Genomic DNA, 45,987 nt, shown 5'->3' on the forward strand with positions numbered 1-45,987 from the left:
TGCTGCCGGCACTGTGATTGGCACCGGGCTTGTGGGCGCAGATGGCAGCTTCAGCCTGACGCTCTCCCCGGCTCAAGCGAACGGCGAAGCGCTGGATATTCGTCTGGTGGACGCCGCTGGTAACAGCTCGACCCCGCTGCAATTCGACGCGCCGGACATTACTCCGCCTGATGCCGTCAGCAATATCGTGGTCGGCGCTGGTGGCCTGGCCCTCAGCGGGCGCGGCGAAGCCGGGGCCACCGTGGAAGTCCGCGATGCCAACGGCAATGTGATTGGTACCGGCACTGTCTTGGCCAACGGCACCTTCCTGATTGACCTTGACCCGGCTGCCCAACCCGGCGAACACCTGAGCTTGGTGCAGACCGACGCAAGCGGCAACGCTTCCGTTGCCCTCGAATACGACGTACCTCAGACCACCGCCCCTGCAAGTCCGAGCGACTTGGCCATCGATGCCGATGGCACCACCCTGACCGGTACCGCGCCAGCGGGCAGCCGCGTAGAGGTCCATGATGCCAATGGCACCCTGATCGGCAGCGCCACTGCCGGTGCCGATGGCACCTTCACCCTTGAACTCACGCCACCACAAGCCAACGGCGAACTGCTCGATGTCGTCGCCATCGATGACACCGGCCTGTCTTCTCTGCCCGCACAGATCACCGCGCCGGACATCACTGCACCAGCCGCACCGAGTGAACTGGCGGTCAGCGCCAACGGCACCGTTGTCACCGGCCGCGCCGAACCGGGAAGCACCGTGCGTATTCTCGCCGCCGATGGCACTGAACTGGGCAGCGCACTGGTCGGACCAACTGGCGTGTTTAGCATCACCCTCGACCCGCCTCAGGTTGATGGTGAAGTACTGCAGGCCACCGCGACCGATGTCGCTGGCAATACGTCGCTTGCCAGCTCCGTCACCGCGCCGGATATCGACGGCGTGGACACCACGCCCCCCAACGCACCGACCAACCTGGTGATCGGCCTTGCTGGCCATCAGCTGACTGGCCGCGGCGAAGCGGGCACTACGGTTCAGGTGCGTGATGCCGCCGGCAATGTGTTGGCGACTGGCACCGTTGGCGCGGATGGTAATTTTGTAATCGCCCTTGATCCTGCCGTAATCGATGGCAGCACCCTGCAAGTGACCTTGACCGATGCGGCGGGCAACGTTTCGCAGCCAGGCTCGGTCACCTCCCAAGACCTGCTGCCACCTGCGCAGCCAACTGACCTGGCCTTGGCTGATGGCGTGACCCTCACGGGTCGCGGCGAGCCTGGCGCCACCGTGCAAGTACGCGACGCTGCGGGCACTGTGATTGGCACCGGGCTTGTGGGCGCAGATGGCAGCTTCAGCCTGACGCTCTCCCCGGCTCAAGCGAATGGCGAAGCACTGGACATCCGTCTGGTGGACGCCGCTGGTAACAGCTCGACCCCACTGCAATTCGATGCGCCGGATATCACTCCGCCAGCGGCCGTAAGCAATATCGTGGTCGGCACCGACGGCCTGGCTCTCAGCGGTCGCGGCGAAGCCGGGGCCACCGTTGAAGTGCGCGATGCCAACGGCAATGTAATTGGCACAGGCACTGTATTGGCCAACGGCACGTTCTTGATCGATCTTGACCCAGCTGCCCAACCCGGCGAACACCTGAGCTTGGTGCAGACCGACGCAAGCGGCAACACTTCCGTTGCCCTTGAATACGACGTACCTCAGACCACCGCTCCCGCCAGCCCGAGCGATCTGGCCATCGACGCCGATGGCACCACCCTCACCGGTAGTGCACCGGCCGGTAGCCGCGTAGAGGTCCATGATGCCAATGGCACACTTGTCGGCAGCGCCATTGCCAGTGCCGACGGCACCTTCACCCTTGAACTCAATCCACCACAAGCCAACGGCGAACTGCTCGATGTCGTCGCCATCGATGACACCGGCCTGTCTTCTCTGCCCACCCAGATCAGCGCGCCGGACATCACCGCGCCTGCCGCGCCGAGTGAGCTGGCCGTCAGCGCCAACGGCACTGTAGTAACTGGCCGTGCCGAACCGGGTAGCACCGTGCGTATTCTCGCCGCCGACGGCACCGAACTGGGCAGCGCTCTGGTCGGCCCGACTGGCGTGTTCAGCATCAACCTCGATCCGCCGCAGGTTGATGGGGAGGTTCTACAAGCCACGGCTACCGATGCCGCTGGCAATACCTCCACCGCCAGCTCCGTCACCGCACCGGATATCGACGGCGGCGATACCACGCCACCAGACGCACCCACCAATCTGGTCATCGGTCTCGCTGGCCACCAACTGACTGGCCGTGGCGAAGCTGGCACCTCCGTGCAGGTGCGCGACGCCGCCGGCAATGTCCTGGCCACTGGCACCGTGGGTGCAGATGGCACCTTCCTGCTGACGCTGGACCCTGCCGTCATCGACGGCAGCACCCTGCAAGTGACACTGACCGATGCGGCGGGCAACGTTTCTCAACCTAGCTCGGTCACCTCGCAAGACCTACTGCCACCTGCGCAACCCACCGACCTTGCCCTGGCCAATGGCATCACCTTCACCGGCCGCGGCGAACCTGGCGCCACCGTACAAGTACGCGACGCTGCCGGTACTGTGATCGGTACCGGGCTGGTTAACGCGGATGGCACGTTCAGCCTGACGCTGAGCCCTGCGCAGGCCAATGGCGAAGCCCTGGATATCCGCCTGGTCGATGCCGCTGGCAATAGCTCCGCTGCCCTGCAGTTCAATGCCCCAGACATCACCCCACCGGATGCGGTCAGTAACATCCAGGTCGGCTCTGGCGGCTTGGTCTTGGGCGGTCGCGGGGAAGCGGGCGCCACCGTTGAGGTGCGCGACGCGGATGGCAACCTGCTTGGACGCGGCGTAGTCACTGCCAATGGTACCTTCCTGATCAACCTCGACCCGGCTGCGCAACCTGGCGAACACCTGAGCCTGGTGCAGGTCGACCCAAGCGGCAACGCGTCCGTTGCCCTCGAATACGATGTGCCGCTGACCACCGCCCCGGCCAGCCCGAGCGAACTGGCGATCAACCCCGATGGCACCAGCCTGACCGGCAACGCACCCGCTGGAACCCGTGTGGAGGTGCACGATGCCAATGGCACACTCATTGGCAGTGCTGTGGCGGGTGCAGACGGCACCTTTACTATCGTGCTCGACCCGGCCCAGGCCAATGGCGAACTGCTCGATGTTGTGGCCATTGATGACACGGGCTTGTCGTCCGTGCCTACGCAAATCTTTGCGCCGGACATCACCGCGCCCGACGCACCGAGTGAGCTGGCCGTCAGCGCCAACGGCACCGTAGTAACTGGCCGTGCCGAACCGGGTAGCACCGTTCGTATTCTCGCCGCCGATGGCACTGAACTGGGCAGCGCCCTGGTCGGCCCAACCGGCGTGTTCAACATCACCCTCGACCCGCCTCAGGTCGATGGCGAAGTGTTGCAGGCCACCGCGACCGATGACGCTGGTAACACGTCGCTTGCCAGCTCCGTCACCGCGCCGGATATCGACGGCGTGGACACCACCCCACCCAACGCACCTACCAACCTGGTGATCGGCCTCGCCGGCAGCCAGCTCAGCGGCCGCGGCGAAGCCGGGGCCACCGTGCAGGTACGTGACGCCGCCGGCAATGTGCTGGCGACTGGCACCGTAGGCGCGGACGGTAATTTTGTAATCGCCCTTGATCCAGCCGTTAACGATGGCAGCACCCTGCAGGTGGTGCTGACCGACGCGGCAGGCAACGCGTCTGAACCTGGCTCGGTCACCTCGCCAGACCTGCAAGCCCCAGACCAACCCACAGGCCTGGCCTTGGCCGAAGGCGTCACCCTTACCGGTCGCGGTGAACCGGGTGCCACTGTTCAAGTCCGCGACGCTGCGGGCACTGTGATTGGTACCGGGCTAGTAGGCGCAGATGGCAGCTTCAGCCTGACGCTGAGCCCTGCTCAAGCGAATGGTGAAGCGCTGGACGTTCGGCTGGTGGACGCCGCCGGCAACAGCTCTGCCCCACTCCAATTCGATGCACCGGACATCACGCCACCTGCTGCCGTCAGCAATATTGCCGTCGGCTCCGACGGCCTAGTCCTCAGCGGCCGCGGCGAAGCCGGCGCCACTGTGCAAGTGCGTGACGCCGAGGGCACTGTGATCGGCACCGGCACTGTCTTGGCCAACGGCACCTTCCTCATCGACCTCGACCCGGCAGCGCAACCCGGCGAGCACCTCAGCCTGGTACAAACCGACCCGAGCGGTAACGCGTCCGTCGCCTTTGAATACGACGTACCACTGATCACCGCCCCGGCCAGCCCAAGCGAGCTGGCGATCAATGCCGATGGCACCAGCCTGACCGGCAACGCGCCAGCGGGAACCCGTGTCGAAGTGCACGATGCCAATGGCACGCTGATCGGCAGTGTCGTGGCAGGTGCCGATGGCACCTTCACTATCGTGCTCGACCCGGCCCAAGCCAACGGCGAACTGCTCGATGTCGTCGCCATCGATGACAACGGTCTGTCGTCCGTGCCTACGCAAATCTTTGCGCCAGACATCACCGCGCCGACTGCACCGAGTGAACTGGCTATCAACGCCGACGGCAGCGTCGTCACCGGTCGTGCCGAACCGGGCAGCACCGTGCGGGTGCTGGCAGCTGACGGCACCGAACTGGGCAGCGCCCTGGTCGGCCCGACTGGCACCTTCAACATCACCCTTGATCCGCCTCAAGTCGATGGCGAGGTGCTGCAGGTCACCGCGACCGATGCTGCAGGCAACGCTTCAACCGCCGGCACGGTCACCGCGCCGGATATCGACGGCGGCGACACCACGCCTCCAGACGCACCCACCAACCTGGTCATTGCCCTCGCCGGCAGCCAGCTCAATGGTCGTGGCGAAGCCGGGGCCACCGTGCAGGTCCGTGATGCCGAGGGCAACCTCGTGGCCAGCGGCTCGGTCAACCCGGATGGCACCTTCCAGATCACCCTGGACCCGGCCGTGAAAGACGGCAGTACCCTGCAAGTGGTGCTGACCGACGCAGCAGGCAACGCCTCTGAACCTGGTTCGGTGACTTCGCCAGACTTGCAAGCGCCAGAGCAGCCGACCGGCCTGGAACTGGCCAACGGCGTCACCCTCACGGGTAGCGGCGAACCTGGCGCCACCGTGCAGGTGCGCGACGCTGCGGGCGACATCATCGGCACCGGCCTGGTCAACGAGAACGGCAGCTTCAGCCTCACCCTGTTCCCAGCTCAGGCCAATGGTGAAGTGCTGGACATCCGCCTGGTGGACGCCGCTGGCAACAGCTCTACCCCGCTGCCATTCGATGCACCGGACATCACGCCGCCTGCTGCGGTGAGCAATATTGTCGTCGGCAGCGATGGCCTGGCCCTGAGCGGCCGTGGTGAAGCGGGTGCCAGCGTGGAGGTGCGCGACGCCGAGGGGAATGTGATCGGCACCGGCACTGTCTTGGCCAACGGCACCTTCCTGATCGACCTCGACCCGGCGGCACTGCCAGGCGAGCGCCTGAGCCTGGTGCAGACCGACCCAAGCGGCAATGCATCCGTAGCCTTCGAGTACGACGTACCCTCGACCACCACACCGGCCAGCCCGAGCGACCTGGTGGTCGCCGAAGACGGCACCAGCATCAGCGGTTCCGCCCCGGTCGGCAGCCGTGTGGAAGTGCGCGATGCCGATGGCACGCTGGTCGGCAGCGTGGTGGTGGGTGCCGAAGGTACCTTCACCGTCATCCTCAACCCGGCGCAAGCCAACGGCGAACTGCTCGATCTGGTGGCAATCGATGGCACCGGCGCTTCGTCCCTGCCGGTACAAATCAACGCACCCGACATCACCGCGCCGACTGCGCCAAGTGAACTGGCGATCAACGCCGACGGCAGCGTCGTGACTGGCCGGGCCGAACCGGGCAGCACTGTGCGGGTGCTGGCAGCTGACGGCACCGAACTGGGCAGCGCCCTGGTCGGCCCGACTGGCACCTTCAACATCACCCTCGATCCGCCTCAAGTCGATGGCGAGGTGCTGCAGGTCACCGCGACCGATGCTGCAGGCAACGCCTCAACCGCCGGCTCGGTCACCGCTCCGGATATCGACGGCGGCGACACCACGCCTCCAGACGCACCCACCAACCTGGTCATCACCCTCGCCGGCAGCCAGCTGAATGGTCGTGGTGAAGCCGGGGCCACTGTTCAAGTCCGTGATGCCGAGGGCAACCTCGTGGCCAGCGGCTCGGTCAACCCAGATGGCACCTTCCAGATCACCCTGGACCCGGCCGTGAAAGACGGCAGCACCTTGCAAGTGGTGCTGACCGACGCGGCAGGCAACGCCTCTGAACCTGGTTCGGTGACCTCGCCAGACCTGCAAGCGCCAGAGCAGCCGACCGGCTTGGCTTTGGCCAACGGCGTCACCCTGACCGGTAGCGGCGAACCTGGCGCCACCGTGCAGGTGCGCGACGCTGCGGGCGACATCATCGGCACCGGCCTGGTCAACGAGAACGGCAGCTTCAGCCTCACCCTTACGCCTGCCCAGGCCAATGGCGAAGTGCTGGACATCCGCCTGGTAGATGCCGCCGGCAACACCTCGACCCCGCTGCCATTCGATGCACCGGACATCTCCGCGCCGGCTGCCGTCAGCGACATCGTGGTCGGCACGGGTGGCCTGGCCCTGAGCGGCCGTGGCGAAGCGGGGGCCAACGTCGAAGTGCGTGACGCCCTTGGCTCGGTCATCGGCACCGGCACGGTATTGGCCAACGGCACCTTCCTGATCGACCTCGACCCGGCGGCACTGCCAGGCGAGCGCCTGAGCCTGGTGCAGACCGACGCGAGCGGCAACGCCTCCGAAGCCCTGCAATTCGATGTCCCTGTGACCACCGCGCCGGCCAGCCCAAGCGAGCTGGTGGTCGCCGAAGACGGCACCAGCATCAGCGGGTCCGCCCCGGTCGGCAGCCGCGTGGAGGTCCACGATGCTGACGGCAACGTGGTCGGCAGCGTGGTGGTCGGCGCCGAAGGCACCTTCACCGTCGTGCTCACGCCAGCACAAGCCAACGGCGAACTGCTGGATGTAGTGGCAATCGACAGCACCGGCGCATCGTCCCTGCCGGTACAAGTCAACGCACCGGACATCACTGCGCCGATCACACCTACCGAACTGGCCGTCAGCACCGATGGCAGCGTGGTCACCGGGCGTGCCGAAGTGGGCAGCACGGTGCGGGTCCTGGCGGCCGATGGCACCGAGCTGGGCAGCGTTCTGGTCGGCCCGAGCGGTGCCTTCAGCATCACCCTTACCCCGGCACAGGTCGATGGCGAACAGCTGCAAGTCACGGCCACCGATACCGCAGGCAATACCTCGACGGCCGGCAGCGTTACCGCACCGGATATCGACAATGGCGACACCACGCCACCGGAGCCGGCCACCAACCTGGTGGTCAGCAATGATGGGCTGACCCTCTCTGGCCGCGGCGAACCTGGCGCGACCGTGGAGGTTCGCAACGATCAGGGCCAGGTGGTGGTCACGGGAACGGTACAACCCGGTGGCGACTTCACCGTGCAGCTGCCCCCCTCGGTTGCAGACGGCTCGTCCCTGCAGGTGACCTTGACCGATGCCGCTGGCAATACCTCGCAACCGAGCTCGGTGCTCACGCCCGACCTCGCCGCGCCGCTGCAACCTACCGACCTTGTCCTCAGCGAGGGCATCAGCCTGACCGGTAGCGCCGAACCTGGCGCCCGAGTGAACGTCCACGACGCGTCTGGCAACTTGATTGGCAGCGCCATCGCCGAGCCCGACGGCACCTTCACCCTCACCCTGGACCCGATCCAGGCCAATGGCGAAACCTTGGCCATCACCGTGGTCGATGCCGCGGGTAACACCTCGGTGCCACTGAGTTACGTGGCAGCGGACATCACCGCACCGGCGATCATCACTGACGTCGTCGCGGGTGCCGGCAGCCTGGCAGTCTCCGGCCGCGGCGAAGCCGGCGCCAAAGTGGAGGTGAAGGATGCCGATGGCACGGTTATCGGCACCGGCACCGTCGCCCCGAACGGCACCTTCGTGGTTGACCTCGAAACGCCGCTGGCGGCAGGCCAGGCCATCGTCCTGGTGCAAACCGATGCTGCGGGTAATGAGTCGGTGGGCATCGCCGTCATCGTTGCTGATGCACCGCTGCCCGAAAGCCCGAGCGGGCTGGTGCTGGCAGCCGACGGCTCGTCCATCAGCGGCAGTGCCCCTGCGGGCACGCAGGTCGAGGTGCGCGACGCACAGGGTAATGTGCTGGGCAGTGCCCAGGCCGGCCCTGGCGGCGGCTTCACCATCGGCCTCACGCCAGCGCAGGCCAACGGCGAAACACTGGATGTAGTCGCCATCGATGCCGATGGCAACAACTCGCTGCCGACCCAGATCATTGCCCCTGATATCACCCCGCCGAACCAGGCCAGCGACCTGCAACTGAGCGCCGATGGCAGCACCCTCACCGGTCGCGGCGAGCCTGGCACCACCGTGCAGGTCACCAACGCCCAGGGCGATGTGCTGGGCAACGCCCAGGTGGGTGCCAATGGCGTCATCAGCGTGGTCCTGACCCCGCCGCAAACCGACGGCCAGGAACTGGACGTAACCCTGCGCGACGCTGCAGGCAACACCTCTACCGCAACCGTCAACGCGCCCGACCTGGACGGCCCGCTGCAGCCTTCGGGCCTGGCCATCGACACCAACGGCCTCCACCTCACCGGGCAGGGCCAGAGCGGCTCGACCATCACCGTGCGTGCAGAAGATGGCACCATTCTGGGCACCACCACGGTAGGTGGCGACGGCCGCTTCGACGTCACCCTCAACCAGCCTCAGCGCAATGGCGAAAGCCTGACCGTGGACGCCACCGACAGCCTCGGCAACAGCGCAGGCCCGGTCAACTTCACAGCGCCTGATACCACGCCACCGCAAGCGGTTGGCGAGGTAGCCATCGATGGCGCGGGCCTGACCGTCACCGGCACCGGCGAACCCGATGCAACTGTGACCGTACGCGCGCCGGATGGCAGCGTGCTGGGCACGGTCGTGGTCGGCGCTAACGGCGCGTTCGAAATCACCCTGGACCCGCCGCAGACCAACGGCCAGGCACTGACCGTGGAACAACGCGACCCAACCGGCAACCTGTCCACCGCCGTCACCCTGCCGGCACCCGACAGCGAGGCACCGGATACCCCGACCGGCACCACGTTGTCCGCTGATGGCCGAACCCTCACCGGCACCGGTGAACCCGGTGCGACGGTAACCGTCACCGGCACGGCTGGCGCAGTCGTGGGCACCGCCGTGGTCGAGGCCGATGGCAGCTTCCGCGTGACCATCGACCCGCCACAGCTCAATGGCCAGACCCTGTCCGTCACCCAGGCCGACAACGCCGGCAATGACTCCCCCGCCGCCCTCGTGACCGCACCTGATCTCGAGGCACCGGAAGCTGCGCAAGGCCTGGGCCTGGACCCGACAGGCACGGAACTCAGCGGCCAGGGCGAACCCGGCAGCACCGTGGAAGTACGCAACGCTGCCGGGGACTTGCTGGGCACCATCCCGGTGAATGGCGACGGCACCTTCACCGTCACTCTCACACCCGCCCAGACCAACGGCGAAGTGCTGTCGGTGGTATTGATCGATAACGACGGCAATGCCTCGCCATCGGCCACCTTCACGGCCGACGACAGCACCGCCCCCACCGCGCCGGCCGGGCTTACCATTACCCCGGGCGGCAACGCCATCCAGGGTACCGGTGAGGCAGGTTCGACCGTCGAAGTGCGCGCCCCTGACGGCAGCCTCTTGGGCTCTGTGGTTGTGCCAGCAGGCGGTAACTTCACGGTGCCGCTGTCCCCTGCACAACTCGATGGCCAGGCGCTGGAGGTCACCTTGACCGACGCCGCGGGCAACGAGTCCCTGCCCACCCCGATCATTGCACCGGACATCACCCCACCAGCACTGCCCACCGAGGTGGTGGTCAGCCCGGATGGCACCACCGTGACCGGCAACGCGCCGGGCGCAACGACGGTGACGGTGCGGGATGCAGCCGGCAACGAGACCACCGAGCCGGTGAACCCTGACGGCAGCTTCAGCGTCACGCTGCCGACTCCGCAGACCAACGGTGAACCTGTGACCGTGGTAGTCAGCGACGGGGCCAACAGCGCTGCGCCCATCACAGTCACGGCACCCGATACCACCGACCCGCTCCCGGCCACGGGGGTCACCGTCAGCCCGGATGGCAGCGTAGTCGGCGGCGGCGCCGAACCTGGCAGTACAGTCGTCATCCGCAACCCGGATGGCAGTGAACGCGGCAGCGAAACCGTCGGGCCGGATGGCACCTTCGTGGTACCCGTCACGCCGCCACTGGCGGAGGGCGAAACCGTCGACGTGGTGGTGATCGACCCTGCCGGCAACGAGTCCACCCCCGTTTCGCTGGACGGCCCGGATGGCACCGAAGCCGTTACCCCAAGCGGCCTTGCCATCAGCGCCGACGGCTTCCTGCTCACCGGCCAAGGCACCGTCGGGTCACTGATCACCGTGACCTCGGGCGGCATTACCCTGGGCACGGCAACGGTGGGCAGCGATGGCACCTTCCGGGTGTTCTTCCAGAATGCCCAGCTCAATGGCGAGACCTTGGTGGTCACCGCGCGCACCACGGTCGATGGCGACCCATCGGTACCCGCCACCCTCGTGGCCAACGACACCACCGCGCCAGCCGCCCCGATCGTGGATGGCATCGACCGCACCGGCAGCACGCTGACCGGCCATGGCGAAGTGGGGGCGACCGTACGAGTGGTCAATGCCCAAGGCGACGTGCTTGGCACTGCCACCGTCGGCAGCAATGGCTTGTTCAGCATCAGCTTCGCGCCACCGCTGACCAATGCCCAGAACCTGATCGTCACCCAGGCCGATGCGGCCGGTAACGTGTCGCTCGCAGCCACCTTGCAGGCCCCTGACCTGCAGGCGCCGCTGGCGGCCAGCAACCTCAGCCTCAACAGCGCGGCCACCGTGCTCAGCGGCGAAGGTGAGGCCGGTGCCACCGTCACCGTGCGCGATGCCAGCGGCGCCATTCTGGCCACCGGCACCGTCAACCAACTCGGCCAGTTCCAGATCACCCTGCCGAGCGCGCAAACCAACGGCAGCCCGCTGCAGGTCACGCTCAGCGACGCCGCCGGCAACATTTCTGGCCCGGCCAGCCTGGCGACGCCAGACCGCACGCCGCCTGCAGCCATCAGCAACCCCGTACTGAGCCAGGACGGCAAGCAGCTGTCGGGCAGCGGTGAGGCAGGCGCCACCGTCCAGGTGCGCAATGCCGCCGGGACTGTGCTCGGCACGGCCGTGGTCGGGGCCGATGGCCGCTTCACGGTGGTCTTCGACACCCCGCAAGCCACCGGCCAGGCCATCGGCGTCACGCAGGTGGATGCGGCTGGCAATACCTCGCCAGCGGTCAATGTCACCACCCCTGACCTGACACCGCCAGCGCCGCTGACCAATGTGGTGCTGAACAACAACGGCCTGACCCTGACCGGCCTCGGCGAAGCCGGCGCCACCGTCACCGTGCGCGGCCCGGATGGCACCATCATCGGTACCGGCCTGGTAAGCGCCAACGGCAGCTTCACCCTGACCCTGGACAACGCTCAACTCAACGCCCAGCACTTGAGCGTGACCCAGACCGACGCAGGCAATAACACCTCCACCGCCGTGGCGGTCACCGCGCCGGACTTCACCCCACCGCCTGCCCCAACCGCGCTCGCCTTGGCCGCCACTGGCCTGCAGTTGACCGGGAGTGCGGAAGCCGGCAGTACCGTGACCGTGCGCGATGCCGCTGGCAACGTGCTGGGCACTGCGGTAGCTGGCAGCAACGGCACCTTCCAGGTCACCCTGAACAGTGCCCAGACCAATGGCCAGACCTTGCAGGTAACCGCCACCGATGCCGCAGGCAACGTGTCGCCGGCCGCGCCGTACACCGCAGCCGATACCACGCCACCCGCCGCAGTCACCAACCTGGCGGTCTCCGCCAATGGCGCGACCCTCACCGGTACCGGCGAAGCCAACGCCACGGTCACCGTTCGCGCACCGGACGGTACCGCGCTGGGCACGGCCACGGTGGGCGCCGATGGCAGCTTCACGGTCAACCTGTCACCTGCCGCCATCACCGGCGAAAGCCTCAGCGTGGTGCAGGCCGATGCCGCGCAGAACGTTTCACCTGCACAAACCGTCACCGCACCGGGCATCCTGGCGCCAGAGACGCCCGACAACCTGGTACTGGCCGCTGATGGCCTGGTAGTAACCGGCACGGCAACGCCAGGCAGCACGGTCACTGTCTACGGCCCCAACGGCGTATTGCTGGGCACAGCCCCGGTCGACAACGACGGTACCTTCACGGTCAACCTCGGCAGCGTCCAGGCCAACGGCGAAGTGCTGCATGTGAGTGCGGTAGGCACCGATGGCAGCACGTCGCTGCCAGCCACCCTGCAGGCACCGGACACCACGGCACCGCTGCCACTGGCCAACGTCGTGCTGTCCAGCGATGGGCTGGTCCTCAGTGGCCGCGGCGAGCCGGGTGCCACCGTCTCCGTGATCGGTGAAGGTGGCGTCGACCTCGGCACTGGTGTGGTCGATGCCAATGGTAACTTCAGCATCAACCTGGGCAGCGCGCAGATCAATGGCGAACAGCTCAGCGCCAGCCAGTCCGATGCCGCCGGCAACGAATCCAACAGCATCAGCCTTATCGCGCCGGACCGCGTGGCGCCCGATGCCGCCGAGAACCTGGCCTTTGCCGGTGGCGGCAGCCTGCTCAACGGTACCGGCGAAGCGGGCAGCACTGTGCGCGTGCTGGCCGCCGATGGCAGCGTGCTGGGCACTGCGGTGGTGCGTGGCGACGGCAGCTTCCAGGTCGACCTCAACGCGCCTCAGGCCAACGGCCAGCAAGTGCAAGTCGTGCTGACCGATGCCGCTGGCAACCAGTCGGCTGCCAGCCCAATCACCGCGCCGGATACCACCCCACCCACCGCGCCAACCGAGCTGGCCATTTCCAGCGATGGCATCACCCTCACCGGACGCGGCGAGGTCGGCGCGCTGTTGATCGTCACCGGGCCAGATGGCAGCGAGGTTGGCAGAGCCACTGTCGATGCCAGCGGCCATTTCACCGTGATCCTCAGCCCGGCACTGGGTAACAGCGAGCTGCTCAGCTTCACCCAGACCGACACTGCCGGCAACGTGTCGCCAGCGGCTACCCTGCTGACGCCAGACTTCACCCCACCCGCCGCGCTCACCGATGTCGACATCACGCTCGACGGCAGCGTGGTCATCGGCCTGGGCGAAGCCGGTGCAACCGTCACCGTCAGCAACGCCGCAGGCGCGGTGCTGGGCTCTGGCATCGTACTGGCCGACGGCAGCTTCCGTGTCGAACTGACACCGCCGCAGATCAACTACGAAATCCTGTCGGTACAGCAGGCCGATCCACCCGGCAACATCAGTGCGCCGGTCAACGTCAGGGCGCCGGACCTCACGCCACCGGAGGCAGCGACCGAACTGCGGCTCAACGCAGCGGGCGATCTGCTCAGCGGCGTCGGCGAAGCGGGTGCGACCGTTAGGGTCTATGTCGGCATCACGCAAATCGGCACGGTCCAGGTAGACGCGGACGGTACGTTCCAGGTCAACCTGAGCTCGGCGCAGCTGAACGGGCAGGTGCTGCAAGTGACCCTGACCGATGGCCGCAACAACGTCTCGCAGATCAGCACGACCACGGCAGTTGACATCACACCGCCCGCCTCGGTGATCGCCACGATCAACGACAGCGGCACCCAGCTGATCGGCACCGGCGAGCCCGGCTCACGGGTCACCGTGGTCAACAACCAGGGCGACCTGCTCGGCCAGGTCTCGGTCGACCCGGACGGCACCTTCGTGCTCGACCTGAACGCGGCGCAAATCAATGGCGAAGTGCTGACCCTCATCGCCCAGGACGCCACCGGCAACCCGTCTGCGCCACTGCAAGTGACCGCGCCAGACCTGACGCCACCGGTACAGCCGAGCGACCTGTTGCTCAACCCGGCCGGCACCTCGATGACCGGTACCGCCGAAGCAGGCACCACCGTCACCGTTCGCGGGCCGAACAACAATGTGGTCGGCGAGGTGGAAGTCCCAGCAAACGGCCAGTTCACCGTCACCATCAACCCAGCCCAAAACAACGGCCAACTGCTGACCGTGGTGTCCACCGACGATGCCGGCAACAGCTCGTTGCCTGCCAGCTACCAGACCAACGACACCTCGCCACCTGCCGTGGTCACGGACATGGCCATCAACAACACCTTCGACGTGCTGACCGGTAAAGGCGAGCCGAATGCGATCGTCACCGTCAGCCGCGGCGGCACTGTGCTGGGCACTGGCCAAGTGGATGCGGCCGGCAACTTCCAGATCACGCTGGTACCGCCTGCGGGTATTCTGGCTACGCTGGGGGTGACGCAATCTGACGGCTTCAACACCTCGGCGGTCGCGACCTATGTCACGCCATTGGTAGCACCACCCGTGCCGCCAACCAATGTGACCCTGGGCAGCGATGGCCTGACCTTGCAGGGCAATGCGCCGAGTGGTGTCGGTATCCGCGTCTACGATGCCGCCGGCAACCTGATCGGCACCGGCGGGGCCACCCTCAATGGCACCTTCACCCTGCAACTGAACGCGGCGCAGCTCAACGGCCAGCACCTGACCGTGACGGCTGTGGCGTTGGTGGGCGGCGAATCGCAACCGACCTTCGTGCAGGCCGCCGACATCACGCCACCGGCTAACCCGGTGGTGACCGGCCTGTCTGCCAACGGCCTGGTACTGAGCGGTACCGGTGAGGCCGGGGCCACGGTAACCGTGCGCGACGCCAGCAACAACGTGCTCGGCACTGGGCAGGTGAATGCCGGTGGCGCGTTCAGCATCAACCTCAATACCCCGCAGCTCAACGGCCAGGTATTGGGCGTGAGCCAGGCTGACGCGGCAGGCAACGTGTCTGGCAGCACCAGCGTCACCGCCATCGACGTGCAGCCACCGGCCGCGCCGACCAACCTGGTCATCAATGGCGCTGGCACCGAGCTCACAGGGCGTGGCGAGGCGGGTGCAACCGTGACCGTGCAAGGCCCGAACGGCCCGCTGGGCTCGGCCGTGGTTCAAGCCGATGGCACGTTCACCATCACCCTGACCACACAGCAAAACGATGGGCAACTGCTGGTGGTGCGCCAGTCCGACCCTACCGGCAACCTGTCCAGCAGCGTCAACGTGACAGCCCCGGACACCACACCGCCAGCCGCGCCGCTGGCCACCATCAACGCCAACGGCACGGCCGTCAGCGGCTCTGGCCAGGTCGGCAGCACCGTGACGGTGCGCAACGGCGCAGGCACTGTCATCGGCACGGCCACGGTGGGCAGCAACGGCCTGTTCGTGGTCAGCCTGACTGCGGCGCAGATCGACAACCAGGCCTTGAGCGTCACCCTCACCGACGGTGCAGGCAATGTCTCGACCGGCACTGCGCTCACCGCACCGGACCTGACCCCGCCTGCAGCCGCCGGCAACCTGGCGATCAGCGCCGACGGCAGCACCCTCACCGGTAGCGGCGAAGTGGGCGCCACCGTCACCGTGCGCAGTGCCAACGGCACCGTGCTGCAAACGGCGGTGGTACAACCGGACGGCAACTTCACCGTGACCCTGAGCCCGCCTCAGGACAACGGCCAGTTGCTGTCGGTGACCCTCAGCGACGGGCGCGGCAACGTGTCCGGTAACGTCAACATCACCGCACCAGACGTCGATGCCAACGCCCCAGTAATCGCCAGCGACAACCTGGTGACCGCCGAGGTCAACCTGGCACCGGTGGTCAGCTCGCGCAGCTATCAGGACAGCTTCACCACCTTGCTGGCAGGCTTCACCAAGACCTACACCTGGACGGTCGGTGCCGGCACTACCGTGGACCCGACGCTGACCCTGACCACCAGCAGCGCGCTGTCGCTGCTCGACAACGCCACCTTCACCCTGCAAGTGAAGAACGCTGCCGGCAACTGGGTGACCTTGGCCACGGGCACCAGCCAAGGCCTGCTCGACCTCATCCTTCTGCCGCTGGGCCAAGGCATTCGTGTCGACATCGGCGAGCTGCAGGCCGGTGACTATCGCCTGACGGTCGGCAGTGGCGGCATCGGCCTGGTCACCAACGTGACCACCACGCTGGACATCGAGACCACCAGCCTCACGCAGTTCACCGGCACCGGCACGGCAAAAACCGGCAACGTCATTACCGATGTTGGCACCGACGGCAGCGTCGACGCCCTTGGCCCGGACAGCGCCGCCGTGCTGCAGGTGATGAAGAACGGCAGCTATGTGTCGGCGGGCAGCGCCACCACGGTGCAGGGCCTGTACGGCACCCTGGTGATCCGCGGTGACGGCAGCTACACCTACACGCCTAACGGCAGCCCCTCGAGCGTCGGCAAGGTCGATGTGTTCAGTTACCAGTTGCTGCACGCCAACGGCGCCTCCGATGCGGCCAACCTGTATGTGCGCATCGACAGCCCACAAGCCACGGAGATCTGGAGCGACACCAACTACAGTGCACCGGCCACAGTGCTCGACGCGGTCAACGACGCCGGCACCAGCCACCTCACCCTGGCCAACCGGGTGGACACCAGTACAGCCTCGCTGGGCACACTGGGCCTGCCTTTGATCGGCACACGCCAGGCCACCTACACCACCAGCGTTGCCGCCGACACCACGGCCAACCTGCAAGTGGTGGTCAACTCCACCAACTTGCTGAGCTTGCTCAATGGCACCACCATCGACCTGCTCAAACTCAACCCAGCGACCGGCCAGTACGTGCTGGTGCAGTCGGTCGGCGGCGGCTCGCTGATCAGCCTGCTCGGCGGTGGTGCGGGCTACACGTTCCAGAACCAGGGGGCAGGCACCTACCACGTGCGCGTCACCGCGGGCGGCATCGGCCTGGCCAGTTCGATCACCACCAGCGTCAACGCCACCACCACGCACCTGACCGAGTTCGTGGTCAGCGGCGCCACGGCGGTCACCGGCAACCTGTTGGCCGACGACAACCTTGGCTCGCCATTGACCGTGCTGAGTGTGATGACGGCGGCCAACACCTACACCATCCCGGGCTACAACGGGGTCAGTGTGGCGGGCAGCTACGGCACCCTGCTGGTGCAAGCAGACGGCAGCTACACCTACACCCTCAACGCCGGGCTGACCAATGCGGTGATTGGCCAGCATGAAACCTTCACCTACGAGCTGACCCACCCCAACGGCACTACCGACACCGCCAACCTGACCATCAGCCTGGACAACGCCGCCAACTTCACGGCCACCAGCTCGCTGCTGGCCGACAGCGGTGACGAAGGCGTGGCACTGGCCAGTCTCGCGGCCGTGGCCTCCAGCGAAGTGATTGCCGGCACCGATGGCAATGACCACCTCGATGGCAGCCAAGGCGGCCACATCACCCTGCAGGGTGGTGCGGGCGATGACACCCTGGTGGTGGTCGACCAGAACTTCGCCAGCGTCGAGGGTGGCAGCGGCAACGACACCCTGCTGTGGGGCGGCGGCGATGCCAGCATCGACCTGGGCAACCTGGTCGGACGGGTCCACGACATCGAAGTGATCGACCTCAACGACACCAGCTCGGTGGCGTTGACCCTGAACCTGGCGGACGTGGTCGCGATCACCGAAACCGGCAACGACACACTGGTCATCAAAGGGGATGAAAAGGACTCGGTTCACATGACGGACAACTGGGCGCTGGTCGGGAACCAAACTGCCGACGGCATCGACTATAACCAATACACGGCCCAGGAGGATCCGAGCCATCACTTGTGGGTGCAGAACGGTATCCATGTCGTCTGAGGCCGCTGCAATCCCGCCGGGCAATCGCTCGGCGGCAAGGACGAACAGCAGTAAGGGAACTATGTGAAGCGAAGCAGTCCGCTGTCACCGCTGTTGCTGGGGGCCTTCGGGCTCCTGGCCCTGAACTTCAACACGGCTGCCCAGGCAGCCGACGACATCGACCCACAACTGCGCCAGATCGGGCCTTCACTGCTACGTGATGCGCCCGACGCGGTGCCCGCCCGCCCACCTATCGGCATGGCCCCTGTCAGCAATGGCGACCGCCTCGGGCTGACCGAAGCGGTGCTGCAAGCCGCGCAATGGCACCCCAGCATCGCCGAGGCCATCGGCAACCTCTACAAGCAAGGCGAAGGCATCAACGTTGCCCGCGCCGGTTACTACCCGCAGATTTCCGGCGGTATCCGCACGGGCTATGACACTGGCTACGGCGGCGACCGCAACAGCCAGGCGCTCAACCTGTCGCTCAAGCAGATGCTCTACGACTTCGGCAAGGTCGACAGCGCCGTCAGCGCTGCCCAGGCCGCCGCCGCCCGCGCCCAGGCCAATATCCTTCTGGTGGTCGACGAACTGGCCCGCGACACCGCCTATGCCTGGGTCGAGACCCGCCGCTACGAGCAACTGATCACGATTGCCCGCGACCAGATCCGCGGGGTCGGCGACATCGCCGGCATGGCCCGCCAGCGCAGCGACATGGGCGCCAGCACCCGCTCCGACGTGGTGCAGGCCGAATCCCGGGTAGAGAGCGCCCGCGCTACCCTGGAGGAATACCAGTCTCAGTACGAACGCTGGCGCTCGACCTTGGCGTCATTGCTCGGCCGGGTCACCCCCCCCATGCTGGCCGAGGAATCGCCCCCTGAGCTGAACCAGGCCTGCAAGCGCCCAGGGCAAGGTGATGATCGCCTGCCCGCCGTGTTGATGGCCTTGGCCCAGCGCGCCCAAGGCCAGGCCGAACTGGCCCAGGCCAAGGCCGAGGCCTACCCGACCGTGTCGCTGCAGCCGCAGGTCAACCACTACCTGGATAACGACTACAACCGCGACAACTCACGCATGGACCGCACCCAGGCGGGCATCTACCTGAACGTCGAGGTGCCCATCTACCAAGGCGGCGCCATCAGCGCCCGCACCCGCGCTGCGGGCCATTCGCTGACAGCCGCCGACTCGGCCGAAGATGCCGCACGCTTGCAGGCACGCCGTGGCCTGGCCGAGGCCATGGCGCAGACCTCGGGGCTGGGCCGTCGGCTGAGTTCGCTCGAAGCCCGCCAGGTCAGTATTCAGGAGGCGCGCATGCTTTATGGCCGGCAGTACCTGGACCTGGGCACCCGGCCCCTGCTCGACCTGCTCAACGCCGAGCAGGAAATCTACCAGTCTCGTTTCGAACTCGCCGGCACCCGCTCCGACTTGCTGCGCCTGGATGTCGACTGCCTTTACAACACCGGCGCCCTGCGCACGGCCTTTGGCCTAGAGGGGCGTAACCTGCAAGGTGTGGAGATCCAGCCATGAACGAAACCGTCAATGTGACCCTGCCGAGCCAGGCCCCGGAGCAAACGGCCAACGCTCGCCCCGACCTGGGGCCTTGGCTTGAGGTCATGCTCCAGGTCGCGCACCACTATCGCCTGGACGTCTCGCCCCAGCGCATTCGCCTGGCGGCCGTCGAAGATGCCCGCCCGCTGGATGAGATTCTCCGCCACATGGCACGCCAGGCCGGCCTGGCGCTGCGCTTCGTGCGCTTCGATGCCAAAGGCCTGCGGCAGTGGCGCACGCCGCTGGTGCTGGAACTCGACGATGGCCAGCTGGCAGTGGTCAAATCGGTGACCGAAGAAGACGACCTGGCGGTGGTCTTCGCAGGCGACCAGGGCCTGACATCGCGCCTGCCCCGCGACACGCTCAAAGGGCGCATCACCCGGGTCGCCCTGCTGCGCCCGGCGCGGCCATTGCGCGATGTGCGCACCGACGACTACACCGCCCCCTACGACCGCCACTGGTTCGCGCGTATCGTCCTGCGTGACCTACGGCCCTATGGGCAGGTGATGGTCGCCTCGCTGGTGGCCAACGTGTTGGCCCTGGCCGGGGTGCTGTTTTCCATGCAGGTCTACGACCGGGTGATCCCCGCCGAATCCCTGCCGACGCTGTACGTGCTGTTTGGTGGCGTGGTGCTGGCGCTGGTGTTCGACTTCAGCATGCGCCTGCTGCGCCTGAAGGTCACCGACCTGCTGGGCAAACGCGCCGACTTGCGTGTCTCTGACCTGGTCTATGGCCATGCGCTGCGCCTGCGCAACTCGGTACGGCCCAAGTCCACTGGCTCGTTCATCTCGCAGTTGCGCGAGCTGGAGTCGATCCGCGACCTGATCACCTCGAGCACCGCCACCGCCCTGGCCGACCTGCCGTTCTTCCTGCTGTTCCTGTTCGTGTTCTGGCTGATCGGCGGCGTGCTGGTGTTCATCCCGTTGGTGGCGTTGCTGGCCATGGTGCTGCCCGGGCTGCTGGCGCAACGGCGCCTGGCACGCCTGGCCAATGCCTCGATGCGTGAGTCGGCACTGCGTAACGCCATGCTGGTGGAAAGCATCCAGGGCCTGGACGAGATCAAGGCGCTGCAAGCCGAGGCCCGTTTCGAGCGGCAATGGAACCAGTACAACGCCGCCTGCGCCCACACCAACCTGCGCCTGCGTACCTTGACCAATGGCTTGGTGACCTGGACGCAGAACGTACAGGGCGCGGTGTTCGCCGTGGTCATCGTCATCGGTGCACCGATGGTGATCGCCGGCGACCTCACCACCGGTAGCCTGGTGGCGGCATCGATGCTGTCGTCGCGCATGATGGCGCCGCTGGCACAGCTAACCCATGTACTCACCCGCTGGCAACAGGCCAAGGTGGCCCTGCAGGGCTTGGACAAGTTGATGCAGTCACCGGTCGACCACCCTGAAAACGAAGCCCGCGTGCACCTGCCGGCCATCCGCGGCGAGTACCAGCTACGCCAGGCCAACTTCCGCTACAGCGCGGAGGCGCCTCCCGTCCTCACCATCGGCCAGCTGGACATCCAGCCGGGTGAACGCATCGCCGTGCTCGGCCGCAACGGTGCCGGTAAATCCACCCTGCTGCAGGCCCTGGGCGGCGCCATGGACCTGGTCCAGGGCGAAATCAACCTGGACGGCATTGCCCTGGCCCATCTCGACCCCGCCGACCTACGCCGCGATGTCGGCTTGCTACCGCAATACTCACGGCTGTTTCACGGCACCCTGCGGGAAAACCTCACCCTGGGTGCCGGCCAGGCCAGTGACCAGGAGTTGGTCGCGGCGCTGGCCGCCACCGGCGCCCTGGAGTTCGTCCGCAGGCTACCCAAAGGTATGGACCACCTGATTCTGGAAGGCGGTGTCGGGTTGTCCGGCGGCCAACGCCAGGCCTTGGTGCTGTCGCGCCTGCTGGTGCGCCAGCCGCAGGTGCTGTTGCTGGACGAGCCGACCGCGTCCCTCGACGACATGACCGAACGCAAGTTGCTGGATAACCTCGACCGCTTCTGCCAGGGCCGCACCTTGGTAATCGCCACCCACCGCCTGAGCGTGCTGCAGCGGGTCGACCGGATTATCGTGCTGGATGGCGGCCGCATCGTCATCGATGACAGCCGCGATGCCGCGCTGGCCAAACTGCAAGGAGCCCAGGCATGAGCAACCATGAACTCCCGGCGTCCTACCTGGACGGGCAGGACGACCAGGCGGTATTCCGCGCCGGCCGCATCATCACCATCTGCGCGCTGATGCTGGCAGCATTTCTGGCCTGGGCGGCCTGGTTCGAAGTCACTGAAGTTTCCACCGGCACCGGCAAGGTGATCCCCAGTTCGCGCGAGCAGGTGATCCAGTCGTTCGAGGGTGGCATCGTCGCCCAGATGAGCGTGGCCGAAGGTGACCTGGTCGACCGCGGGCAGGTGCTGGCCCAGCTTGACCCGACCAAGACCGCCTCCAGCGTGGGCGAGAGTGAAGCCAAGTACCGCGCGGCCAAGGCCAGCCAGGCCCGCTTGCGTGCAGAGGTCACCGGCAAGCCGCTGGTGTTCCCCGACAGCCTGCGCGACTCCCCCGACCTGGTCGACGCCGAAACCGCGCTGTACCAGACCCGCCGCCGCGGCCTGGAGCAAACCCTGGCCGGTATCGACGATTCGCTGCAACTGGTGCGCAGCGAACTGAAAATCACCGAGAACCTGGCGAAGATGGGCGCTTCAAGCCGCGTCGAGGTGATCCGCCTGAACCGACAGCGCTCGGAACTCGAACTCAAGGCCAACGAAGCGCGCTCCGATTACCTGGTACGGGCCCGCGAAGAGCTGGCCAAGGCCAGCGCCGAGGCCGACAGTCTGTCCGAGGTGATCCGCGGGCGCAGCGACTCGCTGACCCGCCTGACCCTGCGCTCGCCGGTGCGCGGTATCGTCAAGGACATCGAGGTCAATACCTTGGGGGGTGTGGTCCAGCCCGGTGGGCAAGTGATGAAGATCGTGCCGATGGATGAACGCCTGCTGATCGAAACCCGCATCGCGCCCCGAGACATCGCCTTCATCCACCCCGACCAGGCCGCCAAGGTGAAGATCAGTGCCTATGACTACTCGGTGTATGGCGGGCTGGAGGGCAAGGTGGTCGGCATCTCACCGGACACCCTGCAGGACGAGGTGAAGCCGGAGATCTACTACTACCGGGTGTTCATCCGCACCGAGCAGGACAGCCTGCAGAACAAGGCCGGCAAACACTTTGCGATCGTGCCCGGGATGATCGCCACGGTGGATATCCGCACGGGTGAAAAGACCATTCTGGATTACCTGATCAAGCCGTTGAACCGGGCCAGGGAAGCCCTGCGCGAACGCTGATGACCCGGTTATCCGATGCCCTGTAGGAGCAGCCTTGTGCGGCGAAGAGGCCGGTGAATACCCAGCAGTTAGTCGTTGCTGTCACCGGCCTCTTCGCAGCACAAGGCTGCTCCTACACGGAATCGGCTGACAGGCTAAAGAGCCGGCTCGGCGGGCCGATATCCTTCTATCCTCTATTCCCACGAAGGTCACCATGGCCACGCAAAAAGCCCGCGCGGATTCGCTGTCCCTGCTGCTGTTCACCCTGCGCAGCGGCAAGCTGATGGCAATCAACCTGCTCAAGGTCAGCGAGATCATCCCCTGCCCTACACTGACCAAGCTGCCCGAATCGCACCCCCACGTGAAAGGCGTGGCGACCTTGCGCGGCAATTCGTTGTCGGTCATCGACCTGTCCCGTGCCATCGGTGAGCGCCCGCTGGCGGACCCTGAAGGTGGCTGCCTGATCGTCACCGAAATCAGCCGCTCGCGCCAAGGCCTGCATGTGCAGGCCGTGAGCCGCATCGTCCACTGCCTGAGCACCGACATCAAACCGCCGCCCTTCGGCTCGGGCAACCGCTCGTTCATCACCGGCGTGACCCGGGTCGACAACGCGCTGGTGCAGGTGCTGGATATCGAGAAGGTCATTCACGCCATCGCCCCGCCCGCCGCCGAGCCACAGCACGGTGCACTGAGCGAAGAAGACGCAAGCCTGCTGGCCGCCGCCAACATCCTGGTGGTGGACGACAGCCAGGTTGCCTTGCAGCAGTCGGTGCACACCCTGCGCAACCTCGGCATCGAATGCCACACCGCGCGCAGCGCCAAGGATGCGATCAACGTGTTGCTGGACTTGCAGGGCACCGAGCAGGCGATCAACATCATCGTCTCCGACATCGAGATGTCCGAGATGGACGGCTACGCCTTCACCCGCACGCTGCGCGAGACGCCGGATTTCCAGCACCTGTATGTGTTGCTACACACCTCGCTCGACAGTGCCATGAGCAGCGAAAAAGCCAGGCTCGCGGGGGCCAATGCCATCCTCACCAAGTTTTCCTCGCCCGAGCTGACCGATTGCCTGGTGGTGGCGGCGCGGACGGTGGTGTTTGCCGAGCATTGATACATCAAGCGACAAACTCCCCGGCTTGCCGTCGGGGGTGAGTCGGGCATAATTCGCTCCCCTCGGAAGATTTTTGCCGGAATCGCGTATGAAGTTTTTCAGCTCCCTCCTTGTCGCCTGCGCGCTCTTCAGCGGTGTCGCCCAGGCCTCCAGCAGCCAGGCCTGGAACGAGCAGCGCCAGCAGATGCTCAAGGCGTGCCTTGCCGCCAGCCAGTTCAAGGACGCTCACGCGCGTGGCAAGCCCGCCGAATTCGACGACCAGGTCGGCATGAGCGCCCTGCTGATCGAAGGCGTCTACCCGCAAAAACACATGCAGCAGCGCACCGGCACCGAACTGTGCCTGTACGACCGCCAGCACCAGCGCGCGTTCGTCAGCGAATGGAGCCCGGAAGCCAAGTGACCGACAGCGTGCAATTCGCCTGCACCGGCTGCGGCAAGTGCTGCACTGGCCATCATGTGCCCTTGACCCTCGACGAAGCCCGCCAGTGGGCGGCCTCCGCTGGCCAGGTGGTGGTGCTGATCGAGGCGTTCGTGGTCGACGGCCCGGGCATGCCGGTCGAGCAGCGCGAGCATGTGCTGCGCCGCTCCCACCCGGTGGCCTGCGGCGACAGTGAGGCCCGCGTTTCGGTAACGTTCGCGGCGTTCAACCCAGGGCGCTGTCGTAACCTCGACGATAACGACCTGTGCACCATCTATGACCAGCGCCCGCTGGTCTGCCGCATCTACCCGGTCGAGATCAACCCGCATATCCCACTGCGGCCCGAGAACAAGGATTGCCCGCCCGAGGCTTGGCAACAGGGCCCTGAGCTGATACACGGCACGCAACTGGCCGACCCGCAGCTGGCGGCGCTGGTGCAGGCATCGCGCCAGGCAGACCGAGATGACATCGCGGCGAAGGTTGCCGTGTGCCAGGCGTTGGGCATGACCACCAGTGCGTTGAAAGGTAATGGGTTTACCGCTTATCTGCCGGAGATGGGCGCGTTTGCCGCAGCGCTGGCGCAGGTGCCGGCGGACAACGGTGCGCGGTGGACGCTGCATGTGCAGGATGACGAACTGACAGCCCGTTTGCAGGGCCATGGCTTGCAGACCACTTGCGAAGCACCGGTTTATTACGCCTTTATTGGTTTTTAGGTAGCCCATACCGGCCCCTTCCGGGTAAACCCGCTCCCACAGGAGTTGCACCCGCCGCAAGATTGGCGCAATACCTGTGGGAGCGGGTTTACCCGCGAAGGGGCCGGTACTGTCAAACACTGAAACTGTCAGCGCTGTCAGCCAGGCGTCATGCTGCCGACCCGGTCCGGGGGCTATAAGCTTGAATACAGACAACCGTCCCCACCCTCCTGGCCAAGGTGCCCGCGCCGATGCGACGTCCTTCCCGTTCTGTCATCCTCGCCGCCTTGGCGTTGCTAATCCTGGTAGCGCTGGGCGTCTGGTTCGGCCAGCGTCAGGAGGCCCCCGCCCCCCGTGCGCAGGCCGCTGTGCCGGTGCGCGTGGTCAGCGTCAGCCAGCAGGATGTGCCGCGCTATGCCAGTGCAATCGGCTCGGTGCTGTCGCTGCACAGCGTCGAAATCCGCGCACAGGTAGAAGGTGTGCTGACCCAGGTATTGGTCAAGGAAGGCCAGTGGGTAAAGGAAGGTGACCTGCTCGCAACCCTCGACGACCGTGCCATCCGCGCCAGCCTCGACCAGGCCCGCGCACAGCTTGGCCAGAGCCAGGCGCAGATCCAGGTAGCCGGTGTCGACCTCAAGCGCTACCGCCTGCTGAGCACCGATGACGGGGTGTCAAAGCAGACCCTCGACCAGCAACAAGCGCTGGTCAACCAGTTGCAGGCTACGGTCAAGGGCAACCAGGCGGCCATCGCCAATGCCGAGGTGCAACTGTCCTATACCCAAATCCGCTCACCGGTGACCGGCCGGGTCGGCATCCGCAACGTCGACCCCGGCAACTTGGTGCGCAGCAGCGACACCCAGGGCCTGTTCAGCGTGATCCAGATCGACCCGATTGCCGTCGAGTTCGCACTGCCGCAACAGATGCTGCCTACCCTGCAGAGCTTGCTCAAGGCGCCCGCCCCGGCGCTGGTGCAGGCCTACATGGACGCCGACGGCGAACGCAGCCTGCTAGGTGAAGGCCACCTGGCGCTGATCGACAACCAGATCTCGGCGACCACCGGCACGGTGCGGGTCAAAGCCGAGTTCGACAACAAGGACGGGCGCCTGTGGCCCGGCCAACTGGTCACCATTCGCTTGCGCACGGCCATGCAGGAAGATGCCCTGGTCGTGCCGCCGCCGGTCGTGCAGCGCGGTATCGACGGCCATTTCGTCTACCGCCTGGACGGGGACAAGGTCACCAGCGTGCCGGTCAAGGTGCTGTACCAGGACAGCGGGCTGAACATCATCGCCGGGGTCAAGGCGGGTGATCAGCTGGTGCTCGACGGCCAGTCGCGGCTCAAGCCGGGCTCGCGGGTCGAGGTCACCACCGATGCCCCCGCGCCTTCGGAAATGGCCGACCGCCGGAGCCAGCCATGAATACCCGCAACGGGGTTTCGGCCTGGTGCATCGACCACCCGATCGCCACCCTGCTGCTGACTTTCGCCCTGGTCCTGCTGGGCGCCATCGCCTTCCCTCGGCTGCCGGTGGCTCCGCTGCCAGAGGCCGACTTCCCGACCATCCAGGTCACCGCTCAACTGCCTGGGGCCAGCCCGGAAACCATGGCCTCGTCGGTCGCCACGCCGCTTGAAGTGCAGTTCAGCGCCATCCCCGGCATGACCCAGATGACCAGCAGCAGCGCGCTGGGGTCGACCACGCTGATCCTGCAGTTCACCCTCGACAAGAACATCGACACCGCAGCACAGGAAGTGCAGGCCGCCATCAACACCGCCACCGCACGGCTGCCACAAGACCTGCCCAACCCGCCGACCTGGCGCAAGGTCAACCCAGCCGACAGCCCGGTGCTGGTGATGACCGTCAGCTCGAACCAGATGCCCGGCAATGACCTGAGCGACTACGCCGAAACCCTGCTGGCCCGGCAACTGAGCCAGATCGATGGGGTCGGCCTGATCAACATCACCGGGCAACTGCGCCCGGCCATCCGCGTGCAAGCGCAACCGGAGAAGCTGGCCGCCATCGGCCTGACACTCGCCGACCTGCGCCAGGCCATCCAGCAAACCAGCCTTAACCTGGCCAAAGGCGCGCTGTACGGCGAGCACAGCGTGTCGACCATCGCCGCCAACGACCAGCTGTTCCACCCCGAAGACTATGCCCAATTGATCGTCTCGTACCGCAACGGTGCGCCGGTGCACCTGCAGGACGTGGCCAAGGTCATCAACGGCGCCGAGAACGCCTACGTCAAGGCGTGGTCCGGGGACCAGCCGGGGTTGAACCTGGTGATCTTCCGCCAGCCTGGCGCGAACATCGTCGACACCGTCGACCGGGTGTTGGCCGCGCTGCCCAAGCTGCAAGAAATGCTCCCGGCGTCGATCGAGGTGTCGGTGTTGCAGGACCGTACCCAAACCATCCGCGCCTCGCTGCACGAGGTGGAGCTGACCTTGATGATCGCCGTGGCCCTGGTGATCGGGGTGATGGCCCTGTTCCTGCGCCAGTGGTCGGCGACCCTGGTGGTGTCCAGCGTGCTCGGCGTGTCGCTGATTGCCAGTTGCGCCTTGATGTACGTACTCGGCTTCAGCCTGAACAACCTGACCCTGGTGGCCATCGTCATTTCGGTGGGGTTCGTGGTCGACGATGCCATCGTCGTGGTGGAAAACATCCATCGCCACCTGGAGGCGGGTGACGACAGCCGCACGGCCGCCCTCAAGGGCGCAGGCGAAATCGGCTTTACCGTGGTCTCGATCAGTTTCTCGCTGATCGCTGCCTTCATCCCGCTGTTGTTCATGGGCGGGGTGGTCGGACGGCTGTTCAAGGAGTTCGCCCTGACCGCCACGGCCACCATTCTGATTTCGGTGGTGGTTTCGCTGACCCTGGCACCCACCCTGTGTGCGCTGTTCATGCGCCGCCCGACCGGCGCGCAGCACGGCGGCTTCGGCGAGCGCCTGGTCAAGTGGTACGAAAAAGGCCTGAACCGGGCTCTGGCCCACCAGCGCCTCACCCTCGGTGTGTTCGGCGTGACCCTGGCCCTGGCGGTGGTGGGTTATGTGGCCATCCCCAAGGGCTTCTTCCCGTTGCAGGACACCGGTTTCATCCTCGGCACCAGCGAAGCGGCAGCGGACGTGTCGTACCCGGCCATGATCGAGAAGCACCAGGCCCTGGCCAAGATCATCGAGGCCGACCCGGCCGTGCGGGCGTTCTCGCATTCCGTCGGCGTCACCGGCAGCAACCAGACCATCGCCAACGGCCGCTTCTGGATCGCCCTCAAGCCCCGCGGCGAACGCGATGTGTCGGCCAGCGAGCTGATCGACCGGCTGCGGCCCAAGCTCGCCCAGGTGCCGGGCATTGTGCTGTACATGCGCGCCGGCCAGGACATCAACCTCAGCTCCGGCCCATCACGCACCCAGTACCAGTACGTGCTCAAGAGCAACGACGGCGTGGCGCTGAACCTGTGGACCCAGCGCCTGACCGACCGCCTGCGCGAAAACCCGGCGTTGCGTGACCTGTCCAACGACCTGCAACTGGGGGCCAGCGTCACCCGCATCGACATCGACCGCCAGGCCGCCGCACGCTTCGGCCTGACCACCACCGACGTCGACCAGGCGCTGTACGACGCCTTCGGCCAGCGGCAGATCAGCGAGTTCCAGACCGAGACCAACCAGTACAAGGTCATCCTCGAACTGGACGCCCGCCAGCGCGGCAAGGCCGAGAGCCTCAACTACTTCTACCTGCGCTCGCCCCTGAGCAACGAGATGGTGCCGTTGTCGGCGGTGGCCCACGTCGCACCGCCGAGCACCGGGCCGTTGTCGATCAGCCATGATGGCCTGTTCCCAGCCGCCAACCTGTCGTTCAACCTCGCCCCGGGCGTGGCCCTGGGCGATGCGGTAAGCATCCTCGAGCGCACCCAGCGCGAACTGGGCATGCCCGACTCGATCAGCGGCAACTTCCAGGGGGCGGCGCAGGCCTTCCAGAGTTCGCTGTCGAGCCAGCCGTGGCTGATCCTGGCTGCGCTGGTGGCGGTGTACATCATTCTGGGGGTGCTCTACGAGAGTTTCGTCCACCCACTGACGATTATCTCCACCCTGCCCTCCGCGGGCCTGGGCGCGCTGATTCTGCTCTGGGCCATGGGCCAGGACTTCAGCATCATGGGGCTGATCGGTGTGGTGCTGCTGATCGGCATCGTCAAGAAAAACGGCATCCTGCTGATCGACTTTGCCCTCGAGGCCCAGCGCCACCACGGCCTCACGCCCGAGCAGGCAATCCACCAGGCCTGCCTGACGCGCTTCCGGCCGATCATCATGACCACCCTCGCCGCCCTGCTCGGCGCAGTGCCGCTGATGTTCGGCTTTGGCACCGGCGCCGAGCTGCGCCAGCCACTGGGCATCGCGGTGGTAGGGGGGTTGTTGGTGAGCCAGGCCCTGACGCTGTTCACCACCCCGGTCATATACTTGGCCCTGGAGCGCCTGTTCCACCGCCGCCGGGCCGCCCAGGCGGCCGCGCCAAGTGCCAGTTGAGACAAGACCATGCGTGTGCTGATCATCGAAGACGAAGAAAAAACCGCCGACTACCTGCACCGCGGGCTGAGCGAGCAAGGCTTTACCGTGGACCTGGCGCGTGACGGTATCGATGGCCTGCACCTGGCCCTGGAAGGCGACTACGCCGTGATCGTGCTCGATGTGATGCTGCCCGGCCTGGACGGCTATGGCGTGCTGCGCGCCTTGCGCGCGCGCAAGCAGACGCCGGTGATCATGCTGACCGCCCGCGAGCGGGTCGAAGACCGCATCCATGGTCTGCGCGAAGGCGCCGACGACTACCTGGGCAAACCCTTTTCGTTCCTCGAATTGGTCGCTCGCCTGCAGGCCCTGACCCGTCGCAGCAGCAGCCATGAACCGTTGCAGATCCAGGTCGCCGACTTGTGGATCGACCTGATGGCGCGCAAGGCCAGCCGCGCCGGCCAGCGCCTGGACCTGACCGCCAAGGAATTCTCGCTGCTCAGTGTGCTGGCCCGCCGCCAAGGCGAAATTCTGTCCAAGACCGCCATCGCCGAGCTGGTCTGGGACATCAACTTCGACAGTGATGCGAATGTCGTCGAGGTGGCGATCAAGCGCCTGCGCGCCAAGCTCGATGGGCCTTTCGACAACAAGCTGCTGCACACCATCCGAGGCATGGGCTATGTCCTGGAAAACCGTGCGGGCTAACTCCATCGCGCTGCGCCTGTCGGCGCTGTTCATCCTGGTGGCGGTGGGGGTGTTTTTGCTGATCGGGTCGGCGTTGTATCGCCAGGTCGACCACAGCCTAGACCTGCTGCCGGCCGCCGAATTGGATGCGCGGTTCAGTGTGCTTGAGTCCACCCTCAACCGCTTCGGCACCGCCGAGCACTGGGCCAAGGTCAGCAACAAGCTCAACCTGCTCAGCGAGGAGGACAAGCGCATCCGCTTCTGGGTGGTCAGCAGCGATCCGGCATACGACTATGGCCACCCCAGCGAACGGGTGCGCGCGTTTGCCGAAGGCCCGCCAGGCATGCGCGACCTGCGCCTGCCAGACCAGCCCTACCCCTACAAAGTCCTGGTCAGCGAGTTGCCGGCCCTGGCCGACCGGCCGCCGCTGCGTTTTCTGATTGGCATCGACACCGAGACCTTCTGGCAGGCGCAACACAGCCTGCTGGTGGCCATCGTCGGCCTGGCGGTGTTCGGTGTGCTGCTGGCGTCGGTGCTCGGCTACTGGGTGGCCCGCATCGGCCTGCGCCCGTTGCTGGCGTTGTCCAACGAAGCCCAGGCACTGGCCCCACCGCGCTTGGACGGGCGCCTGCAGACTCACGATCTGGCCCCGGAACTGGCGCAATTCGCCGGGGCCTTCAACGCCGCGCTCGACCGGGTCAGCCAAGCCTACTCGCGGCTGGAGGCGTTCAACGCCGACGTGGCCCACGAACTGCGCTCGCCGCTGACCAACCTGATCGGCCAGACCCAAGTGGCCCTGACCCGCGGTCGCAGTGCCGAGCACTACTTCGAAGTGCTGCAATCCAACCTTGAAGAACTCGAGCGGCTGCGCAGCATCATCAACGACATGCTGTTCCTGGCCAGCGCCGACCAAGGCAGCAAGGCCACCGCGCTGACCCAGGCGTCGCTGGCTGAGGAAGTGGCGACCACGCTGGATTACCTGGACTACATCCTCGAAGACGCGCAGGTCCGCGTGGAGGTCAGTGGCGATGCTCAGGCACCCATCGAAAAAGCCCAACTGCGCCGCGCGCTGATCAACCTGCTGAACAACGCGGTGCAGCACACCGCGCCCGACCAAGTGATCGAGGTGCGAATCGTAAACGGGCCGGAACAGGTCACCATCGCCGTGAGCAACCCGGGGCCTGCAATCGATGACGCGCACCTGCCGCTGCTGTTCGAGCGCTTCTATCGGGTGGATGCCGCGCGCAGTAACAGTGGTGGCGGCAACCACGGTTTGGGGCTCGCGATCGTCAAAGCGATCGCCCTGATGCATGGGGGCGAGGTTTTTGTGCACAGCGAGGCCGGCGCCAACACTTTCGGCATTCGCCTGCCAAGCGCTCAACGACGCGGGTTTCCAGCAGAAGCCTGAGTGTTCGCGGCATGATCGTTACCTTTTGCGCAACAGTGCTTATCGTACTTCGCTCTGTTTCCAAGGCCATTGAGGAACTAACTTTAGCCCTGTCCTCATTAGCACTTGCATCGCAAGAAGGTAGTTTCAAATGTCCAACAGTATGGGTATTGCCAGCGTCTTCGTCCTGTCTTCCCTGTTGTTGTCGCCCCTGGCCATGGCCGAAGAATCCCCCGCTTTCGTCGCCCGTAATGCCGAGCTCGCCGCGGTCCATCAAGAAGCCCGCGAAGCCGTAGCCGCACAGCAGACCGATGCCGTAAAAGACGCAAACCAGACAGCTTCCAAAGTGTCCAGCGACGTTAATGCCGATAGCTGATCGACCGCTGTACCTGCTCCCGATTTCCCTTGGCTACGCCATGGGCACCGCTGGTGCCGATATGTTAGCCTTTTAAAGCCGCTGCCAATCAGCGGCTTTTTTTATGTGCTTTAACTATCAGCCCCGCTGTAACGTCCCTAATAAAAAAGTTGCACATTCAAAAATAAAAACTGCCCCACCGTCAGACCAAAGGAGCTAGTACCGGTGCCTTCCGCGTTTCGTTTTACCCCGCTGTTCATTGCATTGACTGCAACGATTCCCACCGCCGCCCAGGCAGATGAAGACAAGGCTGATGGCTTCATCGAAGGTTCTTCGTTCAACCTGCATTTTCGTAATGCCTATTTCAACCGCGACAACCACAACGCCGGCGTGCGCGACACCCGCGAGTGGGGCCAGGGCGCGGTTGCACGCTTCGAGTCCGGCTATACCCCGGGCGTGATCGGCGTTGGCGTGGACGCCCATGCCATGCTGGGCCTCAAGCTCGACGGCGGTGGCGGCCATGCCGGCACCAGCATTCTGCCGACGCATGTGAAGGACGACGGCGAACTGGGCGCGGCCCCGCATTCGTTCTCTACCGCAGGCGCGGCGCTCAAGCTCAAAGCCTTTGACACTGAGCTCAAAGCCGGTGACCTGTTCCTCACCAACCCAGTGATCGCTGGCGGCGAAACCCGCATGCTGCCGCAGACCTTCCGCGGTGTAAGCCTGACCAACACCAGCGTCGACGGCCTGCTGCTCGAAGGCGGCCAAGTCAGCTTCACCAAGCCGTACAACCAGAGCGGCCACCGCCGCATCGACACCTATTACGGCTCGCTGGACGAACATGACAAGAGCAAGCACCTGAACTGGGCGGGCGCGTCCTGGAGCGGCACGGAAAACATCACCGCCAACCTTTACGCTGCCGAGCTGAAGGACATCTGGAACCAGTACTACGCTGATTTTGACTACACCTACGTGGTCAACGACCTGGTCAGCCTCAACCCGGGCGTGCACTTCTATCACACCCAGGACACCGGCCAGGCCCTGCTGGGCAAGATCGACAACAACACCTACAGCGTGCATTTCACCGTCAACGCCGGCTTCCACAGCGTCACGGCCGCCTACCAGCGGGTCAACGGCGATACACCGTTCGACTACATCAACCTGGGCGACAGCGTGTACCTGGACAACTCGCGCATGTACTCGGACTTCAACGCCCCCAACGAGCGTTCGTGGAAGCTGCAGTACGGCTATGACTTCGCCGGCCTGGGCGTCCCCGGCCTGAGCACGACGCTGTCGTATTCGCGTGGCGAGGCAGACCTGACCAAGGCTGATCAGGGCAACACGCACTACGACTACTACCGCGCCGATGGCAAGAACGCCATGCACTGGGAGCGTGACCTGGACGTGAAATACGTGTTCCAGGAAGGCGACTTCAAGGACCTTTCGGTGCTGGTGCGTTATGCCGCACACCGTGGCAGCCAGGGTTATGCGTCGATCGACAGCAGCAGTGACAACGATGAACTGCGCGTGATCGTTGATTACCCGCTGAACGTGTTCTGACCCGCTCCTAGTTTCATTGACTTAGCGCAGACCCGGTGGGAGCGGGCTTGCCCCGCGAACACCGGCGCAGCCGGTGCCAGGCACCGCATGAGGCCATTCGCGGGGCAAGCCCGCTCCCACCGGATTGAAGGCAGGCTTGCGACCACTGTTCTCTGCACCACCACGCGATTCCGTCGGACAAATCTTGTCCGACAATCCCCTCTTCCCTAGAATGTCGCCGCCGCGAATGGCCCTGCCTCAGCAGTAGCGAGCATGCTCACCCGATCACCGCGTTTCGCACTCTACAGGTCGCACCCCGAGCTGATCCTCAACCTGGGCAGTTGCCTCGCCGTGCTCGCCATCGTGGCCATCGTCAGCTACCTGCTGGCCCGTGAGCGCGACAGCGTCGAGCTGTCGGCCATCCGTTCTTCCAACAACATCGTCCAGCTGATCGAAAGCGATATTCTGCGCAATGCCGAACTCTACGATCAGTCGTTGCAAGGGCTGATCTGGGCAGTCGGGCGCAAGGAGCTGCCTGAAGTGCCTGGCGTGTTGCGCCAGCGGCTGTTGTTCAATGAAGCCTTCGTCGACCGCAAACGCGGTGACGTACTCTGGCTGGACAAGCAAGGTAACGTGGTGGGCGATTCCACCAGCGCCATACCGCGCCAGGCCAACTTCGCCGACACCGGTGTGTTCAAGGCCCATCAACACAACGCCAACCTCGGCATGCTGGTCGGCCCGCCGTTCAAGGCCAAGTTGGGCGACCTGGACTGGTGCATCAGTTTCAGCCGGCGCATCCCCGGCCCAGACGGCGAATTCGCCGGCCTGGCAGCGGGGGCCCTGCGCCTCTCGTACTTCAGCGAATTGTTCAAGCGCCTGGACATCGGCGATGACAGCAGCATCAACCTGTTCAATACCGACGGCCAGTTGCTGGCCCGCCAGCCGACCCGCCCGCAAGACCCGCTGATCGGCACCAATTACGCCGAGCGGCCCAACTTCAAGCGCATCCTTGGCGAGCGCAGTGGCAGCTTCACAGCCCTCTCTGCCACCCACGGCACCTCGCGCATGTACACCTTCGCCCGGGTCGCCGACCTGCCGCTGATCGTGTTGGTGGTGCACTCGGCCGACGAGGTGTTCCAGTCGTGGCGGCGCACTGCGATTCTGGTCAGCGTGGCCACCGGCGTGCTGTGCATCGGCATCCTCTGGCTAACCTTGCTGCTGGGCCGCGAGCTGCGCCGCCGGCACGAGGCCGAGCAAGGCCTGGCCACCCTGGCCGCCACCGACAGCCTGACCGGCCTGGCCAACCGCCGCCGGCTGGACCAGGTGCTGCGCCAGGAGTGGGCACGCGCGCAGCGCAACCACAAACCGTTGGCCGTGCTGATGGTGGATGTGGACCATTTCAAGGCGTTCAACCAGCGCCACGGCCACGCGGGTGGTGACCATGCTTTGCGCGAAGTGGCGAAGTGCATCGAGGGGTGCATCAGGCGCCCGGCGGACCTGGCGGCACGCTATGGCGGGGAGGAATTTCAGGTGATATTGCCAGAAACCGATCTGGCCGGCGCCACCCTGCTGGCCGAACGCATTCGGGCCAGCGTCGCGGCCCTGGCGCCGTTTGCCAATGACACCCGTGCCGTCACGGTCAGCATCGGCATCGGCCTGTACGAAGCAAACCCCCAGCACGATCTGGCGAGCGTGCTGGGGGCTGCGGATGAGGCGCTCTACCGGGCCAAGGCCAACGGCCGTAACCGGGTAGAAGGGCCTGGCGACTAGGAGCGAGCGCGGGCGGCGTTACGCAGCGCTTTCACCTGGTCGTGGTTACGTTGCACGCCTTGCAGTTGTTTTTCCACCAGGGTATAGCTTTGATCGCTGGCGGTACGGCCCAGTTTGACCAGTTTCTCGCGGGCTTCCTTGTAGGCTTTCAGGGCATGGTCCTCGCCCCGCTCTACTTCGTTCAACACGGCCTCTTCATCCTTGCCGGTGACCATCGCCTTGAGGTTGACCCAACCACGGTGCAGGTCGCCGCTGATGCTGGTGGAAGTCTCAGGGTCGCCACCCAGGCGGCGCACTTCGCTTTGCAGTTCACCGGCGGCATTGGCGCACTCACCGGCGCGCTGCACGAAGAAGGCCTTCAGCTCTGGGTTCTTGACGTCATCGGCCGACGACTTGAAGCCTTTTTCGCCATCCTTGCTGTATTCGATCAGGTCGTTGAGCACATCAATTACGTCTTTGTTGGGGTTGCTCATTTCACGAACTCCTTGGCAGGTGATAGTCATCTGTAATGGAGCAGCGTTCGTGCCAACCTTAGAAAGAAAAATAAATCGTTATAAATCAATATGTTAAATAATGAGAAGAATGTACTCGAAGCGGCGTTCTGCATGATTGCCGCTTGGGCCTTCGTGCAGATTGCAGTATGGTCGGCGCTTTTGGACTGCCAGGTGCGTCGATGAAACCGGAAACCCTCGAACTGCTGGTCACCCGGACCATGCCCTTTGGCAAATACCAAGGCCGGATCATCGCCGACCTGCCGGGTGACTACTTGGCCTGGTTCGCGCGCAAAGGCTTCCCGGCTGGGGAATTGGGCGGGTTATTGGCGTTGATGCATGAAGTCGATCACAACGGGCTGATGGACTTGCTAGAGCCGTTGCGGCAAAAGCATCGGCGCTAATAGCGCCTCATTCGGTGCTGTAGGAGCAGCCTTGCGCTGCAAAGAGGCCATTACCACCGTAGCCTCTCTACAGCCAAACCGGCCTCTTCGCAGCACAAGGCTGCTCCTACACAGTACGCGACGGGGTGGGGCTAGACTTTCACCGGCGCGACGGCCAGTTCCACCTGCTCGCTCTTCTTGATCACCGCATACACCACGGCCGTCAGCAAGCTGCCGGCGACGATCGCTAGCAGGTACAGCAACGCATGGTTGATGGCATTGGGGATCAGCAGCACGAACAGGCCACCGTGCGGCGCCATCAGCTTGCAGCCGAAGTACATCGACAGTGCACCGGTCAAGGCCCCCCCAGCGACACTCGCCGGGATCACCCGTAGCGGGTCCTTGGCGGCAAACGGGATGGCACCTTCAGAGATGAAGCACAGCCCCAGTGCCAACGCGGCCTTGCCCGCCTCGCGCTCACTCTGGGCGAACTTGCGCCGGGCGAGGAAGCTGGCAATGCCCAGGCCGATGGGCGGCACCATGCCAGCGGCCATGGTCGCCGCCATGGGGGCATAGCTCGATGAGGCCAGCAGGCCCACCGAGAAGGCGTAGGCGGCCTTGTTGATCGGGCCGCCCAGGTCGACGCACATCATACCGCCGAGTACCAACCCCAGCAGGATGGCATTGGTGGTGCCCATGCTGTCGAGGAACTGCGTCAGCCCTTCGAGCATGGCCGCCACCGGCTGGCCAACCACGTAGATCATCACCAGGCCCGTGAACAAGCTGGCCAACAGCGGAATGATCAGGATCGGCTTGAGCGCCTCCAGGCTGCTCGGCAAGCGTGCCCAGCGGGCAATGGCCTTGGCGCTGTAGCCGGCGAGAAAGCCGGCGATGATGCCGCCGATGAAGCCCGCGCCCAGGGTGCTGGCCAGCAACCCACCAATCATGCCGGGCGCCAGGCCTGGGCGGTCGGCGATCGACCAGGCGATGTAGCCGGCCAACAGCGGCACCATCAGTTTGAACGCTGCCTCGCCGCCAATCTGCATCAACGCTGCCGGCAAGGTGCCCGGCTCTTTGTAAGCCTCGATGCCGAACACGAACGACAAGGCGATCAGCAGGCCACCCGCCACCACCATCGGCAGCATGAACGACACCCCGGTGAGCAGGTGCTTGTACACGCCGGTCTTTTCACCCTTGCCGGAAGCGGAGGCCGCCGCGGCATCTGCAGCGTTCTCGACCTTGCCTTCAGCCCGGGCCTTGTCCAGGGTGGCGCGTGCCTGCTTGAGGGCGATGCCGGTGCCGCAGCGGTAAATGCGCTTGCCGGCAAACCGTGCGGTGGGGACTTCGATGTCGGCGGCCAGCAGCACCACGTCGGCTTCGGCGATGGCTTGGCCGGACAGCGGGTTGCGTGCCCCCACCGAGCCCTGGGTCTCCACGGTGAGTTGATAGCCCTGCTGCTGCGCGGCCTGCTGCAAGGCTTCGGCAGCCATGAACGTGTGCGCGACGCCGGTCGGGCACGCCGTGACCGCGACAATCCGCACGCCAGCGCCACTCAACGCTGCCGGGCTGTCGGGCGTATCCACCAACAACTGGGCGTTGGCCGCCGCCTCGTCGAGGAACCCCTCACGGTCGGCCAGGGCCTGGGACGGTGTGCTCTGGTACACGCGCTTGCCGACGAAGCGGGCCAGGTCGATTGGCCCGGTGCTGACTACCAGTACCCAATCGGCCTCGGCGAGCTGGGCTGCCGTCAGTTGCCGCTCGGGGTGCTCGGCGTCCTGCACCTCGACACGGGTGCTCCAGCCACGGCGCTGCGCAGCTGCCGCCAGCAAGCGCGCGCTCAGCACACTGGACACCTGGCCGTTGGGGCAGGCGGTGACAATGGCAATGTTCATCGGCAACCCTCTTGTTGTTCTGTCAGTTGCACGCCGGCTTCAAGGCGTGCCAGTTGCTCGCGGTCACGTATGCCAAAGCCGACCTGGGTCACGGCCTGGGCGGCAATGGCGGTAGCGCGGCTCAAGGTCTGCGCGGGTGCATCGCCACGCAACAGGCCATCGACCATGCCAGCCACCAGCGAATCCCCCGCCCCCACGGTGCTGGCCACCCGCACCGTGGGCGGCTGGGCATGCAGGGCGAGGTCGCGGGCGAACCAACTGACGCCGTGCTCGCCGGCCGACACCACCACATGCTCGATACCGCTGGCCAGCAGCCGCTCGGCAGCCGCGCGTTGCTGCGCTGGGGTTTGTACGGCCAGGCCTAGCACCTCGCCCAATTCCTCGGTGTTGGGCTTGACCAGCCAAGGCGCGCTTTGCAGGCCGACGCGCAAGGCTTCGCCGCTGCTGTCGAGGGCGACCTTGAGGCCTTGGGATTTAAGTTGATCGAGCAACTGGCGGAACCATTCGAGGCTGATACCCCGTGGCAGGCTGCCGGCCACCACTACCGCGTCATGCCCTGGCGCGATCTGTTCCAGCTGCCGCAGCAACGCGGTACGGGCGGCTTCATCGACTTCTGGCCCCTGGCCGTTGATATCGGTCACGCGACCGTCAGCTTCGACCAGCTTGATGTTGCTGCGCGTTTCGCCTGGCACGCGGACAAAACAGTCGGCAAAACCACGCCAGGCGATCAAGGCCTCGAACGGCTGCAGGTTGTCCTGCCCAAGAAAGCCGCCCACGGTGACGCTGTGGCCAAGGTCGGCCAAGACCTGGGCAACGTTCAGCCCTTTGCCCGCCGCATCGCTGTGCTGGGCCTGGCTGCGGTTGACGTGCCCCGGGCGCAAGGTATCGAGGCTGATGGTGATGTCCAGCGCCGGGTTCAGGGTAAGGGTGAGGATCTTGGCCATCAGTAACGCTCCACCAGCGCGCGAACCGCCGCGGCGCTGTCTTGTTGCAAGGCTTCGCGCGCCAGGGCGCGGGCCGTTTGGTGATCGGCCTGGCGAACCAGGGCTTTGACTTCGGCAATGCTGCGGGCGGCGACGCTCAACTCGTCAACATCCAGGCCAAGCAGCACAGCCACCGCCTGCGGGTCGGCGGCCAGCTCACCGCACACGCCCACCCACTTGCCTTCGGCATGGGCAGCGCGCACGGTCATGTCGATCAGGCTCAATACGGCCGGGTGCAGGCCGTCGGCCTGGGCCGACAGGCTCGGGTGGCCACGGTCGATGGCCAGGGTGTATTGGGTCAGGTCGTTGGTGCCGATGCTGAAGAAGTCCACTTCGCGGGCCAACTGCGGCGCCAGCAGGGCTGCCGAGGGCACTTCGACCATGATCCCCAGTTGCAGGTCGGCCACGGGGATTTCCAAACGCAGGCGCTCGACCATGGCCCGCGCTTCACGCCATTCGTGCACCTGGCCGACCATCGGGAACATGATCCGCAGCGGGCGCTGGTCAGCGGCGCGCAGCAAGGCGCGCAACTGGTCTTCCATGACCTGCGGGCGCTGCAAGGTCAAACGCACGCCGCGCACGCCGAGAAAAGGGTTGTCTTCGGCAGCGATCGGCCAGTACGGCAGCGGCTTGTCGCCGCCGACATCCAGGGTGCGCACCACCAGGGGCCGGCCACCCAGGCCATCGAGCACGCGGCGGTACTCGGCCTCTTGGGTAGCGACGTCGGGGGCCTGGGGGTGGGCCATGAAGATCAGTTCGGTGCGCAGCAGCCCGACGCCTTCCGCGCCCTGCTCCACCACCTTGTCGATACCGCTGCTCTCACCGATGTTGGCGAAAACCTCGACGGCATGGCCATCGCGGGTGACTGCCGGCTCATGGCGATGGGCCCAGGCTGCCTGCAAGCGCTGTTCGCGCTGGTCGCGCTCGGCCAGGGCACGCTGCAGCTCGGCGGCCGCCGGCGCAACACTGACCACACCGCGTTGCCCATCGAGCAGCAATGGCGTGCCGGCCTCGAGCAGCAGAATCGACGCACCGGCGCCGACCACTGCCGGGATGCCCAGGGCGCGGGCGACAATGGCGCTGTGGGCCGTCGCGCCGCCTTGGGCGGTGACGATACCGGCGACCCGGCTCGGGTCCAGCCTGGCCACATCGGAAGGGCCGACCTCGGTCATCACCAGCACATAGGGCTGTTCGGGCTCGACCTGCGCCTGCACGCCGCACAACTGGGCCAGCACGCGCCGGCCGATGTCGCGCAGGTCAGCGGCCCGTTCGGCGAGCAAGGCGTCATGCAGCGACTCTTGCTGCCGGGCAGCTGCCTCGATCACGGCCATCCACGCCGCCGGGGCGCTTTCGCCCTGGGCCAGGCGCTGCTCGACATCGTCGGCCAACGCCGGGTCGGCGAGCATCTCTTGGTGGGTGACGAAGATCTCGCCGATGGCCTTGTCGCTGCGCTGTACCAAGTTGTGCAGCTCGCTGTTCACCGTTGCCAAGGCCTTGCGCAGCTTGGCCCGTTCCTGGGCGAGGGATTCGCCGCGCAGGGGGTAATCAATGTCGCGCTCGACGCAGACGTGCGCCGGGCCACTGGCAATCCCAGGCGCCGCGCCCACACCCTGGATCCGGCTGCCTGCGGCGGGTGCCTGAAGCACTTCGAGTGGCAGGCTGGCTAGCGGTGCGGAGCTTTGTGGCAGCGGCTCGACGTCCTCGCCCAAGCCCGCTTCGATGGCCGCCAGCAGCGCTGGCAAGGCATCGGCGGCGATGGCCGGTTCGGCAATCAGTTCCAGCTCCTGGCCACGGCGGGCGCCGAGGCTTAGCAGCTTGCTAAGGCTCTTGACCGACACCGCTGGCTGCGCGCTGTCGGTCAGCCGCACACGGATTTCGCCCTCGAAGCCTTTGGCCAGTTGCGCCAGCACCTTGGCCGGGCGGGCATGCAAACCATGGGGGTTGGCCAACACGATGCGCGCGCTGGGCCAATCCGCCGGCGCCTCACCGCCCAGCACCTGCAGCACCGCACGGCTGCTGGTAGCCTGGTAGAGCATCTGCCCGCGCCCTTCGATCAGCACTTCGCACAAGCGCTCGAGCAAAGCCTGATGAGCGGCGCCGAGGCTGGCCAGGCAGAACAGGCCGTTGAGCGGTTGATCGCGATAGCGCAGCGGTTGCTGCGGGGTGATGAACGACAGGCCCGGCTGACGCACCTGGCGCTCGCTGTGCAGCCACCACAGGCCCTCGCCCAGTGGCAAAGGCTCGGCCTGCTGCAGCACGGCGGCAAAGCCATTTTCGACGCAACCGGCGCGCTGCAGCAGGCGCGCACCACGCCAGGCCAGCTCGTCGAAATCTTCGGCCGGCAGGTTCAAGCCAACCAGCTGCGCATCCAACGCCAACGCCTGTGGCGCGCCTTGCAACAGTTTGAGCAAGGCGTCGGCAGAGCTGGCCCGGCGCAGCGCCTCAGCCAGGTCGGTCTCGCCCAGCGCACGGGTCAGCAATTGCAGCAGGCGCAGGTGTTCATCGGAACGGGCGGCGATGCCGATAGCCAGGTAGACCCTTTGGCCATCGCCCCAGTCCACCCCTTCGGGGAACTGCAGCAAGCGCACACCGGTGGTGTGGACCAGGTCGCGGGTCTGCGGCGTGCCATGCGGGATGGCAATGCCCTGCCCGAGGAAGGTCGAGCCTTGCGCCTCGCGGGCCTGCAGGCCCGCAAGGTAGCCCTCGGCGACCAGGCCGTCGGCCACCAGCTGATCTGCCAGCAGGCGCAAGGCCTCGGCCTTGTCCGCGGCCTTCTGGCCCATGGCTATTTGCCCTGTGGCGAGCTCGAGCATGCCCTTCTCCTTTTGCAGTACCCAGGTGGGGTACTGAGGTATTGTTGTCGAAAATGGCCAGTTGAACAGCCTTGCGCAGATGGCAGCCGAGGCAGAAAATTTGGCAGCTGAAACGATTAATCTGACCAGGCGGCCACGTTACTCGATAATCTCCCGAGGAAAAAGCCCCATCCTGTCGGACAATTGCGACAATGGTCGTCTGCGCGCGAGCGCAGCTCCGGGTCAAACTATCCGGTCTGGCCTCGCAGCCAGCCCCGGTAATAACAAGGAAAATTCGGTGAAACTCAGCGATATCGCCCGTCTGGCCGGTGTGTCCGTGACCACTGCCAGCTACGTCATCAATGGCAAGGCCGAACAGCAGCGCATCAGCAGCAGCACTGTCGAGCGCGTGCGCGCAGTGGTCGAGGCCCATGGCTTCACGCCCAACCCGCAAGCCGCCGGCCTGCGCAGCCGGCATACCCGCACATTGGGCTTCATTCTCCCGGATCTGGAGAACCCCAGCTACGCCCGCATCGCCAAGCAGCTCGAGCAAGGCGCCCGGGCCCGTGGCTATCAGCTGCTGATTGCCAGCAGCGATGACCAGCCGGACAGCGAGCGCCAACTGCAGCAACTGTTCCGCGCCCGTCGTTGCGATGCCCTGTTCGTCGCCAGCTGCTTGCCTGTGGAAGACGACAGCTACCGTGAGCTGCAAGACAAGGGCCTGCCGGTGATCGCCATCGACCGTCGCCTGGACCCCGCACACTTCTGCTCGGTGATCAGCGATGATCGCGACGCCAGCCGTCAGCTGGCCGCCAGCCTGCTCAGCGCAGCCCCGCGCAGCATCGCCCTGATTGGCGCCCGCCCGGAGCTTTCGGTCAGCCAGGCTCGTGCCGGCGGCTTCGACGAAGCCCTGCAAGGCTATGCAGGTGAGGTGCGCCGTTATCAGGGTGAGGCGTTCAGCCGTGAATGCGGTCAGCGCCTGATGCAGCAACTGATCGACGAACAGGGTGGCCTGCCGGATGCCCTGGTAACCACCTCCTACGTGCTGCTGCAGGGCGTGTTCGACACCTTGCAGGCGCGCCCCGCCGACTCGCGCCAGCTGCAGTTGGGCACCTTCGGTGACAACCAGTTGCTCGACTTCCTGCCGCTTCCGGTCAACGCCATGGCCCAACAGCACGGGCTGATCGCCGCCACTGCGCTAGAGCTGGCCCTGGCAGCTATCGAGGAGGAGCGTTACGAGCCCGGCGTGCACGCCATCGGTCGAACCTTCAAGCAACGTATCCCAGCGGCCTGAACATGCGCCTGATCGACACCCACACCCACCTGGACTTCCCCGACTTCGACGCCGACCGCTCGCGCCTGCTGGCCAATGCGGCGGCGCGCGGGGTGGAACGCATGGTGGTGCTGGGGGTGTATCAGGCGAATTTCCAGCGGGTGTGGGACCTGGCCTGCGCCGACACGCGTGTGGCTGCTGCCCTGGGCTTGCATCCGGTTTACCTGGGCCAGCATCGCCCAGAACACCTTGCCCAGCTGCGCGACTGGCTGGAGCGCCTGCGCGGCGACCCGCGCCTGTGCGCCGTGGGTGAGTTCGGGTTGGATTACTACCTGGAAGCATTGGACAAGGATCGCCAGCAGGCACTGTTCGAAGCACAACTGCAAATGGCCTGCGATTTCGAGCTGCCGGCCTTGCTGCATGTGCGCCGCAGCCATGCCCAGGTGATCGCCACGCTCAAGCGCTACAAGCCGGCCCGGGCTGGGGTCATCCATGCCTTTGCAGGCAGCTATGAAGAGGCGCGCGAGTACATCAAGCTCGGTTTCCGCCTGGGGCTTGGCGGGGCGGCTACCTGGCCGCAGGCAGTGCGCTTGCGCAAGACCCTTGCCCGGCTGCCGCTGGAAAGCGTAGTGCTGGAGACCGACGCGCCAGACATGGCCCCGGTGATGTACCCCGGGCAGCGTAATAGCCCGGAACACCTGCCGGAGATTGCCGCAGCGCTGGCTGAGGTGATTGGCATAGAGGTGGACGTGTTGGCTGACGCCAGCAGCAAGAATGCCTGTGAGTTATTTGGCTGGTAGCTGACTGCGGTGGCCTGCCCCGGCGCTATTCAGCTGTAGGAGCAGCCTTGCGCTGCGAAGAGGCCATTACCGCCACAGCCTCTTTACAGCCAAACCGGCCTCTTCGCAGCACAAGGCTGCTCCTACAGAGATAGCCTCATTAAACCCTGAACGCCCCAATCAACCGTTTCAACTCCACCACCTGAGCAGACATTGCCCGGCTAGCCTCCTCGGTCTGGCAGGCTCCTTGGGTGGTGTCCTGCGCGGCGCTGTTGATCGCCACGATGTTCTGGTCGATGTCATGCGCCACGGCGGTCTGCTGCTCCACGGCAGCGGCAATCTGCTGGTTCTGCTCGACGATACTGCCCACCGCACCCAAAATATTGCCCAACGCCTGCTGCACCTGGCGCGTTTCATCGACGGTGCCAGCGGCCATCTGGTGGCTGCTGCCCATGGCGCTGACCGCCGCTGCGACCCCCTCCTGCAAGCGCTGAATCATCTGTGCGATCTCTGCAGTCGAGTCCTGGGTGCGCCTGGCCAATGTGCGCACTTCATCGGCGACCACCGCGAAGCCTCGGCCTTGCTCCCCGGCGCGCGCTGCCTCGATCGCGGCGTTGAGTGCCAGCAGGTTGGTCTGCTCGGCAATGCTGCGGATCACTTCAAGCACCCGCCCGATTGCCTGGCTGTCACTGGCTAGCTGATTGATGGCCACCACGCTCTGGTCGATCTCGGCAGCCAGCCGGTCGATGCTGCCTTGCTGGCGTTGCACCAGGCCGCGGCCACTGGCGCTTTCATGGTTGACCTGCTGCGCACCATCGGCCGCCAGCGCCGCGCTGCGTGCGACCTCCTGGGCAGTGGCGCTCATCTGGTTCATGGCCGTGGCCACTTGCTCGATCTGCTCACGCTGGCCACTGACCGCCTGGTTGCTCCGCACTGACACCGCCAACACTTGGCTGGCCTGTTCTTCGACGGCCACCACGGTGCGGCCAACCTGGTCGATCAGGCCACGGATACGCTGCACGGTGTCGCTAAAACCTTGCCCCAGCTCGCCCAACTCGTCGCGGCTGCGGGCCTGGAAGCTAACCGTCATGTCGCCGTCGGCGACCTTGCCCATCGCCTTGCCGAGCTGGCGCAGGGTCGCCCGGGTCGAGACGTAGAACCCGCTGTACAGGTACACAATCAGCGCGAACACACCGGCCAGCACCGCCACCAGGCCGATCATGCGCCATTGTTGCTCGCCCAGCCGGTTCTGCAGTTGGCCCTGCAGGTGCATGAGAATGGCCTCGTTGAGGCGGTAGGTGTGCCCCATCAGCTCATGGGTTTGCTGATAGAACTCAGGCCAGGGCGCGTCCAAAGTCTCGGCCACCACCACCTGCGTTTCGAATAACGCGGCGGCCTGCCTGACCGTCGCCTGGCTGGCCTGGGCGCTGCTGGCCAGGGCCGCTTTGGCCGCGGGGTCACTGCCCAGGGCGTCCTCCAAACGCAGTGCGTAGTCGGTGGCCAGGCGCTCGAGGCGCTGCAGCAAATCTTCGAAGCGCGCGCTGCCGGACGAATCCATGAAGCCACGCCCAAGGGCAATGGCCCCCATCGCCTGCCCGTCCGCCAGGGCCTGGGTGACCTGCGCCGTCGCCACACCAAGCAGGTCGTTCAGTTGCCGCACCGAGGTTTGGCTGTCCTGGCTCAGGCCAGATTGGCTGGCCACCAGGCGGGTCAGCACCTGGGCCTGGGCGAGCAAGGCGTCGAACAACGCCGTTTTGTTCTGCAGCGAGGACTCTTCGCGGGCGCGGGCAAAGGCATCGGCCAAGTCCTCGCGCTTGGCTTCCAGCTGCGGGTCGTCGCTATGCAGTGCCTGGAGATGCTCCTGCACGTTGCCCTGCAACGCAGCAATACGGGATTCGACATCACCGGCCTGGCCCGACTGGCCGATCACGGCATTGATCTGCAGGAGGCTGCCCAGGGCTTCGAAGCCTGCGCGCAGGGCCAGGCTTTCGCGCAGGGGGGCGATGCCCTGCAGCTCGGCGCGGGTGGCCTGAAACTGCTGGTATGCATCGCGTACCAGGTAACCGCTGATGACCAGCATGGGCAGGAAAAACAGGACGCTGACAACGCTGAACTTCTGACCGAAGCTCAGCCGGTTCATCAGTGCGATGGCCGGATAAAGCAGACGCTTCACGGGGCACCTCCTTGGATTCTTATTGTTCTACGGGGTAGCACAGTGCCACGTGTATACCGCAGATCGAATCGGAGGTTTGTAACTTATGGTTAAGCCCCGGTAGGAGCAGCCTTGT

22 protein-coding genes and 1 pseudogene are annotated in these 45,987 nt (G+C 65.7%); 17 read left to right on the forward strand and 6 right to left on the reverse strand.

Annotation, left to right across the window (positions count from 1 at the left end):
* From MFF34_RS12970 to MFF34_RS13035, 14 genes are all read left to right on the forward strand, one after another.
* A partial coding sequence (locus MFF34_RS12970) for a BapA/Bap/LapF family large adhesin (protein WP_238214444.1) occupies positions 1–17,845 on the forward strand: 17,845 nt, incomplete at its 5' end.
* 63 nt (positions 17,846–17,908) lie between these two features.
* Positions 17,909–19,345, forward strand: coding sequence for a TolC family outer membrane protein (locus MFF34_RS12975; protein ID WP_027595499.1), 1,437 nt, complete (start codon positions 17,909–17,911; stop codon positions 19,343–19,345).
* Entirely contained in the window at positions 19,342–21,504 is a 2,163-nt protein-coding gene (locus tag MFF34_RS12980) for a type I secretion system permease/ATPase (RefSeq protein ID WP_238214447.1), read from the forward strand. The genes MFF34_RS12975 and MFF34_RS12980 overlap by 4 nt, the downstream gene beginning before the upstream one ends.
* The gene (locus tag MFF34_RS12985; RefSeq protein ID WP_027595497.1) at positions 21,501–22,685 is read left to right on the forward strand and encodes an HlyD family type I secretion periplasmic adaptor subunit; all 1,185 of its coding nucleotides are present in this window, start codon (positions 21,501–21,503) and stop codon (positions 22,683–22,685) included. Before MFF34_RS12980 ends, MFF34_RS12985 begins: the two co-directional genes overlap by 4 nt.
* Positions 22,686–22,878: 193 nt before the next feature.
* The gene (locus tag MFF34_RS12990; RefSeq protein WP_238214448.1) at positions 22,879–23,778 is read left to right on the forward strand and encodes a chemotaxis protein; all 900 of its coding nucleotides are present in this window, start codon (positions 22,879–22,881) and stop codon (positions 23,776–23,778) included.
* A gap of 88 nt (positions 23,779–23,866) precedes the next feature.
* Entirely contained in the window at positions 23,867–24,178 is a 312-nt protein-coding gene (locus MFF34_RS12995) for a hypothetical protein (RefSeq protein WP_027595495.1), read from the forward strand.
* Positions 24,175–24,909, forward strand: a complete 735-nt coding sequence (locus tag MFF34_RS13000; protein WP_238214456.1) for a YkgJ family cysteine cluster protein — start codon at positions 24,175–24,177, stop codon at positions 24,907–24,909. Before MFF34_RS12995 ends, MFF34_RS13000 begins: the two co-directional genes overlap by 4 nt.
* A 230-nt stretch (positions 24,910–25,139) precedes the next feature.
* Complete coding sequence (locus MFF34_RS13005) at positions 25,140–26,303, forward strand: efflux RND transporter periplasmic adaptor subunit (RefSeq protein ID WP_238214458.1); 1,164 nt, start codon at positions 25,140–25,142, stop codon at positions 26,301–26,303.
* Entirely contained in the window at positions 26,300–29,392 is a 3,093-nt protein-coding gene (locus MFF34_RS13010; protein ID WP_238214460.1) for a multidrug efflux RND transporter permease subunit, read from the forward strand. Before MFF34_RS13005 ends, MFF34_RS13010 begins: the two co-directional genes overlap by 4 nt.
* A 9-nt stretch (positions 29,393–29,401) precedes the next feature.
* The gene (locus MFF34_RS13015; protein WP_027595491.1) at positions 29,402–30,076 is read left to right on the forward strand and encodes a heavy metal response regulator transcription factor; all 675 of its coding nucleotides are present in this window, start codon (positions 29,402–29,404) and stop codon (positions 30,074–30,076) included.
* Positions 30,051–31,463 carry a heavy metal sensor histidine kinase gene (locus MFF34_RS13020; protein WP_238214462.1) on the forward strand — a complete coding sequence of 471 codons (1,413 nt, stop codon included), beginning with the start codon at positions 30,051–30,053 and terminating at the stop codon, positions 31,461–31,463. Before MFF34_RS13015 ends, MFF34_RS13020 begins: the two co-directional genes overlap by 26 nt.
* Before the next feature lie 130 nt (positions 31,464–31,593).
* Complete coding sequence (locus MFF34_RS13025) at positions 31,594–31,818, forward strand: hypothetical protein (RefSeq protein WP_027595489.1); 225 nt, start codon at positions 31,594–31,596, stop codon at positions 31,816–31,818.
* A 204-nt stretch (positions 31,819–32,022) separates the two neighbouring features.
* The gene (locus MFF34_RS13030; RefSeq protein WP_027595488.1) at positions 32,023–33,357 is read left to right on the forward strand and encodes an OprD family porin; all 1,335 of its coding nucleotides are present in this window, start codon (positions 32,023–32,025) and stop codon (positions 33,355–33,357) included.
* A gap of 252 nt (positions 33,358–33,609) precedes the next feature.
* Positions 33,610–35,106, forward strand: coding sequence for a sensor domain-containing diguanylate cyclase (locus tag MFF34_RS13035; RefSeq protein ID WP_099428341.1), 1,497 nt, complete (start codon positions 33,610–33,612; stop codon positions 35,104–35,106).
* Here the strand turns inward: MFF34_RS13035 and MFF34_RS13040 are convergent.
* Positions 35,103–35,579, reverse strand: a complete 477-nt coding sequence (locus tag MFF34_RS13040; RefSeq protein ID WP_027595486.1) for a PA2169 family four-helix-bundle protein — start codon at positions 35,577–35,579, stop codon at positions 35,103–35,105. The two genes, MFF34_RS13035 and MFF34_RS13040, sit on opposite strands and share 4 nt — an antisense overlap.
* Positions 35,580–35,779: 200 nt before the next feature.
* Between MFF34_RS13040 and MFF34_RS13045 the strand changes: the two genes are divergently transcribed.
* Positions 35,780–36,001 carry a DUF3820 family protein gene (locus MFF34_RS13045; protein WP_027595485.1) on the forward strand — a complete coding sequence of 74 codons (222 nt, stop codon included), beginning with the start codon at positions 35,780–35,782 and terminating at the stop codon, positions 35,999–36,001.
* A gap of 131 nt (positions 36,002–36,132) precedes the next feature.
* On the opposite strand, the gene MFF34_RS13050 is transcribed toward MFF34_RS13045, so the two are convergent.
* Genes MFF34_RS13050 through ptsP form a run of 3 tightly spaced genes read right to left on the reverse strand, consistent with a single transcriptional unit; the run spans position 36,133 to position 41,668 of the window.
* Entirely contained in the window at positions 36,133–37,872 is a 1,740-nt protein-coding gene (locus MFF34_RS13050; RefSeq protein ID WP_238214464.1) for a PTS fructose-like transporter subunit IIB, read from the reverse strand.
* Complete coding sequence (gene pfkB, locus MFF34_RS13055) at positions 37,869–38,816, reverse strand: 1-phosphofructokinase (RefSeq protein ID WP_238214465.1); 948 nt, start codon at positions 38,814–38,816, stop codon at positions 37,869–37,871. Before pfkB ends, MFF34_RS13050 begins: the two co-directional genes overlap by 4 nt.
* Complete coding sequence (ptsP, locus tag MFF34_RS13060) at positions 38,816–41,668, reverse strand: phosphoenolpyruvate--protein phosphotransferase (protein ID WP_238214467.1); 2,853 nt, start codon at positions 41,666–41,668, stop codon at positions 38,816–38,818. The genes pfkB and ptsP overlap by 1 nt, the downstream gene beginning before the upstream one ends.
* Before the next feature lie 277 nt (positions 41,669–41,945).
* Here ptsP and cra point away from each other — a divergent pair, with 277 nt between their 5' ends.
* Positions 41,946–42,941 carry a catabolite repressor/activator gene (gene cra, locus MFF34_RS13065; protein ID WP_027594423.1) on the forward strand — a complete coding sequence of 332 codons (996 nt, stop codon included), beginning with the start codon at positions 41,946–41,948 and terminating at the stop codon, positions 42,939–42,941.
* A 2-nt stretch (positions 42,942–42,943) separates the two neighbouring features.
* Positions 42,944–43,720: a TatD family hydrolase gene (locus tag MFF34_RS13070; RefSeq protein WP_186681767.1), complete on the forward strand. Its 777-nt coding sequence runs from the start codon at positions 42,944–42,946 to the stop codon at positions 43,718–43,720.
* A 139-nt stretch (positions 43,721–43,859) separates the two neighbouring features.
* Here the strand turns inward: MFF34_RS13070 and MFF34_RS28290 are convergent, their stop codons facing one another.
* Positions 43,860–44,573 carry a methyl-accepting chemotaxis protein gene (locus MFF34_RS28290; RefSeq protein WP_374707397.1) on the reverse strand — a complete coding sequence of 238 codons (714 nt, stop codon included), beginning with the start codon at positions 44,571–44,573 and terminating at the stop codon, positions 43,860–43,862.
* 144 nt (positions 44,574–44,717) lie between these two features.
* A pseudogene (locus MFF34_RS28295) lies at positions 44,718–45,839 on the reverse strand (HAMP domain-containing protein); the annotation flags it as partial.
* Between the last annotated feature and the right edge of the window lie 148 nt (positions 45,840–45,987).

It is taken from the genome of Pseudomonas sp. PAGU 2196, assembly GCF_022179005.1.
Classification (GTDB): domain Bacteria; phylum Pseudomonadota; class Gammaproteobacteria; order Pseudomonadales; family Pseudomonadaceae; genus Aquipseudomonas; species Aquipseudomonas kermanshahensis.

Coding starts and splice junctions, on each gene's coding strand:
- MFF34_RS13070 (WP_186681767.1), top strand. CDS start 42,944: ATGCGCCTGATCGACACCCACACCCACCTGGACTTCCCCGACTTCGAC.
- MFF34_RS13035 (WP_099428341.1), top strand. CDS start 33,610: ATGCTCACCCGATCACCGCGTTTCGCACTCTACAGGTCGCACCCCGAG.
- MFF34_RS13010 (WP_238214460.1), top strand. CDS start 26,300: ATGAATACCCGCAACGGGGTTTCGGCCTGGTGCATCGACCACCCGATC.
- MFF34_RS12980 (WP_238214447.1), top strand. CDS start 19,342: ATGAACGAAACCGTCAATGTGACCCTGCCGAGCCAGGCCCCGGAGCAA.
- MFF34_RS12985 (WP_027595497.1), top strand. CDS start 21,501: ATGAGCAACCATGAACTCCCGGCGTCCTACCTGGACGGGCAGGACGAC.
- MFF34_RS13045 (WP_027595485.1), top strand. CDS start 35,780: ATGAAACCGGAAACCCTCGAACTGCTGGTCACCCGGACCATGCCCTTT.
- pfkB (WP_238214465.1), bottom strand. CDS start 38,816: ATGGCCAAGATCCTCACCCTTACCCTGAACCCGGCGCTGGACATCACC.
- MFF34_RS13040 (WP_027595486.1), bottom strand. CDS start 35,579: ATGAGCAACCCCAACAAAGACGTAATTGATGTGCTCAACGACCTGATC.
- MFF34_RS13050 (WP_238214464.1), bottom strand. CDS start 37,872: ATGAACATTGCCATTGTCACCGCCTGCCCCAACGGCCAGGTGTCCAGT.
- MFF34_RS28290 (WP_374707397.1), bottom strand. CDS start 44,573: ATGAACCAGATGAGCGCCACTGCCCAGGAGGTCGCACGCAGCGCGGCG.
- ptsP (WP_238214467.1), bottom strand. CDS start 41,668: ATGCTCGAGCTCGCCACAGGGCAAATAGCCATGGGCCAGAAGGCCGCG.
- MFF34_RS13005 (WP_238214458.1), top strand. CDS start 25,140: ATGCGACGTCCTTCCCGTTCTGTCATCCTCGCCGCCTTGGCGTTGCTA.
- MFF34_RS13025 (WP_027595489.1), top strand. CDS start 31,594: ATGTCCAACAGTATGGGTATTGCCAGCGTCTTCGTCCTGTCTTCCCTG.
- MFF34_RS13020 (WP_238214462.1), top strand. CDS start 30,051: ATGTCCTGGAAAACCGTGCGGGCTAACTCCATCGCGCTGCGCCTGTCG.
- MFF34_RS13015 (WP_027595491.1), top strand. CDS start 29,402: ATGCGTGTGCTGATCATCGAAGACGAAGAAAAAACCGCCGACTACCTG.
- MFF34_RS12990 (WP_238214448.1), top strand. CDS start 22,879: ATGGCCACGCAAAAAGCCCGCGCGGATTCGCTGTCCCTGCTGCTGTTC.
- MFF34_RS12995 (WP_027595495.1), top strand. CDS start 23,867: ATGAAGTTTTTCAGCTCCCTCCTTGTCGCCTGCGCGCTCTTCAGCGGT.